This window comes from Pseudaestuariivita sp. (assembly GCF_052825805.1).
Genome location: NZ_JBRBVB010000002.1, coordinates 451,352 through 506,968, shown reverse-complemented (window position 1 = coordinate 506,968; position 55,617 = coordinate 451,352). Strand labels below are relative to the sequence as shown.

General features: G+C 64.8%; 53 protein-coding genes (1 of these 53 running past the window's edge). 21 read left to right on the top strand and 32 right to left on the bottom strand.

Going from position 1 to position 55,617, the window contains the following annotated elements:
* Positions 1–55 precede the first annotated feature (55 nt).
* The 5 genes from ACU0B3_RS03460 to ACU0B3_RS03440 form a co-directional block, all read right to left on the bottom strand.
* The gene (locus ACU0B3_RS03460; protein WP_446259412.1) at positions 56–682 is read right to left on the bottom strand and encodes a YitT family protein; all 627 of its coding nucleotides are present in this window, start codon (positions 680–682) and stop codon (positions 56–58) included.
* 101 nt (positions 683–783) lie between these two features.
* Positions 784–1,998: an NADP-dependent isocitrate dehydrogenase gene (locus ACU0B3_RS03455; protein ID WP_446259411.1), complete on the bottom strand. Its 1,215-nt coding sequence runs from the start codon at positions 1,996–1,998 to the stop codon at positions 784–786.
* Between the two features lie 172 nt (positions 1,999–2,170).
* Positions 2,171–3,400, bottom strand: coding sequence for a multidrug effflux MFS transporter (locus ACU0B3_RS03450; RefSeq protein WP_446259410.1), 1,230 nt, complete (start codon positions 3,398–3,400; stop codon positions 2,171–2,173).
* Positions 3,401–3,517: 117 nt separating this feature from the next.
* On the bottom strand, positions 3,518–4,168 hold the full coding sequence (locus ACU0B3_RS03445; protein WP_446259409.1) for a DsbA family oxidoreductase: 651 nt from the start codon (positions 4,166–4,168) through the stop codon (positions 3,518–3,520).
* Positions 4,165–5,670, bottom strand: coding sequence for a class I adenylate-forming enzyme family protein (locus ACU0B3_RS03440; protein ID WP_446259573.1), 1,506 nt, complete (start codon positions 5,668–5,670; stop codon positions 4,165–4,167). The genes ACU0B3_RS03445 and ACU0B3_RS03440 overlap by 4 nt, the downstream gene beginning before the upstream one ends.
* A 98-nt stretch (positions 5,671–5,768) precedes the next feature.
* On the opposite strand from ACU0B3_RS03440, the gene ACU0B3_RS03435 reads away from it, so the two are divergent.
* Positions 5,769–6,395, top strand: a complete 627-nt coding sequence (locus ACU0B3_RS03435) for a helix-turn-helix domain-containing protein (RefSeq protein WP_446259408.1) — start codon at positions 5,769–5,771, stop codon at positions 6,393–6,395.
* Between the two features lie 2 nt (positions 6,396–6,397).
* On the opposite strand, the gene ACU0B3_RS03430 is transcribed toward ACU0B3_RS03435, so the two are convergent.
* The 3 genes from ACU0B3_RS03430 to ACU0B3_RS03420 form a co-directional block, all read right to left on the bottom strand.
* Positions 6,398–6,874, bottom strand: coding sequence for an arsenate reductase ArsC (locus tag ACU0B3_RS03430; protein WP_446259407.1), 477 nt, complete (start codon positions 6,872–6,874; stop codon positions 6,398–6,400).
* A gap of 75 nt (positions 6,875–6,949) precedes the next feature.
* A complete protein-coding gene (locus tag ACU0B3_RS03425; RefSeq protein ID WP_446259406.1) occupies positions 6,950–7,066 on the bottom strand; it encodes an entericidin EcnA/B family protein in 117 nt (38 codons plus the stop codon).
* 137 nt (positions 7,067–7,203) lie between these two features.
* On the bottom strand, positions 7,204–9,018 hold the full coding sequence (locus tag ACU0B3_RS03420) for an extracellular solute-binding protein (protein WP_446259405.1): 1,815 nt from the start codon (positions 9,016–9,018) through the stop codon (positions 7,204–7,206).
* A gap of 365 nt (positions 9,019–9,383) precedes the next feature.
* Between ACU0B3_RS03420 and ACU0B3_RS03415 the strand changes: the two genes are divergently transcribed.
* Together ACU0B3_RS03415 and ACU0B3_RS03410 are read left to right on the top strand one after the other, a co-directional pair.
* Complete coding sequence (locus ACU0B3_RS03415) at positions 9,384–10,172, top strand: 3-hydroxybutyrate dehydrogenase (protein WP_446259404.1); 789 nt, start codon at positions 9,384–9,386, stop codon at positions 10,170–10,172.
* 70 nt (positions 10,173–10,242) lie between these two features.
* Positions 10,243–11,289, top strand: coding sequence for a patatin-like phospholipase family protein (locus tag ACU0B3_RS03410; RefSeq protein ID WP_446259403.1), 1,047 nt, complete (start codon positions 10,243–10,245; stop codon positions 11,287–11,289).
* 9 nt (positions 11,290–11,298) lie between these two features.
* On the opposite strand, the gene ACU0B3_RS03405 is transcribed toward ACU0B3_RS03410, so the two are convergent.
* The 3 genes from ACU0B3_RS03405 to ACU0B3_RS03395 all read right to left on the bottom strand — a co-directional run bounded on the left by ACU0B3_RS03405 (position 11,299) and on the right by ACU0B3_RS03395 (position 13,946).
* Positions 11,299–12,051: a DUF502 domain-containing protein gene (locus tag ACU0B3_RS03405; protein WP_446259402.1), complete on the bottom strand. Its 753-nt coding sequence runs from the start codon at positions 12,049–12,051 to the stop codon at positions 11,299–11,301.
* Between the two features lie 90 nt (positions 12,052–12,141).
* A complete protein-coding gene (locus tag ACU0B3_RS03400; protein WP_446259401.1) occupies positions 12,142–13,059 on the bottom strand; it encodes a pseudouridine-5'-phosphate glycosidase in 918 nt (305 codons plus the stop codon).
* Positions 13,056–13,946 (bottom strand): PfkB family carbohydrate kinase, encoded by an 891-nt coding sequence (locus ACU0B3_RS03395; protein WP_446259400.1) that lies wholly within the window; start codon positions 13,944–13,946, stop codon positions 13,056–13,058. Before ACU0B3_RS03395 ends, ACU0B3_RS03400 begins: the two co-directional genes overlap by 4 nt.
* Before the next feature lie 376 nt (positions 13,947–14,322).
* On the opposite strand from ACU0B3_RS03395, the gene ACU0B3_RS03390 reads away from it, so the two are divergent.
* The 4 genes from ACU0B3_RS03390 to ACU0B3_RS03375 all read left to right on the top strand — a co-directional run bounded on the left by ACU0B3_RS03390 (position 14,323) and on the right by ACU0B3_RS03375 (position 17,840).
* The gene (locus tag ACU0B3_RS03390; RefSeq protein ID WP_446259399.1) at positions 14,323–14,970 is read left to right on the top strand and encodes a hypothetical protein; all 648 of its coding nucleotides are present in this window, start codon (positions 14,323–14,325) and stop codon (positions 14,968–14,970) included.
* Positions 14,971–15,304: 334 nt separating this feature from the next.
* The gene (gene rpsB / locus ACU0B3_RS03385; protein WP_446259398.1) at positions 15,305–16,075 is read left to right on the top strand and encodes a 30S ribosomal protein S2; all 771 of its coding nucleotides are present in this window, start codon (positions 15,305–15,307) and stop codon (positions 16,073–16,075) included.
* 87 nt (positions 16,076–16,162) lie between these two features.
* The gene (gene tsf, locus ACU0B3_RS03380; protein WP_446259397.1) at positions 16,163–17,038 is read left to right on the top strand and encodes a translation elongation factor Ts; all 876 of its coding nucleotides are present in this window, start codon (positions 16,163–16,165) and stop codon (positions 17,036–17,038) included.
* A 172-nt stretch (positions 17,039–17,210) separates the two neighbouring features.
* On the top strand, positions 17,211–17,840 hold the full coding sequence (locus ACU0B3_RS03375) for a LysE family translocator (protein ID WP_446259396.1): 630 nt from the start codon (positions 17,211–17,213) through the stop codon (positions 17,838–17,840).
* A 621-nt stretch (positions 17,841–18,461) separates the two neighbouring features.
* Here ACU0B3_RS03375 and ACU0B3_RS03370 read toward each other — a convergent pair.
* From ACU0B3_RS03370 to ACU0B3_RS03340, 7 genes are all read right to left on the bottom strand, one after another.
* Positions 18,462–19,223 (bottom strand): helix-turn-helix transcriptional regulator, encoded by a 762-nt coding sequence (locus tag ACU0B3_RS03370; RefSeq protein WP_446259395.1) that lies wholly within the window; start codon positions 19,221–19,223, stop codon positions 18,462–18,464.
* Entirely contained in the window at positions 19,220–19,663 is a 444-nt protein-coding gene (gene aroQ / locus ACU0B3_RS03365) for a type II 3-dehydroquinate dehydratase (RefSeq protein WP_446259394.1), read from the bottom strand. The genes ACU0B3_RS03370 and aroQ overlap by 4 nt, the downstream gene beginning before the upstream one ends.
* An 891-nt stretch (positions 19,664–20,554) precedes the next feature.
* Entirely contained in the window at positions 20,555–21,652 is a 1,098-nt protein-coding gene (locus ACU0B3_RS03360; protein WP_446259393.1) for a mandelate racemase/muconate lactonizing enzyme family protein, read from the bottom strand.
* Positions 21,649–22,605, bottom strand: coding sequence for a 2-hydroxyacid dehydrogenase (locus tag ACU0B3_RS03355; protein ID WP_446259392.1), 957 nt, complete (start codon positions 22,603–22,605; stop codon positions 21,649–21,651). Before ACU0B3_RS03355 ends, ACU0B3_RS03360 begins: the two co-directional genes overlap by 4 nt.
* Positions 22,598–23,443 carry a fumarylacetoacetate hydrolase family protein gene (locus ACU0B3_RS03350; RefSeq protein WP_446259391.1) on the bottom strand — a complete coding sequence of 282 codons (846 nt, stop codon included), beginning with the start codon at positions 23,441–23,443 and terminating at the stop codon, positions 22,598–22,600. The genes ACU0B3_RS03355 and ACU0B3_RS03350 overlap by 8 nt, the downstream gene beginning before the upstream one ends.
* A gap of 9 nt (positions 23,444–23,452) precedes the next feature.
* Positions 23,453–25,252 (bottom strand): IlvD/Edd family dehydratase, encoded by a 1,800-nt coding sequence (locus ACU0B3_RS03345; protein WP_446259390.1) that lies wholly within the window; start codon positions 25,250–25,252, stop codon positions 23,453–23,455.
* Positions 25,249–26,007, bottom strand: coding sequence for an SDR family oxidoreductase (locus tag ACU0B3_RS03340; RefSeq protein ID WP_446259389.1), 759 nt, complete (start codon positions 26,005–26,007; stop codon positions 25,249–25,251). Before ACU0B3_RS03340 ends, ACU0B3_RS03345 begins: the two co-directional genes overlap by 4 nt.
* A gap of 158 nt (positions 26,008–26,165) precedes the next feature.
* Here ACU0B3_RS03340 and ACU0B3_RS03335 point away from each other — a divergent pair, with 158 nt between their 5' ends.
* Positions 26,166–27,041 carry an NAD(P)-dependent oxidoreductase gene (locus tag ACU0B3_RS03335; RefSeq protein ID WP_446259388.1) on the top strand — a complete coding sequence of 292 codons (876 nt, stop codon included), beginning with the start codon at positions 26,166–26,168 and terminating at the stop codon, positions 27,039–27,041.
* A gap of 206 nt (positions 27,042–27,247) precedes the next feature.
* On the opposite strand, the gene ACU0B3_RS03330 is transcribed toward ACU0B3_RS03335, so the two are convergent.
* Positions 27,248–27,922, bottom strand: coding sequence for a GntR family transcriptional regulator (locus ACU0B3_RS03330; RefSeq protein WP_446259387.1), 675 nt, complete (start codon positions 27,920–27,922; stop codon positions 27,248–27,250).
* Positions 27,923–28,111: 189 nt separating this feature from the next.
* Between ACU0B3_RS03330 and ACU0B3_RS03325 the strand changes: the two genes are divergently transcribed.
* The 9 genes from ACU0B3_RS03325 (at position 28,112) to ACU0B3_RS03285 (ending at position 37,821) form a co-directional block, all read left to right on the top strand.
* Positions 28,112–29,137 carry a TRAP transporter substrate-binding protein gene (locus tag ACU0B3_RS03325; protein WP_446259386.1) on the top strand — a complete coding sequence of 342 codons (1,026 nt, stop codon included), beginning with the start codon at positions 28,112–28,114 and terminating at the stop codon, positions 29,135–29,137.
* Between the two features lie 131 nt (positions 29,138–29,268).
* Complete coding sequence (locus tag ACU0B3_RS03320; RefSeq protein WP_446259385.1) at positions 29,269–30,129, top strand: TRAP transporter small permease subunit; 861 nt, start codon at positions 29,269–29,271, stop codon at positions 30,127–30,129.
* A gap of 4 nt (positions 30,130–30,133) precedes the next feature.
* Entirely contained in the window at positions 30,134–31,762 is a 1,629-nt protein-coding gene (locus ACU0B3_RS03315) for a TRAP transporter large permease (RefSeq protein ID WP_446259384.1), read from the top strand.
* 1 nt (position 31,763) lies between these two features.
* The gene (locus ACU0B3_RS03310) at positions 31,764–32,696 is read left to right on the top strand and encodes a phytanoyl-CoA dioxygenase family protein (protein ID WP_446259383.1); all 933 of its coding nucleotides are present in this window, start codon (positions 31,764–31,766) and stop codon (positions 32,694–32,696) included.
* A 118-nt stretch (positions 32,697–32,814) separates the two neighbouring features.
* Complete coding sequence (locus tag ACU0B3_RS03305; RefSeq protein ID WP_446259382.1) at positions 32,815–34,317, top strand: UxaA family hydrolase; 1,503 nt, start codon at positions 32,815–32,817, stop codon at positions 34,315–34,317.
* Positions 34,314–35,141, top strand: coding sequence for a shikimate dehydrogenase family protein (locus ACU0B3_RS03300; RefSeq protein WP_446259381.1), 828 nt, complete (start codon positions 34,314–34,316; stop codon positions 35,139–35,141). The genes ACU0B3_RS03305 and ACU0B3_RS03300 overlap by 4 nt, the downstream gene beginning before the upstream one ends.
* Positions 35,141–36,028 carry a phytanoyl-CoA dioxygenase family protein gene (locus tag ACU0B3_RS03295; RefSeq protein ID WP_446259380.1) on the top strand — a complete coding sequence of 296 codons (888 nt, stop codon included), beginning with the start codon at positions 35,141–35,143 and terminating at the stop codon, positions 36,026–36,028. Before ACU0B3_RS03300 ends, ACU0B3_RS03295 begins: the two co-directional genes overlap by 1 nt.
* 11 nt (positions 36,029–36,039) lie before the next feature.
* Positions 36,040–36,927 carry an NAD(P)-dependent oxidoreductase gene (locus ACU0B3_RS03290; RefSeq protein WP_446259379.1) on the top strand — a complete coding sequence of 296 codons (888 nt, stop codon included), beginning with the start codon at positions 36,040–36,042 and terminating at the stop codon, positions 36,925–36,927.
* Positions 36,928–36,930: 3 nt separating this feature from the next.
* Positions 36,931–37,821: a DMT family transporter gene (locus tag ACU0B3_RS03285; protein ID WP_446259378.1), complete on the top strand. Its 891-nt coding sequence runs from the start codon at positions 36,931–36,933 to the stop codon at positions 37,819–37,821.
* A 474-nt stretch (positions 37,822–38,295) separates the two neighbouring features.
* Here the strand turns inward: ACU0B3_RS03285 and phoB are convergent, their stop codons facing one another.
* From phoB to ACU0B3_RS03230, 11 genes are all read right to left on the bottom strand, one after another.
* On the bottom strand, positions 38,296–38,985 hold the full coding sequence (gene phoB, locus ACU0B3_RS03280) for a phosphate regulon transcriptional regulator PhoB (protein WP_446259377.1): 690 nt from the start codon (positions 38,983–38,985) through the stop codon (positions 38,296–38,298).
* Between the two features lie 3 nt (positions 38,986–38,988).
* Positions 38,989–39,711, bottom strand: a complete 723-nt coding sequence (gene phoU / locus ACU0B3_RS03275; protein ID WP_446259376.1) for a phosphate signaling complex protein PhoU — start codon at positions 39,709–39,711, stop codon at positions 38,989–38,991.
* A gap of 11 nt (positions 39,712–39,722) precedes the next feature.
* A complete protein-coding gene (pstB, locus tag ACU0B3_RS03270; protein ID WP_446259375.1) occupies positions 39,723–40,520 on the bottom strand; it encodes a phosphate ABC transporter ATP-binding protein PstB in 798 nt (265 codons plus the stop codon).
* Between the two features lie 13 nt (positions 40,521–40,533).
* Complete coding sequence (gene pstA / locus ACU0B3_RS03265) at positions 40,534–41,862, bottom strand: phosphate ABC transporter permease PstA (RefSeq protein ID WP_446259374.1); 1,329 nt, start codon at positions 41,860–41,862, stop codon at positions 40,534–40,536.
* The gene (gene pstC / locus ACU0B3_RS03260; protein WP_446259373.1) at positions 41,862–43,343 is read right to left on the bottom strand and encodes a phosphate ABC transporter permease subunit PstC; all 1,482 of its coding nucleotides are present in this window, start codon (positions 43,341–43,343) and stop codon (positions 41,862–41,864) included. Before pstC ends, pstA begins: the two co-directional genes overlap by 1 nt.
* A gap of 90 nt (positions 43,344–43,433) precedes the next feature.
* Positions 43,434–44,462, bottom strand: a complete 1,029-nt coding sequence (locus ACU0B3_RS03255; RefSeq protein WP_446259372.1) for a substrate-binding domain-containing protein — start codon at positions 44,460–44,462, stop codon at positions 43,434–43,436.
* A 125-nt stretch (positions 44,463–44,587) separates the two neighbouring features.
* Positions 44,588–45,619, bottom strand: coding sequence for an ATP-binding protein (locus tag ACU0B3_RS03250; protein WP_446259371.1), 1,032 nt, complete (start codon positions 45,617–45,619; stop codon positions 44,588–44,590).
* A 4-nt stretch (positions 45,620–45,623) separates the two neighbouring features.
* Positions 45,624–46,814: a trans-sulfuration enzyme family protein gene (locus ACU0B3_RS03245; protein WP_446259370.1), complete on the bottom strand. Its 1,191-nt coding sequence runs from the start codon at positions 46,812–46,814 to the stop codon at positions 45,624–45,626.
* Positions 46,811–47,338 (bottom strand): gamma carbonic anhydrase family protein, encoded by a 528-nt coding sequence (locus ACU0B3_RS03240; protein ID WP_446259369.1) that lies wholly within the window; start codon positions 47,336–47,338, stop codon positions 46,811–46,813. Before ACU0B3_RS03240 ends, ACU0B3_RS03245 begins: the two co-directional genes overlap by 4 nt.
* Complete coding sequence (gmk, locus tag ACU0B3_RS03235; RefSeq protein WP_446259368.1) at positions 47,335–47,976, bottom strand: guanylate kinase; 642 nt, start codon at positions 47,974–47,976, stop codon at positions 47,335–47,337. The genes ACU0B3_RS03240 and gmk overlap by 4 nt, the downstream gene beginning before the upstream one ends.
* Before the next feature lie 16 nt (positions 47,977–47,992).
* Entirely contained in the window at positions 47,993–48,880 is an 888-nt protein-coding gene (locus tag ACU0B3_RS03230) for a YicC/YloC family endoribonuclease (RefSeq protein WP_446259367.1), read from the bottom strand.
* 281 nt (positions 48,881–49,161) lie between these two features.
* Here ACU0B3_RS03230 and ACU0B3_RS03225 point away from each other — a divergent pair, with 281 nt between their 5' ends.
* Positions 49,162–49,728, top strand: coding sequence for a PAS domain-containing protein (locus ACU0B3_RS03225; protein WP_446259366.1), 567 nt, complete (start codon positions 49,162–49,164; stop codon positions 49,726–49,728).
* Positions 49,729–50,052: 324 nt separating this feature from the next.
* Here the strand turns inward: ACU0B3_RS03225 and ACU0B3_RS03220 are convergent, their stop codons facing one another.
* Positions 50,053–51,417: a class II 3-deoxy-7-phosphoheptulonate synthase gene (locus tag ACU0B3_RS03220; RefSeq protein WP_446259365.1), complete on the bottom strand. Its 1,365-nt coding sequence runs from the start codon at positions 51,415–51,417 to the stop codon at positions 50,053–50,055.
* 248 nt (positions 51,418–51,665) lie between these two features.
* Here ACU0B3_RS03220 and ACU0B3_RS03215 point away from each other — a divergent pair, with 248 nt between their 5' ends.
* Complete coding sequence (locus tag ACU0B3_RS03215; protein ID WP_446259364.1) at positions 51,666–52,697, top strand: GlxA family transcriptional regulator; 1,032 nt, start codon at positions 51,666–51,668, stop codon at positions 52,695–52,697.
* Positions 52,698–52,742: 45 nt separating this feature from the next.
* Here the strand turns inward: ACU0B3_RS03215 and ACU0B3_RS03210 are convergent, their stop codons facing one another.
* Positions 52,743–53,846, bottom strand: a complete 1,104-nt coding sequence (locus ACU0B3_RS03210; RefSeq protein ID WP_446259363.1) for a PQQ-dependent sugar dehydrogenase — start codon at positions 53,844–53,846, stop codon at positions 52,743–52,745.
* A 147-nt stretch (positions 53,847–53,993) separates the two neighbouring features.
* Here ACU0B3_RS03210 and ACU0B3_RS03205 point away from each other — a divergent pair, with 147 nt between their 5' ends.
* Both ACU0B3_RS03205 and ACU0B3_RS03200 read left to right on the top strand, forming a co-directional pair.
* Positions 53,994–55,193: an ABC transporter substrate-binding protein gene (locus ACU0B3_RS03205; protein WP_446259362.1), complete on the top strand. Its 1,200-nt coding sequence runs from the start codon at positions 53,994–53,996 to the stop codon at positions 55,191–55,193.
* Positions 55,194–55,254: 61 nt separating this feature from the next.
* Positions 55,255–55,617 carry the 5' portion of an ABC transporter ATP-binding protein gene (locus ACU0B3_RS03200; protein WP_446259361.1) on the top strand. It continues 414 nt past the right edge of the window, so 363 of the gene's 777 nt are visible here — the first part of the coding sequence; the start codon lies at positions 55,255–55,257; its stop codon lies beyond the right edge, outside the window.

Sequence of the window (55,617 nt, the reverse complement as noted above, 5' to 3'; positions counted from 1 at the left end):
TTTGTGCTTTCGTTTTTGAGTGAGGCTTGGGCGGTGGGCAGGATGTGCCAATCACTCACCGCGCAATGTACCGATCCCGCCGATGGTTGAACGCGATCACACCATTCAGCACAGCCGCCCCAAGCAGCGACCAGAGCAAAACCGTGCCAGGCACCAAAAACGCCGCCACCGCAAAGAGCGCCGCGTCGATCCCGAACTGCACATACCCCGCGCGAAAGCCCGTCCGGTCCTGCACCATCAGCCCGATCACGCCGAGCCCGCCTAGGCTGCCGCCGTGGCGAAAAATGATCAAAAGCGCGATCCCGCAGATCACTCCAAAGAGCACCGCGCCCACAGGCATGGTGACCTGAGCCAGCGCCAGATGCAGCGGCAGCCAGTCGACGAGAACGGCCAGCACAGCCACGCAGAGCACCGACTTCAAGGTGAAGACCTTGCCCAGCCGCAGCCAGGTGAAGACATAAAACGGCAGGTTCACCAGAAAGAACGCCCAGCCCCAGCTGAGATCCGTCACCAGTGTCAGGAGCACGGCCAGCCCCGCGGTCTGCCCGGTCATCAGGCCCAGATGTGTCAGGATCGTCACGCCGGTCGCGGCCATCAACAGGCCCACGCCCAGCCCCTGCGCATCGTCGGCCCATGTGTGCCTGACGGTCTCTGGATCGTGTATCGGAACGTTTGCCGGCATTGGGTTCAGCTAGGTGCGGCGCGCCGCGACGTCCAGAACCGGCACATGAAAAAGGGCAGGCGCCGCAGCACCTGCCCAGAAACTTGGCATCGGAGGCCGATTTAGCCCGCCAGCGCCTTGTTCAGGTTCTCGTCGATCTTCTCGAGGAAGCCCATCGTCGTCAGCCATCCCTGATCGGGGCCAACGAGCAGCGCGAGGTCCTTGGTCATGTGACCGCTTTCGACCGTGTCCACGATGACCTTTTCCAGCGTCTCGGCAAAGTTCATCAGGGGCTGGTTGTCGTCGAGCTTGGCGCGGTGCTTCAGACCGCCCGTCCAAGCGTAGATCGACGCGATCGAGTTGGTCGAGGTCTCCTCGCCCTTCTGGTGCTGGCGGTAGTGGCGCGTGACGGTGCCGTGCGCCGCCTCTGCCTCCACGATCTTTCCGTCCGGGGTCATCAGCTGCGAGGTCATCAGGCCCAGCGAGCCAAAGCCCTGCGCGACGGTGTCGGATTGCACGTCGCCGTCGTAGTTCTTGCAGGCCCAGACGTAACCGCCCGACCACTTCATCGCAGAGGCGACCATGTCGTCGATCAAGCGGTGCTCGTAGGTGAGGCCCGCCTCGTCGAAACGGTCCTTAAACTCGGCGTCGAAGATGCGCTGGAAGATCAGCATGAACTGGCCGTCATACTGTTTCATGATGGTGTTCTTGGTGCTGAGGTACACCGGGTAGTTGCGCGCAAGCCCGTAGTTGAAGGACGCCCTGGCAAAGTCCTCGATCGACTTGTCGAGGTTGTACATCGCCATGGTCACACCCGAGGAGGGCGCGTCGAACACCTCGTGCTCGATCGTCTCGCCGTCTTCACCGACGAATTTGATCGTCAGCTTGCCGGCGCCGGGGAACTTAAAATCCGTCGCGCGGTATTGGTCGCCAAAGGCGTGGCGTCCGACGATGATCGGCTGGGTCCAGCCCGGCACCAGACGCGGCACGTTCTTGCAGATGATCGGCTCGCGAAAGATCACGCCGCCCAGGATGTTGCGGATCGTGCCGTTGGGCGAGCGCCACATCTTTTTCAGGCCGAATTCCTCGACCCGCGCCTCGTCGGGTGTGATGGTCGCGCATTTGACGGCGACGCCGACCTCTTTGGTCTTTTCGGCGGCGTCGATGGTGATCTGGTCGTCGGTCGCATCGCGGCTCTCGATGCCGAGGTCGTAATAGAGCAAGTCGACGTCGAGGTAGGGCAGGATCAGCTTGTCCTTGATGAACTGCCAGATGATCCGCGTCATCTCGTCCCCGTCCATCTCGACGATGGGGTCTTCTACCTTGATCTTGCTCATTGCGGGCTCCGTCTGTTTGGCGATTTGGCGGCGTCTTAGCGCACGGCGGGGCGGGAGGAAAGGGGGTGTATACTTCCGTATACCAATTGTCGCAGCGTCTGTTCTGGGACCGTGTGCGGAATCAAGGCGAAGCCGCCGCACCTCGACGCACCGCGGCCCGTCGATGTGCGGCTCAGTCCTTGATCTGCTGCATCAGGGCCAAGGCGGCGGTTGCAAAGAAAAGCGTCCCAATCGCCAGCGTCAGAGGTGTGCCGGTGAAGAGGAGGGCGACGGGTGTGACGAGCACTCCGGCGACGACCGTCGCGATCGAGCCGATCACCGAGGTGGCGATGCCGGCGATATGGCCGAGAGGCTCCATCGCGAGCGCGTTCACGTTGCCGATGGTCAGACCCGCCTGAAAGAAGATCGAGGTCAGCCACACGAAGCAGAGCACAAAGAACGGCGTGCCGGCCAGACCGCCGAGCGTGGCGGCCAAGACAACGGCGGAGAGGGCGACCTGCGCGATCAGCATCAGGGAGATCACGCGGCGCATGCCCATCCGCTCGACGATCATGGCGTTGAGGAAGGAGGCCGAGCCGCCGATGATCGCCATGCCGAAGAACCACCAGGGGAAACTCGCGGCCATGTCGAAGGTCTGATCGAAGATCAGCTGGATCGTCGTGACCCCGGCAAAGATCGTCGCAAAGCAAAAGCACTGCACGAGCGTCGAGATGCGCACGACGGGGATGCGCCACATCTCTTGCAACGCGGCGGAGATCAGCGCCAGGCCCATGGGCCGTCGCCGCTCCCGGGGGAGCGTCTCGGGCAGGCGCGCGAGCGTCCAGAGGCTCGTGGTGAGGCCAAAGACGACAAAGGCGAGAAAGATCGCGCGCCAGTCCGCGAGCCAGATGATGCCTGCCCCGATGAGCGGGGCAACGGCGGGAAAGAGCGTGAAGACGATCATGGCAAAGGAGAGGATCTTGGCCATGCCGCGCCCGGCGTAGAGGTCGCGGATCACCGCGATGGCCACGACGCGTGGGCCGGAGGCGCCAAGCCCTTGCAGGACACGGGCGGCGAGGATGACTTCGAAGCTGTCTGCCAGCCACGCGACGAGCGATCCCAGGATGTAGAGCGCGGCGCCGCCGAGGATCACGGGCTTGCGCCCGACGGCGTCCGAAAGCGGGCCTGTGAAGAGCGTGCCGACGCCCATGCCGACGACAAACGACAGGATGATGAGCGGGGCGTAGTGTTCGAGCCCGTCGCCGATCTCGCGCCCGATGTCCGGCAGGGCCGGCAGCATCGAATCGATGGAAAAGGCGATGGTGGCAAAGGTCATGCCCATGAGGGCGATGAACTCCACGCGGCTCATGCGCATGTCATGCGAATGGCGCGCGGGGGCGGCGTCGGAAGAGGCGTCGGACATGCACCCGGCATGACAGAGCGGTGCGCGGGCGGCAAGCGGAGGATGCGAGGCTCTGCCTCGCGCTCCGGGATATTTTTGGCCAGAAGAAGGAGGGAGGTCGTGCTTTGTCGGCTGGCGTCAGAACTCGTTCTTGGCGGCGAGCTCGTCGATGACCTTGGACCAGAGCTCGGGAGGCTGGGCGCCGGGCACGGCGTGCTGGCCGTTCACGATGAAGCAGGGCACGCCGGTCACGCCCATCTTGCGCCCTTCGGCGTCGCGGGCGGCGATGTCGGCTCGGTCGGTGTCCGAGGCCAGCAGTTTCAGGATCACGGCGGCGTCCATGCCGACACTGTCGGCGGTGTCGGCCAGTACTTCGGCGTCGCCGATGTCGCGGCCTTCCTCGAAATAGGCGCGGAAGAGGGCGGCGACGACTTCGCCCTGTTTGCCCTCGAGGCCGGACCAGTGGATCAGTCGGTGGGCGTCCATCGTGTTCGGGGTGCGCGTGATGCCTTCGAGGTTGAGGCTGAGGCCGGCGGCCTCTGCCGCCTCGGCGATCTGGCCGTAGACCTGGACGGCCTTGTCCTTGCCGCCGAACTTGGTCTCGAGATACGTGCGCCGGTCCATGCCTTCCGAGGGCATGTCGGGGTTGAGCTGAAACGGGTGCCATTGGATTTCGAACACCGGTTGCTGCGCGTCGGCGAGCGCGGTGTCGAGATGCGTTTTGCCGATGTAGCACCAGGGGCAGATCGGGTCGCTCAGGATGTCGAGGCGCACGAGGGGAGGCGTCATGGGGAGCTTTCGAATTGGGCGCGCAGGGCACGGCGGAGGAGCTTGTTGTTGGCGCCGCGTGGCAGCTCGGGGACGTGGTGCCAGGCGCGGGGCTGCTTGTAGCGCGCGAGCTGGGTGGCGGCAAATGCCGTGAGCTCGGCGTCGCCGATGGGGGCGGATGCCGTGTAGGCGAGCGCGATGATGCTGGTCTCGCGCGAGAGGCGCTGTTCGATGGCGGCGCAGTCGGTGATCGCGGGATGGGTGGTCAACACGCCTTCGATTTCGAGCGGGGAGACGCGGAAGCCGCCGGCGTTGATCATGTCGTCGCTGCGCCCGAGGTAGCGGATTTGTCCGTCCGCGCGCATGGTGCCGCGGTCGCCGGTCAGGAACCAGTCGCCGTCGAACCGCGCGGCGGTTGCCTCCGGGTCGCCGTCGTAGCCGAGCATCAGACCGGGGTCGCTGCGGTGTACGGCGATTTCGCCTTGGGCGCCTTGGGGGACCGGCGCGCCGTCCTCGACAATTGCGACGTGGCGGCCGGATTGCGGACTGCCGAGCATGTCTTTGTCTGCAGGGCGGTGCGGCGCGCCGGAGATGAAGGTGGAGCATTCGCTCATCCCGAACGCCTCGTGTACCTCGGTGCCGGTGGCGGCGCGCCAGCGGGTGCGGAGGGTCTCGGGCAGTTTTTCTCCGGCGCTGAGGGCGTGCCGCAGATGCGGGAGGTCAGTCTTGATGTGATGCTTGAGGAGTTTGCGATAAACGCCTGGCGCCGCTGCAAATACGCTGGCTTGCGAGGCTCTGAGGAGGTGGGGAACATCGGCCATGTCCACGCCGGGGGCGAGGATGAGGGCGGTGGCGCCGAGGCTCCACGGGTCCATCAGGCCGGTGCCGAGGGTGTAGGTCCAGTTGAACGCGCCGGCGTGACAGAGGCGGTCTTCGGCGGTTAGAGCGTACCAGTCGCGGATCATCATCTGTCGCGCGAGGATGGCGCGGTGGGCGTGCAGGACGGCGCGGGGACGGTGGGACGTGCCAGAGGTGAAGACGATGTAGGCCGGGCGGTTGGGGTCCCCGAGCACAGGCGCAAACGGGGCGTCTGTTGTCCGGGCGATGTCGTCGAAGGTCAGTGTCGGCAAATCGGGCGCGGCGGCGAGGGACGGGTCCTGCAGGGCGAGCTTGGGGTGGGTGATGTCGGCGGCGGCGCTTACTTCGCGCGGGGTCAGCTGCGATGAGGTGACGATCGGGACGAGGTCCGCGGCGATGGCGCCGAGGTAGCCGACGGGGAAATCGACGGAGTTGCCGAGGCGCAGAAGGACGCGGTCTCCGGGCGTTAGCCCGCGTGCGGTCAGCGCAGAGGCCGTTCGCGCCACCATGGTGCGGAGGTTGTCATAGGTCCAGCTGCGGGGTGCGGGGCCGCCAAGCTCCTCAAGCGCGGTCTTTCCGGGCGCGCCTGCGGCCAGCACGTGGGCTGCGAGGTTAAACGCCACGGGCGCCTGTGGCGGCGTACCGGTATCGAAGAGCGACAACATCGCGCCGGGGTAGGCGGCGACGGGCGCCATTGCAAGCGCGATGCGCCTTTTCTATACCAGTTTCAGCGACATGCGCGCGGCGCGGAGGGACAGACGCCATGACCGACAGCCAGCCCGAAATCATTCGGATCGCGCGTAGCGCCAAGACCGGCAACGATCCACATCCCGAGCCGTTGGACCTCGGCGTGCGGGTGCGACAGCTGCGCAAGGATCGCAGCTGGACGCTGGAGCAGGCGGCGCAGGCGGCGGGGTTGGCGCGCTCGACGCTTTCGAAGATCGAGAACGGGAACATGTCGCCCACCTACGACGCGCTCAAGAAGCTGGCCGACGGGCTCGATATCTCGATCCCGCAGCTCTTTACCGCGCCGCAGGACGAGCGCATCACCGGGCGGCGGATGATCACCCGCAAGGGGGAGGGTGTGCTGTATCCGACGGCGACTTATGAGCACGACCTCCTCGCCGAGGGGCTGACGCAGAAGAAGATGCTGCCCTATCACACCCGCGTGCGCGCCCGCGATCCGGCGGAGTTCGATGGCTGGGTGCGGCACGACGGGGAGGAGTTCTTGTTCGTCCTCACGGGGGTGGTACGGCTTTATACCGAGTTTTACGAACCGGTGGACCTGCGCCGGGGCGACAGCGCCTATTACGACGCGGCCATGGGTCATAACCTCGTGTCGGTCAGCGACGATGACGCGACCGTGCTGTGGGTGACGTCGCTCAACTGAGGTCAGGCGGTCGCCGCGATCCGGTCCAGCGTGGCCTTGAGCTCGGGGGTGTCAAAGGCCTCAAAGGGCTGCGCGAGGAGTTCGCGCGCGCGCAACTTGAGCTTGTCGTAGGTGGCGTTGAACGTGGCCTCCCACTCGGAGGCGTCGGCGGCGGCCGGGTCCTCAACACCCCAATGCGCGCAGACAGGCGCGCCCGGCCAAATCGGCGGGGCCTCGGCTGCGGCGGTGTCACAGACGGTGATGACCATGTCCATCGTGGGTGCCTCAGGCGCGGCAAACACGTCCCAGCTTTTGGACGCGGCATGTGCGGTGTCGATGCCCTTGGCCGCAAGCAGTTTGAGCGACTGGGGATGGACCTGGCCTGCGGGCTGTGAGCCGGCGGAATAGGCGGTCACGCGGCCCTTGCCGTGGGTGTTGAAAATCGATTCCAGCAAGATGGAGCGCGCGGAATTGCTGGAACAGAGGACAAGAACGTTCATCCTTGCTCGGGTAGAGCAGGGACGTAAAATTTTTATGACACGGCGCCTCGGGGGCGTACGGCGGGTTAAACTGCGCTAGAACCAGGTGGAGACGCGGTCGGCGCCAGCCGAAAGGTCCTGTCCGATCCCGTTGATCGTCGCGCAGCCGGCCAAGGCCAGGCTCATCGCCAGTATCAGTACGAGGGGTTTCATCATGTGCCTCAATGCTCGGTACCGCTCTTGGGTGGCGGCATCTCTCCAAATAAGAACCCGCCGCACCGGGGTGCAACGGGTCCATGGGTTTGTCTGCGCGGTTGCGACTTATCCACAACGCTTTGCGGAGCGGGCGGTTACTCCTCCCACCACCAGACGTCGGGCTGCCAGCCAATCCAGTCGCCATAGATCGGGAGTGTCTCGGGGAACTTGAGCCGCGCGTCGTGGGCGATCCGCCCTTCGGTATAGACATACGTGGGCAGGAAATACCGCCCCGCCATCAGCGCCCGGTCCATGGCGCGGACCGACGCGATAAAGTCCTCCCGGCTGACCGATCCCAGCATGCTGGCGATCATCGCGTCGACCACCGGCTGGTTCACACCCGCCCAGTTGCGCTGCCCTTCGACGTCGACGTTCTCGGCGCCGAAGTAGCGGTACTGCTCGTTGCCGGGGCTCAGAGACAGGCCGAAGCGCTGCCAGGTCATGTCGAAGTCAAACGCGTTGGTGCGCTCTTTATATTGCGCGCTTTCGACCACTTCGAGGTTTGCCGCCACACCAATCCGCTCCAGCGCCTGGATGAAGATGTTGGCCATCGCGCGCTCTTCGGTGCTGCCCTGGCGGAGCAGAATTTCGAAGGCGAGCGCGCCGTCCGGGCCGGTCATCACACCTTCTTCAAGCGTGTAGCCTGCCGCCTCCAGCTGAGCGATCGCGGCGCGGGTACCGGCGCGGTTGCGCTCGGACCCGTCCGAGGCGGGCAGGGCATAGCCCTCCACCGCACCGGGGAAGAGGTCCGCCTCGTAGGGTGCCAAGAGCTCGGCCACACGGCCCGACGCGGCGCCGTCTTCCTTGCCGAGATACGAATTCGAGAAGAACGAGGTGATCCGGTCCTGGCGTCCGCCCGTGACCGTGTCGTTGATATACTCGAAGTTGAACGCGTGCAGCATTGCATCGCGCACCCGCCAGTCGTCGAACGGCGCGCGGCGGGTGTTCATCACGAACCCGGTCATGCCCGAGGGGCGCGCATTCGGGATCAGTGATTTGACCACGTCGCCCGCTTCGATCGAGGGGAAGGCGTACTGCGTCGCCCATTTTTCGGCGTTGAATTCGCGGTTCGAATTCAGCTCGCCGGCTTTGAACGCCTCGAATTGTGCGGTGCCGTCGCCGTAGAACTCCATCCGGATCTCGTCGATCACGTTGGTGCCGCGCCGGAACGGGATGTCCTTGCCCCAGTAGTCGGGGTTGCGCTTGAGCGAGACGAACCGGCCCGCCTCAAAATCGTCGATCACGTAAGGCGCCGAGGCGATGGGGATGTTGTCGAGGCCGGATTCGGCAAAATCCTTGCCCTCCCACTGCGCCTTTTGCAGGATCGGACGCATCCCGACGATGAGCGCCAGTTCGCGGTTCTCACCCTCGAACGTGAACTTGACCGAGCGCTCGCCCGTCTGCTCCATCGAGGCGATGTTCCCCCACAGGCCATGATAGCGCGGGTGGCCGACCGTCCCGAGCGTCTCGTAGGACCACATCACATCCTCGACCGTGACCGGCGATCCGTCCGAGAATCGCGCCTCCTCGCGGAGCGTGAACTCCGCCCAGGTGCGGTCTTCATCGGTCTCGATTGATTCGGCCAGCAGCCCGTAAAGCGTGAACGGCTCGTCCCAGGACCGGCCCATCAGGCTCTCATACGCAAGGAACCGTAGCTGCCAGGGCACACGTCCCTTGAGGATGTGCGGGTTGAGACTGTCAAAGCTGCCGACCTCGCCGGTGACGATCCGTCCGCCCGTCGGAGCGTCCGGGTTGGCATAGGGCAGGGACACAAAATCCGGTGGCAACTGCGGCTCACCATACATAGCTATGCCATGTTCAGGCCCTGAAATTGCCACATTTGCCAGAAGCGCCAATCCCGCGGCCGCCCCCCATTTCCAGGTCTGCCTGTGGAAAAAAACTGATCTCATTTTGGGTACAATCCCCCGTTGCCCTTGTTTTGTTGAGCGGGACCGTACCGGGGTCTTTTTGCGTTATCAAACTTTTAGCTTGGCGAACGGCTGTGAATTGCTTATACACAAACCACTGCTCGATAGGTTTCTTGCCTGTATGAAACCTGCCTCAATAACTTAACGCCGGCTTCGTGCCGGCGTTTTTTTTTGGCTTGAGCCATCTTCCCCACCGCCAGACTGACGATCTTCGCGAAAGTTTCCCCCGTAACCATGGCAAGCGCGTTGGCGTCACGGCGTGGGAACTTGCGCCTTTGCAGCGCTGTTGTTTTGCAGGTGCAGCATATACTTTATGCGTGACACCCGAGCCGGCAACAGGAGCGCCCATGTCCACGATCTCTCACCCGCTTGCAAGCAAAACCGCCGTCATCACCGGCTCGAATTCCGGGATCGGCCTCGGGATCGCCAAGGAGCTCGCCAAGGCCGGCGCGGATGTGGTGCTGAACTCGTACACCGACCGGGACGAAGACCACGCGCTCGCCGCCGAGATCGGCAAGGAGCACGGCGTGACCGCGCGCTACATCGCCGCCGACCTCTCGGACGGGGAGGCCGCCCGGCGGCTCGTGACCGAGGCGGGCGCCTGCGACATCCTGGTGAACAACGCCGGCATCCAGCACGTCGCGCCGCTTCAGGACTTCCCGACAGCCAAGTGGAACGCGATCATCGCGATCAACCTCAGCTCGGCCTTTCACACCACCGCCGAGGCGCTGCCGATGATGCGCAAGGCGGGCTGGGGGCGCGTGGTCAACATCGCCTCCGCGCACGGCCTGACCGCCTCGCCCTACAAATCCGCCTATATCGCCGCCAAGCACGGCATCGTCGGCTTGACCAAGACCGTCGCGCTCGAGACCGCCGAAGAGCCGATCACCGCCAACGCCATCTGTCCGGGCTACGTGCTGACCCCGCTCGTCGAGGCGCAGATCCCCGACACGATGAAGGAGTATGACATGGACCGCGAGACGGTGATCCGCGACGTCATGCTCAAGCGCCAGCCCTCCAAGGAGTTTGCCACGACCGAGCAGATGGGCGGGACCTGTGTGTTCCTCTGTTCGGATGCGGCCGCGCAGATCACCGGGACGACGATCAGCGTCGATGGTGGGTGGACGGCTTTGTGATGACGTCTTTGGGGCTCTGCCCCCAAAACCCCGAGGTATTTCGAAACCGAAGAAGCTACGGGTCGGCGCTATGAAGACACGGATCAATCTGGCGTTGCAGGGTGGCGGGGCGCATGGGGCGTTTACGTGGGGCGTGCTCGATCGGTTGCTGGAGGAGCCGTCGTTGGAGGTGGCCGGGATTTCGGGGACCTCGGCGGGCGCGATGAACGGTGCTGCGCTCAAGGCGGGGCTCGATCGCGGCGGGGCCGCGGTGGCGAAGGAGGCTTTGGAAGCGCTCTGGACGCGTATCGCGGGGCTGTCGGACATGCGCATGCCCGGCTGGGCGGGCGGCTGGATGATGGGCGCAATGCCGGAGGCGGGTGTGATTGGCAGAGCGCTCGAGTACTCGCCGCTTTATGCCGCGACCGAAGCGATGACGCGGATGGTCAGCCCCTATGCCTACGGTCCGTTTTACACCCATCCCTTGCGCTCCGTGGTGGAGGCGTTCGATTTCGACGCGGTCTGCGCGGAGGCCGAGCCGCGGCTTTTTGTGTCGGCGACCAATGTGCGCTCGGGCAAGATCCGCGTCTTTGCCGGCGGCGAGATTTCGACGGATGTGATCCTCGCCTCCGGCTGTTTGCCGACGCTTTTCAAGGCGGTGGAGTTCGTCGATCCCAAGACCGGCACCGAGGAGGCGTTCTGGGACGGCGGGTACACGGGCAACCCGGCGCTCTTTCCGCTGTTCGACCGCGCGCTGCCGAAGGACATCGTGGTCATCAACATCAATCCGCTCTACCGAGACGAACTGCCGAAGGCGCCGCAGGACATCCAGAACCGGCTCAATGAGATCAGCTTCAACTCGTCGCTGTTGCGCGAGCTCAGGGCAATCCGGTTTGTGCAGCGGCTGCTCGAGGAGGGCCGGATGGAGGAGGATCAGATGCGCGCGCCGCGCATTCACATGATCGCCGACGATGCGCTGATGACGGACCTCAGCGTCGCGACCAAGCTGATCCCGCTTGCGGGGGTCGTCACGCGGCTGCACCGCGCAGGGCGGCAGGCGGCGGAGACGTTCCTCGACGCGCATCTCGAGGATTTGGGACGACGTCAGACGGCCGATCTGGTGGAGATGTTCGACTGACGCGGGGCGTCAGTTTACCTGTTTCGGGGGCTTGTCGCCGGGGTAGACGAGCCCTGCCGAGATCACGAGCTTGGCCGCGTCCTCGATCGTCATGTCGAGCTCGATCACGTCCTCTTTGGGGAAAAAGAGCAGAAAACCAGACGTGGGGTTCGGCGTTGTCGGCACGAAGACCGACACCATGCCGCTGCCATCGCTGGCCTTGGCCGCCACCTCGCCCTTGGTGTCGGTGGAGATGAAGGCGATCGCCCAGATGCCCTTGCGCGGATATTCGATGAGGCACGCCTTTTCGAACGACCGCTCAGTCTGGGCGAACACCGTCTCGGCGATCTGTTTGACGCCGGAATAGATCGAGCGGACGACCGGCACGCTTTCGACGACCTGCTCCGCCCAGCGGATGAGGGAGCGCCCGATGACGCCGCGCGCCACCCAGCCGACCATGATCGTGAACAAGAGGAACACCACGACGCCGACGCCGCGGATGTTGACGTTGATCCAGTCGGGGTTCTGGATGAGCGTGCCGCCCGCGTCCTGGATCAGGCGCGTGTTGCCGAGAAAGCGGTTGATCAGCTGTTCCGGCTGGTAGGCCCCCGGCACGAAAGGCAGGACCACGCCATCGACCCAGCCGATGACCGACCAGATCAGCCAGACGGTCAGGCCCACCGGCGCGATCACCACGATGCCGGTCAGGAATGAAGAGCGCAGGCGCGCGATCAGGCCGGGACGGCGGGCGCGAGGGGGCGGGTCGTCAAAGGGGGTGTTCATGGACCGTCTGTCTTGGCCGGGGATGCGGCGGCATGGCGAAGAGTTAAGGGCTTTTGTGCGGCATCACAACGTCTCAGCCTGTGCGCATGGTCAATTATCAGGCGGGTTGCTCAACGAGACGGCAATCTCGGCGGCGAGCCGCGCGTTGTTGAGGACCAGTGCGATGTTGGTGGCGAGCGAGGCGCCCTCCGTGAGCTCGAAGATGCGCTGGAGGAGGAACGGCGTGACGGCCTTTCCGGTGATGCCCTGTGCCTGGGCGTCGGCGTTCGCCTGGGCGATGATCGGCGCCATCTCACCCTCGGGGATTTGCGCCTCCTGCGGCACGGGGTTGGCGATGAGCTGCCCGCCTGGCAGGCCAAGCGCGGCGCGGGTGCGGTGCGCGCGGGCGATCTCTTCTGCCGTGTCGATCCGCAGCGGCGCGGGCAGGGCGGAGGTGCTGGACCAGAAGGCGGGCAGGCTGTCCTGGCCATATGCGATGACTGGCACGCCGAGGGTTTCGAGCACTTCCAGCGTCTTGGGGATGTCGAGGATCGCCTTGGCGCCGGCGCTGACCACGGTGACGGCGGTCTGGGCGAGCTCCTGCAGGTCGGCGGAGATGTCAAAGCTCTCTTCCGCGCCGGGATGCACGCCGCCGATCCCGCCGGTCGCAAAGACCGCGATGCCCGCGAGGTGCGCGGCGATCATGGTGGCGGCGACGGTGGTGGCGCCAGTCCCGCCCTGCGCCATGCAGACGGCGAGGTCCGCGCGGGAGAGTTTGGCGACACCGTCGCGCTGCGCCAAGTCGGTCACCTGCGCCTCGGAGAGACCTACGTGCAGCGTGCCGTCGATCACCGCGATGGTGGCTGGCACTGCGCCGGCGTCTCGCACGACACCCTCGACCTGCCGCACCATGTCGAGGTTCTGGGGGTAGGGCATGCCATGGGTGATGATCGTACTCTCGAGCGCGACGATGGGCTTGCCGGCGGACAGCGCTTCGGCAACTTCGATGGAGGGGGTGTAGAGCGTCACTTGCCAGTATCTCCTGAAACGTAGCGCGCAGCGGCGGTGAGGGCGGTTGCGAGCGCCTGATCGCGGGGCTCACCGCGCCGTTCGGCGGCGATATGTGCCGCCATGAAGGTGTCTCCCGCGCCGGTGACGCGCGTCACCATGACCTCGGCCGGCGCGGCGGTCAGCAGGCCGCTGGCGTGGCCGTCGCAGGCAGGGCGCGCTCCGTCAGTTACCAGCGCACGCGCGGCACCGGCCTTGAGCAGGCCCTCCGCCGCCGCCTCCGCCGAGTTGAATGTCGTCTGGCACAAAGTGCCAGCCTCCTCGAGGTTGACGTAAAGCTGCCCGCGCCCCGCCTCGACAAAGGGCAAGAGCCGCTCAGCCTTGCCCGGAGAGGCCGGCGCCACGTGCAGCCGGCAGGCGGAAAAGAGCGGCGATACGGCGATCTGCGACAGGAGCGCCAGCGTCAGGTTTCCGTCGAGCGCGATGTCGCCTTGGAACGGCTGATCGGCGTGGCCCAGCCGCCCGTCCTGCAAGGGGCGCAGGATTTTGTCGCCTGCCCGTTCTAGTGAATGCGCGTCGGCGATGGCCGCCACCAGCCCGCCCGCGCCTTCGATCGCCATGTAGCGGTCCGTCGGCAGATCGTCCGAGCGGTAGAGGTAGCCCACGTCGAGGCCCAGATCGGCGCAGGCCGCGACCAGCTCGCGCCCCTCGGCATCCTCGCCCACCGCCGACAGCAGCGCCGGGGCGATGCCGAACCGCCTCAGCGTCATCGCGATGTTGAGCGCCACGCCGCCGGGGATGCGCGTGATCCGCCCGGGCACGTCCGAGCCCGCGCCCATGTGGCTGGCCGAGCGTCCGATGATGTCCCAAAGCACCGATCCGATGCACAGAAATTGAGGCTGTGTCATGCCGCCTTGTCGCGCGTGGCCGGCGGGGACGCAAGATGGGCTGCGAAAGGCAAGGGGAAGGCGACCTGTAAGTTGACTCCTCCGAAACAGAAATTCACGCGCCGTCCCGCGGGGTGGCGCAATCGCGCCGCCCGTTTTGTTGAAGGCAAACCTTCGGTTTGACGGGCGCGGCTCATGCCGAAAGCATGCCTTTGGCATGGCGCGGCCTGACAGTGCCTGTCAGGCGGGTGCTATGAGTTAAGTGAAAAGGCATTGGGCCTAAGGCCGCCTGTCACAACGAAAGTGCAAGAGCGCGCTTCAGTCAGTACCCCTGCTTTTCACTTGTAGACACCCCGCCGCTTTGCTCTATCGCAGAGGGTCTTTCGGGAGCCTCGCCATGCCTTTCCGCGCCGCTTTTGCCACTATCCTCGCCGCAGCAACACTCATCGCCACCGCCTTGATCGCCCACGAAGTGCGGCCCGCAGTGGGCGATCTGGAGGCGACCGCGGGCGGCAGCGCCCGGCTGGTCCTGACGCTCAACGGGGAGGCGCTGGTGGCGGGCGTCGATCTCGATGCCGTTACCGACACCAACGACAGCGCGCAGGCGGATGCGTTCGATGCCGCCCGCGCGCTTCCTCCGGCCGCGCTCGAAGAGGCGCTCCGCGGCGTGCTGGCCGCGCCTCCGCTCGCGCTGGTCGCCGGCGAAAGCATTCTGCCTCTAACGCTCGAGGCGCTCACCGTGGGCGAGATCGGCAATGTTGAGCTGCCGCGCGACACTGTGGTGACCTTCACCGCGCCCGTTCCGGCCTCCGCCGACGCGCTGCAACTCAGCTGGCCCGCCGGGTGGGGCGCTCTGATCTTGCGCCAGCAAGGCGTGGAGGAGCCATACACGGGCTTCCTCGCGGGCGGCCAGACCTCCGAGCCCTTCGCCATCCCCGGCGGCACCTCGCTTGTTGGCAACGTGCTCATCTGGGTGTTCGTGGCTGCGTTCCTGTTGATGCTGGTCAGCGCCACCGCGTTCATCCGCGCGCGCCGCCGGCGCTGACGTCCATTGCAGCGGGCAACCTTGAACCTGATGCATCTGAGACGGTTGAGCACGCGCCGTCCCGCGGGGTGGCGCAATCGCGCCGCCCCAAGGGGGCGGGACGGCGCGGCCTGACAGTGCCTGTCAGGCGGGCGCTCAAATTTTGGCCAGCGTGTATCAGGTTCAAGGCTGCCCGCATTAGCCCTTGCAGCAGCGCAAAAACCCCGCTATCCGCGCGGCACGTAATCCACAGGTGAGCGCCGGGCGGCGCGGGGAGACATCCCGCCTCGTCCACCGGTTGGGGACCACCCCGAAAGCGCGCACCGAGGTCTGAAACCGGAAAAGGACAACGACGATGGCAGTCGATTTCTCGATGCGCCAGCTCCTCGAAGCTGGTGTGCACTTTGGTCACCAAACGCAGCGCTGGAACCCCCGTATGGGCGAGTTCATCTACGGTGCGCGCAACGGCATTCACATCATGGACCTGACGCAGACGGTCCCGATGCTCGACCAGGCGCTCAAGGCGATCTCCGAAACCGTCTCCAAAGGCGGCCGCGTGCTCTTTGTCGGCACCAAGCGTCAGGCGTCGACGCCCGTCGCCGAAGCCGCTGAGAAATGCGCGCAGTACTACATGAACCACCGCTGGCTGGGCGGCACGCTGACCAACTGGAAAACCGTTTCCCAGTCGATCAACCGCCTCAACGCGATTGACGAAAAGCTGGGCGAAGGCGCCGAGGGCCTGACCAAGAAAGAACGTCTCGGAATGGAGCGCGAGCAGGCCAAACTGCAAGCCTCGCTCGGCGGCATCCGCGAGATGGGCGGCATCCCCGACCTCCTCTTCGTCATCGACGTCAAGAAAGAGGCGCTCGCCGTGCAGGAAGCCAACAAGCTCGGCATCCCGGTTGTGGCCATCGTGGACACCAACTGCTCGCCCGACGGTGTGGACTTCATCATCCCCGGCAACGACGACGCGGCACGCGCCATCGCGCTCTACTGCGACCTCGCCTCGCGCGCAGCCATCGAAGGCATGTCCGCACAGCTCGGCGCGGCCGGCGTCGACCTTGGCGCGATGGAAGAGGCGCCCGTCGAGGAAGCCGTCGCCGAAGAGGCACCCGCCGAGGCGTAAGCCCGTCGCAAAACGGTTACCAATCTATGACACGGGGGCGGGCAGGGGCCGGCTCCCGGACCTATTTAAAAGACGAGGAGAGCCGATATGGCGATCACAGCTGCACAGGTGAAAGAGCTGCGCGAAATGACCGGCGCAGGCATGATGGATGCCAAGAAGGCGCTGACCGAGACAGACGGCGACACCGAAGCCGCCATCGACTGGCTGCGCACCAAAGGTCTGGCGAAGGCCGCGAAAAAGGCAGGCCGCACGGCGGCAGAGGGCCTCGTCGCGGTCAAGGTCGAGGGCGGCCGCGGCGTCGCGGTCGAGGTGAACTCCGAGACGGACTTCGTCGGCAAGAACGCGGACTTCCAAAAGATGGTCTCCGGCATCGCAGACGCGGCCATGGGCGTCGATGACGTCGAGGCGCTGAAAGCGGCCGACATGGGCGGCAAGACCGTCGAGGCCACCGTGACCGACGCCATCGCCACCATCGGCGAGAACATGTCCGTGCGCCGCATGGCCGTCGCCACCGGCGGTTCGGTCGTGTCCTACGTGCACAACGCCGCGGCGCCCGGCATGGGCAAGATCGGCGTGCTGGTCGCGATGTCCGGCGAGAACGAAGCGTTCGGCAAGCAGGTCGCGATGCACATCGCCGCCGCCAACCCGCAATCGCTGGGGGAGGCCGACCTCGACCCGGCCGTGGTCGAGCGCGAAAAGAACGTCCTCACCGAGCAGGCGCGTGAGAGCGGCAAGCCCGACAACGTCATCGAAAAGATGATCGTGGGCCGGATGAAGAAGTTCTTCTCCGAAGTCACGCTTCTGGGTCAGGCCTTCGTCGTCGATCCCGACAACACGGTTGCCGAGGCCGCCAAGAACGCCGGCGTCGAGATCACCGGCTATGTTCGCATGGAAGTGGGCGAAGGCATCGAGAAGGTCGAAGAAGACTTCGCCGCCGAAGTCGCCAAGACCATGGGCAGCTGACCCGCGCCACATCTGTAAGGTGGGCACATGCCCACCTTACCTTTCAAGCCCCGCCCGACCGCGGGGCTTTTTTGTCCGCATCGGGAACTTGAGCGCCACCGACCTTGTGCGGTGACGAACATGATGCCACGCTCCGACCCATCAACTTGACTGGACTGGAGCGCTTCGAGCCATGGTGCCTGACGTCAATCTGCCGCTCATCCTTTTCGCGGCCCTCATTGCGGCGAGCAGCCCCGGCCCGGCCACGCTTGCCCTCGCTGGTACGTCGATGGCCTCGGGGCGTGCGGCAGGTTTGGCTTTGGCCGCTGGCATCACAACCGGTTCCCTGATGTGGTCGGTCGCCGCGGCGCTCGGGCTTGGCGCGATCATGCTGGCCAATGCCTGGGCCTTTGAAGTCATCCGCTACTGCGGCGCGGCGTACCTGATGTTCCTCGCCTACAAGGCTGCCCGCTCGGCGCTGACGGCAAAGGCGCTGGCCAAGAGAACGCTGACCGGCCGCCCGCACGCGCTCTACGTCAAAGGTCTTGCGCTACACCTGACCAACCCCAAGGCTGTGCTCTTTTTCGGCGCGCTCTTTTCCGTCGGTGTCCCGCCGGGCACGGAACCCAAGACGCTGGCGACCGTCATACTGGCCGTGGGCCTTCAGAGCTGTGTGGTTTTCCATGGCTACGCGTTTCTTTTTTCGTCGCGCGTGATGACCGACGCTTATCTCAGGCTGCGTCGCTGGCTGGAGGCCGTGTTCGCGGTCGGGTTTGGTGCTGCAAGCGTCAGCATCCTGACATCGAAACTGCACGCGAGCTGAAACCGCAGCCAAGCCCGAGGCGGCATACACGTTCGATCTTGCATTGTCCCCAAAATAGAAACGGTGCGGATGTTACCACCCACACCGTTTCCATAGCGACCCCAAGCGTTGGGGATGTATCGGGGTCACGTTATGCTGCCGGCCCGGCCGCCTCTATGCGCGCCCGAACCGGCCCCGGTTTCCCGGAAAAGACAGCGAGAGCTTCCAAATCCGAAAGTTCGCTCTCTTTTGTTCCAAGGCCAAAGCCACCACTCACGGAACTTCTTTACTATGCGTAAATGACGCCGCGTCAGACAGTCAGGGATTCCGTACCTTCGCGAGTTTCATTTGGGGCAGGGGGCCTTGATTGCGCTTAGGAGCGCCCAAAAATCGAGCAGCCTCAGCTGCTTGCCGTCGATTTTTGCAAGTTGCGCTGCGGTTTCTATTCGGCTTTCATAACCGGTTGGTTGCATGAGACTCGCTCAAATCAAATCACCCGACTGACGTTTAACTCAGGCCACGCCGACCCGCCCCCGTCAAACCAAAGGTTTGCCTACGGCAAAATGGGCGGCGCGATTGCGCCACCCCTCGGGCCGGCGCGTGAACTTCTGATCCGCCGTTGCCAAGCCGAAGGCGACGAGCCTACCGATCCACGAGATACATCTGATTCTGAAACGCCGCCTTGAGCACTGCCTGCGCCGTCGTCTCCACGTCCAGCGCGTCGCGCGCCAGGCGCAGATGCTTTTCCACTGTCGCCTGCGTCAGGCCCATGATCGTCGCGATGTCCTGCATCGTCTTGCCGTCACCCACCCAGCGCAGAGCCTCCAGCTGCCGCTTGGTGAGCGAGCGTCCGGTCACGTGGAAGGGCAGATTGAGGATTTTCAGATGCGCCACATTGTTCATCACGATGATGTCGGTGCCGTACTCCGCCCAGATGCCGTCCACGTCCTCCTGGCTGAGGCCCGCCTTGCCGGTCAGCGCAATCGCGCCCTTGGACCGCGGCGAGACGGAGGCAAAGCTGATCGTATAGCCCGCCGTCACGTCCATGGCGCGGTTGAACTCGATCACCTTCATCATGTTCGGCGACACGTCATTGCCAGCCGCGATCTCCGCGATCCGCCGCCAGCTCTCGGCGCCGTCGTTCTCCAGCGCCCAGCGGACCATCGGCGCGTCCGAGAAAAAGCCCTGCCGGATGAACCCGTCCATGTACTCCTTGGCGTGGTTCGTCAGGATCAGAAAGTCGTTCGGATCGCCCAGCGAGTGCTGCGTGCGAAAGTTGGTAAACCCATAGAGCAGCCGGTCAAAGCCGTACTCCGCCATGACCTCGGTGTGCAGCGCCCACATCTCTTCGATGCTCGGCGCGTTGGTCATCTCGATCAGGTAACGGCGCAGGTTGCGGGTCATGCGTGCTCCTCGAGCCAGCCGCAGAGCGCGTCGATGGCCAGCCGGTACCCGTTTGCGCCAAAGCCGCAGATCAGGCCCACGGCGACGGGCGAGATATAGGAGTGATGCCGAAACGTCTCGCGCGCATGGATGTTGCTCAGGTGCAGCTCGATCGTCGGCACCTCGACCGAGGCAATCGCGTCCTGCAGCGCCACCGAGGTGTGCGTGTAGGCGCCCGCGTTCAGGATGATCCCGTCGTGCACCGCCTTGGCCTGATGGATCATGTCGATCATCACGCCCTCGTGGTTGGACTGCGCAAACTCCACCTCGACCCCGCAGGACTTGGCGTGATCGGCACACATGTCGCGGATGTCCTCGAGCGTCGTACGCCCGTAGACCTCCGGCTGCCGCTGCCCGAGCAGATTCAGGTTCGGCCCGTTCAAGATCAAGAATGACTGCATCGTAAAGTATCCCCGCAAAAACAGTTACAAAGCGGGTGGGTCTGAGTCCAGCGCTTGCGTGCGGTGGTTTGTGTCAGGTGTTTGAGGTGCGTGGCCCGCTAGGCGCAAAGGGTTTCTTGTTGAGGAAATTTCCGCCAGTATCATTTATACACATAATACGGATTACACGAGATAGACGCACGCCTGAAAGCAGCCCTGACCTGTCGCCCAATTATTTTGCACATGACCCAAGAAGGAAAGATGCGGGTCTGGTCGGAGCCGATCGACCAGAGCCCTTCATCAATGCCGGACCCTTCTGCCTCGGGTCCGTGCTGCCTGCAGGTGGTCCCACGCTTTGCACTCGTACCACACAAACCTGCTTGCACATACTCGCACACGCATTCAGACGACCGCGACGGTCAGGCAGATCGGTACGGCGGCGCGTGCCTGTTGCACCATGGCCGGAGTGGTCACACATACTCGTGTCCACGCCCGCGCTGCGCCAATCTGTCATGTCGGAAGTCATCCTCCACTCGTCTTGCACGCCAGTTGCCTGGGTCCCTCGTGCAGCCGCACATACTCGGTGCGACGGCGCTGTTGTGACCGTGTTTCGCGGCGGTGTTGCGCGGGCAATCAGACCATTTTGCGAAAACTGCGCATCGGGTGACCGCAAATTGTGCAGGGCCACAAACACGCTACATTGCCTCACGTAACCTGTGAAGTTCTCAATTTAGACATTTGAAAAAATTGGATAATTGTGCTTTGCTCAGAAATCAGGCATTGCGCAGACCTTGCAGGAAATGTGTGCGGTCTGCGCGTTTGCTTTGACGCCTGCAACACGCGCGCCATAGTTTCGACGTGTTCCAGCGCCTTGTGCACCATTTCGTCGTGATCCTGGCGATGCCTTCGGGGCTACGAAACCACCTCGAACGGCGCGAGCTTGTCCCAGTCGAACGTCACCCCGATCCCGACCTCATCGGGCGCAATCGCCCGTCCCTGCCCGTCCAGCGTCAAGGAACGCGTGGTATAGTGATCGATCGGGAAGGAATGAACCTCGAGCCAGCCGCCATGCGCTTGAGCGGCCACGAGACTGACGTGCAGCTCCTGCATCCCGTGGCTGCAAATCTCGATCCCCTTTGCCTTGGCACCCTTGGCGGCTCTGAGCCAGCCGGTGATCCCAAGGCAATTGGAGGCATCGGGCTGCAGATATGTCAGCGTGTCGCTCGCGAGTGCGGCGTCGAAGTCCTCGTTGGTGTGCAGGTTCTCGCCCTGAGCCAGAGGCACATCGACCGCGTCGCGGATCTTGCGGTACCCGGCGAGGTCTTCGGGAATGATCGGCTCCTCGAACCAAAAGATGTTCTGATCGGCAAAGCCCTTGGCAAGCGCAATCGCGGCCTCCGGGGTGAGCGCGTAGTTCGCGTCAACCATAAAGGGACGGTCCGGTCCCAGCAGATCACGCACGGCGGCGATGCGCTCCAGATCCTGCGCGGGATCCGGCTTTCCGATCTTGATTTTGACCGCATTAAACCCGGCGTCCAAGTATCCTTGAACATTGGCCAAAAGGCGGTCGAGGGTAAAGTTCAGGTCGATCCCGCCCGCATAGGCGCGGCACGTCTTTGACGCGGCACCAGTCATCGCCCAGAGCGACTTTTCGGCGGCCTTGCACCGCAAATCCCAAAGCGCGATGTCGACGGCCGAGACGGCAAAACTCAGCACGCCGCCGCGCCCCACGTAGTGCATGTGCCAGGACATGGCCTCGTTCAGCGCCTCGACGTCCTCCGCGGCCTGCCCGATCAAGAACGGCGCGAGATCGTGCCGGATCATCGCCAGCACCGCCTCGCCTCCGCGCCCACCGGTGTAGGTGTAGCCGGTGCCGGTCAGGCCATTTTCGAGCGTGACGGTCGCCGTGATCAGGTGAAAATGCGTGTGGGTGCCGTGTTTGGCATCCACCAGCACTTCATCCAGCGGCACATTGAAAAGCCGCGCCTCGACCGAGACGATTCGGCTCACGTCACCATGTCCGCGCATTCCGGGACGGGGCTGATGGCGCCGCCATCCTCGAGGTGTTTCAGGAGGTTATCGACCACAAGTGATCCCATCGCGGCGCGTGTCTCAACGGTCGCGGAGCCGACGTGCGGCAGGAGCACGACGTTCGACATCGCCTTGAGCGCGTCCGGGATGTGCGGCTCTTGCTCAAAGACATCGAGCCCGGCCATCCCCAGCTTCCCGCTTTGCAGCGCGTCGATCATGGCCGCCTCATCGACGACCGAGCCGCGGGAGACGTTGATGAGCAGACCCTCGGGTCCCAGTGCCTCCATCACCTCGGCGTTCACCAGCTTTTCCGTAGACGGACCGCCCGGCGTGATGCAGATCAGCACTTCAACGTCGCGCGCCATCTCCTTGAGATCGCTGACATAAGTGTACGGCACGTCCTTTTTGGACCGGCTGTGGTAGGAGATGTCTGCATCGAACGGCGCGAGCTTGTGTGCGATCTCCTGTCCGATACGTCCCATGCCGAGGATGCCGACCTTGCGGCCTTCGGCAGAGCGGGACAAAGGCGCATTGCCGTCCCGCTCCCAGGCGCCTGATCTTGCATGAGCTTCGTCGTGTAAGGCATTGCGATAACACATCAACATCAGCAAAAGGGTCGTGGCGGCGACCTCGGCATTCAGCACATTTGGCGTGTGGGTCAGCACCACGCCCCGCTCCCGGCAGAGGTCCGTGTCGATGGCGTCGTACCCCACGCCGTAACACGAAATCATCCTGAGGTCCGGGAGCCGGTCCGTATAGGCGCGCTTGACGCCGTCGTGGCCGTTGGTGGCCACATGCGCGATCCCTGCCCCGTTGGCGTCGAGCCAGGCTTCGGGATCGTCCATGTCGCTGGCCATATGGATGGTGAACGCCGTTTCGAGACGTGCACGCATCGCGTCCGTGATGCCGCCGATGACAAAAAGATCAGGCATCGGCTGCCACGTCCTGCCGCTGCGTGCCGAGCCCTTCGATGGTCAGCTCCATCACGTCGCCCGCCTTGAGGTAAACGGGCGGTTTCATCCCCATGCCGACGCCCGGAGGCGTGCCGGTGGTGATCACGTCGCCCGGATGCAGCGTGAAGAGATGGCTCAGATGCTCGATGATTTCGGCGACGGTAAAGATCATCGTGTTCGTGTTGCCGGTCTGCATGCGCGTCCCGTTCACGTCGAGCGACATGGCGAGGTTCTGCGGATCGCCGACCTCGTCACGGGTCACGAGCCAAGGGCCGGTCGGGCCAAACGTGTCGCAGGATTTGCCCTTGGTCCACTGGCCGGTGAGCTGGGTCTGGAAGTGCCGTTCGGAGACATCGTTGACGACGCAGTAGCCGGCGACGTGATCCAAGGCGTTCTCTTTGCTCACATATTTCGCTTCGGTGCCGATCACGACGCCAAGCTCGACCTCCCAGTCGGTGTGGGTTGATCCGCGGGGCATGACGACGGTGTCGTTTGCTCCGACGATGGCGGAATTGGCCTTGAAGAACAGGATCGGATGCTCGGGGATGTCGGCGCCGGTCTCGGCGGCGTGGTCGGAATAGTTGAGCCCGATGCAAAGGAATTTGCCGATGTCGCCCACACACGGCCCCATGCGGGGCGAGCCGGCCACCTTTGGAAGAGCGCTGGTGTCGAGGGCGCGCAGCGCGTCGAGCGCGCCGTCGCCAAGGGTTGCGCCGGTGATATCAGGCACGTGTTCGGACAGGTCCCTTAGCACGCCGTCCGCGTCGATCAGGCCCGGTTTTTCTGCTCCGGCCTCGCCGTACCGCACAAGTTTCATGGCTTTCTCCTAGTGGTTGTCGCGCGGCAAGCCCTTGCGCGCGATGTCTTGGTAATCTGTGGCACCCTTGAGCGTCATGCCTTCGTCGAACCGGCCGACGAGGCTGCGGAAGTATTCCTGCCACGGGGACTGGTTGTCCGGGACGGCGTATCCACCTGCGTTTTCAAGGGCTTCTGCGCGTTTCTTAAGCTCGTCCGTCGGGACGAGCATGTCAGCTGTGCATTTGCCAAGGTCGATGCGCACGCGGTCGCCGGTCTGCAATAGCGCGAGACCGCCGTTGTCGGCCGCTTCGGGCGAGGCGTTGAGGATCGATGGTGAGCCGGATGTCCCAGACTGGCGCCCGTCGCCAACGCATGGGAGGGCGTGCACACCTTTCTTCAGAAGGTAGGCGGGCGCGCGCATATTCACCACTTCGGCGCCCCCGGGGTAACCTTTGGGCCCTGCTCCGCGCATGAACAAAATACACGTCTCATCAATGGCTTCCGAGGGGTCGTCAATGCGATGGTGGAAGTCTTCGGGCCCGTCGAACACGACCGCGCGGCCTTCGAACGCGTTGGGGTCGTCCGGATTTTCCAGGTAGCGGGTGCGGAACTCTTCGGAGATCACTGACGTCTTCATCAGCGCGCTGTCAAAGAGGTTGCCTTTGAGATTGATGAAGCCAGCCTCCGCTTTAAGAGCGCTCTCTACTGTCTTGATCACCTTGCCATTTTCGATCTCGGCGCCTTGGCAGTTGTCGCCCATGGTCGCGCCGTTCACCGTCTGGGCGCCCGGGTGCGGCAGGAGGCCATTGCGCATCAGCTCACCCACCACCGCAGGGACGCCGCCGGCGCGTTGATAGTCCTCGCCCAGGTACTCACCTGCGGGTTGAAGATTGACCAGCAAGGGTATGTGATGACCCAGTTTTTGCCAATCGTCATTGTCGAGCGGCACCCCCAGATGGCGGGCGATGGCGTTGAGATGGATCGGCGCGTTTGTAGAGCCGCCGATGGCCGAATTCACCACGATGGCGTTTTCAAACGCCCGGCGGTCCATGATGTCGGAGGGGCGCAGGTCCTCCCACACCATCTCGACGGCGCGGCGTCCGGTCTCGTAGGCCATCTGCGCCCGCTCGCGGTAGGGCGCGGGGATGGCGGCGGAGCCGGGCAGTTGCATGCCGAGCGCCTCTGCGAGGCTGTTCATCGTGGTCGCCGTGCCCATCGTGTTGCAATAGCCGACGGAAGGGGCAGACGAGGCCACAAGCTCCATGAAGCCGTCGTCATCGATCTCGCCAGCGGCGTGCATCTCGCGGGCTTTCCAGACGATGGTGCCGGAGCCTGTGCGCTCGCCCCGGAACCAGCCGTTGAGCATCGGGCCGACGGAAAGCGCGATGGCCGGGATGTTCACGGTCGCCGCCGCCATGAGGAGCGCGGGCGTGGTCTTGTCACAGCCGATGGTCAGCACGACGCCGTCGATGGGATAGCCGTAGAGCGATTCCACGAGGCTGAGGTACGCGAGGTTGCGGTCGAGCATCGCGGTTGGGCGTTTGCCGGTTTCCTGGATCGGGTGCACGGGCACTTCGATGCAGGTCCCGCCCGCCGAGACGATGCCGTCGCGCACGCGCTTGGCGAGCTCGATATGGTGGCGGTTGCAGGGGCTGAGGTCGCTGCCGGTCTGGGCGATCGCGATGATCGGCTTGCCCGATTGCAGTTCGGCCCGGGTGAGGCCGTAGTTGAGGTAGCGCTCGAGATAAAGCGCGGTCATTTCCGGGTTGTCCGGGTTCATGAACCACTTACGGGAACGCAGGTCCTCGATACCGATCTTTTTCGTCATTGGCCCGACCAGCCTCCGTCGATGATGTGGGGGTGTCCCGTGGTGAAACCGCTCTCGTCCGAGGCGAGGTAGACCACCAGAGCGGCGATTTCTTCCGCCTTGGCGATGCGCCCCATTGGCTGGCGCGCAACGAATTGCTTGCGGGCCTCCTCGTAACCGCCGACCTGCTCGCCGAGCGCGTGTAGGCGGTCTTCGAGCGAGGGGCTTTCGACGGTCCCAGGGCAGATGCAGTTGCAGCGGATGCCCTTTTGGATGAAGTCGAGCGCCACCGATTTCGTGAGCCCGATCACCGCCGCCTTGGTCGTGCCGTAGACAAAGCGGTTGGGCGCGCCGATGATCGACGAACAGGCCGAGGACATGTTGATGATCGAGCCGCCGCCGCGCTCGAGCATGCCGGGAAGCACCGCCTGAATGGTGCGGAACATCGAGCGCACGTTGAGGTCGAACGCAAAGTCCCACTCGTCGTCGGTGCAATCGAGGACGGTGCCGTGGTGCACGAATCCTGCGCAGTTGAAGAGCACGTCCGGCTGGGCCCTCTCGACGCCCGATTTGATCGAGTCGGCCGAACGCGCGTCGAGGGCAAATGTGGTGATGGCCCCTGCCCCGTCTGCCGCGAGCGACTCAAGCGCCTCGGCGTTGACGTCGGTGGCAAAGACCTCCGCGCCTTCGGCTGCCATGGCGAGTGCAGAGGCGCGTCCGATGCCTTGACCGGCGGCGGTCACGAGGCATCTTTTGCCGCTAAGACGTTCTGCCATATGAATTTTCCTTTGTTCTGCAAATGCCCGGGTCCAATAAGGGATGGTGGCGTGGCGCGGCGCGTGTCCGGCCTGCGCGCATTGACCTTCCTCCCCGGTTTGATCACGGTATGGGTAGAGCGCGCATTTCGTTAGCGCAAGCGGAGGGAGAATTTTTGATGGCAGAGCCCCGCAAGATCGCCTTTCTCGGGACCGGGCTGATGGGCGCGCATATGGCAGTGAACCTGGTGCGTGCCGGGCACGACGTGACCGCCTGGAACCGCACGGCTGCCAAGGCGGCGCCCGTGGCGGACGCGGGCGGCAAGGTGGCGGAGAGCGCCTTGGACGCCGTGCGCGGGGCGGAGATCATCGTGTCGATCCTGTCGGACGGGCCGACCACGGGGGCGGTGATGGCGGACGTCGCGGGCGCGCTGAGCGCGGGCCAGGTCTGGGTCGACATGTGCTCGGCCAAACCGGAGGAAGCGCGCACGCAGGCCGAGGCGCTGAGCGGGGCGGGCGTTGCGCTGATCGACGCGCCGGTCTCGGGCGGCACCAAGGGCGCGGAGGCCGCGAGCCTGGCGATCATGGCAGGCGGCGACGCAGAGACCTTTGCGGCGGTCGAAAGCATGCTGGGCGCCATGGGGCGTCCCATGCACGTGGGTCCGACGGGATCGGGGCAGCTGTCGAAACTGGCCAATCAGGCGATCGTCGCGGTCACGATCGGGGTGGTGGCCGAGGCGATGCTGCTGCTCGAGAAAGGTGGCGCCGATCCGGGCGCGGTGCGCGACGCGCTCAAGGGCGGCTTTGCGGATAGCACCATCCTACAGCAGCACGGCGCGCGGATGAGCAATCGCGATTTCGAGCCGGGGGGCCTTTCGAAGCTGCAGCTCAAGGATTTGGACAATGTGCTGCACGAGGCGGCGGGTCTGGGGCTCGCGTTGCCCGAGGTGCAAGGCGTGCGAGACCGGTTCCACCATTTCGTGCATCAGATGGACGGGGCGGACAGAGATCACTCTGGGCTGTTTCTCGAACTTCTTGAAAGGCAGAAAAGCTAGTCGCGTGCTCGCGAGACACTCTTCACGACCCTCTCAATTCAAAGCGCCCGCCTGACAGGCACTTTCAGGCCGCGTCATGCCGATGGCATGCCTGTGGCATGACCCGCCCCCGTCAAACCGAAGGTTTGCCTCAGGCAAAACGGGCGGCGCGATGCGCCACCCCGCGGGTCGGCGTGTGCTCCCAGACTCCGCATTTTCTTTAATCCTTAGACTTCCCGCGACTCAGGGATCGGAGCGGTCAGGTGCCTTCCGAGATGCGTGCGGATGGCGGTGCAGATGCGCGCTTCATCCCCGGCCAGAGCGGCCTGCAGGATCTCCTGGTGCTGGCCGCGGTTGTCGACGAGATGCTCGAACCCGCGGTCGTGGGCGATCATCTGTTGGCGGAAGCGGCGGTAGATGCCGAGGTGCAGGGCGAGCAAGATCGGTGAGCCGCAATTGTCCATCAGCGTCTGGTGGAACTCCTGCTCTCCCGCCACCCACATCTGGAACACCGCGTCCGTCGCCTCCGCCCGTTCGAGCCGGCTCTCGAGGTGGCTGAGCTTGTGATGCGCTGCCGTCAGCCGCGCCTCCCACGCGACGTTGCTGCGGCGGATCGACAGGCGCGCGCCTTGCTCTTCGATAAAGATGCGGGTCTGGGTGATGTCGTGGCGCAGCGCCGGGCTGGCCTCCGGCACGCGAAAACCGCGCTGGTCGCGAAAGGCCACGAGCCCCTCGGTCGAGAGGCGAAAGAGCGCCTCGCGCAGCGCGCTGGCAGAGCAGCCGTAGTCGCGCGCCAGCACGTCCGCCTTGAGCTTGGCGCCGTGCGGATAGACCCCGCAGACAAGCGCATCGCGCAGCTCCGAGACCGGGTCAGACCGCCGCCCACTAGATCCTCCATCCATCCCAATATTCCATCCCTTGGTGCACTCAGCCTGCACAGAAATTTTGCAATTTCAACAAAATCTCGAAATTCTGGGCAATCCAACAAATTCCTTGCGAGGCGCGGGAGGGCATGTTTTGATCGATGTTAGCGACACCGTGACGGCGTGGGCAACGCGCCGCTGATCGCTTGAAATGTATGGGAGGATACCATGAAAGCATTGAAGACTGCCGTCTGCGCGGCAGCCCTTGTTGGCGCGTCCGCATTCAGCGCACTGGCCGACGGGCACTCCAGCACCACGCTTCGCATCCAGACGCACTACGCGCCGGAAACCGTGTCTGGCCAGCTGGCTCAGCAATATTTCGACGACGTCATGGAGATGTCGAACGGCGAGATCACCATCGAGGCGTTCTTCTCCTCGTCGGTCGTGAAATCGGTCGAGACCTTTGACGCGGCTGCGACGGGCATTCTCGACTGCGACATGACGGGCGGCGGCTACCAGACCGGCAAGAACTCCGCGTTCCAGTTTGTGGGCGACATCATGGGTGGCTACGACACGCCTTACCAGCAGCTCTCTTGGCTCTACTTTGGCGGTGGTCGCGAAGCCGCTGCGCCGCTTTACAACAAGTACGGCATGGAGCTGATCGGGTGGTGGGTCTACGGCCAGGAGAGCTTTGCCTCGTCCAAGCCGATCGCGACGGTCGAAGACTTCAAGGACTGGAAATTCCGCTCGCCCCCGGGCATGCAGACCATCATCTTTGAAAAGCTGGGCGCCTCGCCCATCGTGATGGACTTCACCGAGATCTTCACCGCGCTGGAAACCGGCATCATCGACGGCGCGGACGCGTCGGGTCTCGCGAACAACGTTGGCCTTGGTCTTTACGACATCGTGGGCCACGCCAACTTCCCCGGCTTCCACTCGATGCCGTCGGACCACCTGGCGTGCAACAAGGCGGTCTTTGACGCGATGCCTGCGCACCACCAGAAGATCATGAAGGTTGCCATGGAGGCGCTCGCGCTCCGCACCGCTCTGACGTTCGAAAAGGCCAACGCCGAAGCGGCGGCCAAGCTGCGTGAGCAGGGCGTGACGCTGAGCCAGTGGGCGCCGGAAGAGCTGCAGAAGTTCCGCGATGCGGCGCAGTCGGCCTGGGGTGAGTTTGCAGACACGCCCGAAGCCAAGGCGCTTGTTGAAAGCCACCTGGCGTATCTCGGCCAGCTGGGCCTCGTGTCCAACTAAGCCGGACCGGTTCAAAGCGGGCGGCGTCTTTGTGCGCCGCCCGTTTTTGTCTGGTTTTGCAGAAATCTTGCACGCAGTATTGGGGGAGATGAGCCATGCAAGCCTCATCCGGGAGCCTGAAAGAATGGCTCATGCCGTTGGCATTCATCTTTTGCGCAGGCTGGGTGACGTGGCATGTGCCTGCCTTTACCCTCAGCTGGGCGCCGCCGAGTGATCCGTCGCAATACGACAAGCTCTCTGCCCTGTTCAACCGGATCGATGTCACCCCAAACCTCGCAGGTCTCTTTGGCGGCTACGCCGACATCGTCGACTGGCTGGCGCTGATCTGCGTGCCGATCTTCCTTGTCCTCGGGGTCATGACCGTCGAGCGGGCGGCGATGGAGTTCGAAAGCTGGCGCGCGATCGACCGCGTCTCGGTCTTCATGGGGCGGATCACCATGATGCTGGTGGTGCTGCTGACCTCGGTGATGCTCTACGAGGTCGTGCTGCGCTACGTGTTCGAGCGTCCGACGCTCTGGGCGAACGAGCTGTCGCTGTGGCTAGCGGGCTTTGTCTTTATGACGGCCGGTCTCTACGCCATGCAGCAGCGCAGCCATATCCGCATCGTGCTGCTTTATGATGTCGTGCCGCGGTGGTGCCAGCACATCTTTGACGTGATCTCGACGACGCTCATCGTGCTCTTTGCGTTTTTCCTCGTCTACGGCGGCTACGGCGAAGCCTTCGACAAATTCTACCGCTGGGAGACGTTTGGCACCGTCTTTGACCCGCCCATCCCGGCGACCCTCAAGCCGCTCGTGCTGATCATCGTGTCGATGGTGGCGCTGCAGGCGGTGATCAACCTCATCTCCGACTGGAACATGGGGCATGTGGTGCACGGACCCGACGAGCCGGATGCCGACGAAATCGCCAAGCTGCGCGCAGCCGTTGGCGACGCGGGCGTCGGGGATCAGGATGTGGCGCGCACATCCCAGAACACACCGAAGAAGGGATAGGGCCATGGATATCGGAACCATCTCGATCGTCCTGATGCTTGGCCTGATCGTGCTGCTCGCGATCGGCATGCCGCTCGGGTTTGCCTCGGCCTTCATGGCGGTTGCGGTCCTTTTCATGAAGTTCGAGCCTGCGCTGCTCACCGACCTGACGCTGTGGGGCGAGGGGTTTCTGACTGGCAGGCCCGGGAGCGGTCCGCTCAATATCCTGTCGCAGCGCATCTACGGCGACGTGATGACGAGTTACGTGCTGATCTCGATCCCGCTCTTCATCTTTATGGCGGCCCTGCTCGAGCGTTCGGGCATCGCCAAGGAGATGTACTCCTCGCTCAATGTCTGGCTCAACCGGACGCGTGGCGGGATTGCCATCGTCACCTCCATCATGGCGGTGATCATGGCGGCGATGTCTGGGATCATCGGGGGTGAAGTCGTGCTGCTCGGCCTGATCGCGCTGCCGCAGATGCTGCGGCTGGGGTACAACCAGAACCTGGCCATCGGCACGATTTGCGCGTCGGGCTCGCTCGGCACGATGATCCCTCCGTCGATCGTGCTCATCATCTACGGCCTGATCACCGAGACGTCGATCAAGGCGCTCTTCACCGCGTCCTTCATCCCCGGCTTCATGCTGGCGACGTTCATCATCATCTACATCGTCATCCGCACCCGCTTGCGTCCCGAGGATGCCCCCCTGCCCGAGCCGGTCCCGGGTGAGCCGGAGGGCGCGGAAAAAAGCATGCTGTTCCTCGCCTTCCTCAACGTGGTGGCGGCCGGGTTTGCGGTGGCGCTGTTCCTGCGGGCGCTCTTTTTCACCGTCACTGGCCAGAACGCGGTTGTCGAAGGGGTCGATCCGATTGCCCTCGGCACTCCCTCGCACGCCGTGACACTCGGCATCCTGTCGGTTGTGTTCGTCGGTCTGGCGTTTGGCCTTTTCGGCAGGGCGCGGACCGCGCGGGGCTGGTCGCTGGGTAAGGGGCTTGTCCCGCCCATCGTGATCATCGGTGTGGTGATGGGCTCGATCTACGGCGGCATCACCGGCATTACCGAAGCCGCGGGCATGGGCGCAGCTGCCGTGCTGGTGATCGCGATCATGCGGGGTGAAGCCTCCTTCGAGCTCGTGTGGGACAGCCTGATGCGCACGCTGCGCTCCACCGGCACGATCATCTGGGTCACCATCGGCGCGACCGCGCTTGCAGGCGCCTACACCATCGCGGGCGGTCCGACCTTTGTGGCGAGCTTTATCCTCGGCACGGACCTGGCGCCGATGGCGATCATCCTCTTCATGATGCTGATCCTGCTCTTCATGGGCGCGTTCATGGACTGGGTCGGGATTGTGCTGCTGATCATCCCGGTCTTCCTGCCCATCGTGCGCGCGCTCCCGATCGAGGAGATCGGGTTCATCGGCCAGCTCGAGCCGCGGCATGTGGCGATCTGGTTCGGCGTGGTCTTCTGCATGAACATGCAGGTGAGCTTCCTGTCGCCGCCCTTTGGACCGGCCGCCTTCTACCTCAAATCCGTGGCGCCGCCGCACATCTCGCTGACCGACATCTTCAAGGGGTTCCTGCCCTTTATCGGCATCCAGATCTGCGCGCTGTCTGTTCTGCTGATCTGGCCGAACATCGTCACGCTGCTGCTCTGACATGCTGAGCACCGCTGAGATCGAAACCTTCGACCGCCAGGGCTACCTGGTGGTCGAGGACGTGCTCGAACCGGACAGGCTTGCCGCAGTGCACGCCGAATACCGCACGCTGATGGCGGCGCTCTACGCTGCGTGGGTGGCCGAGGGCCGGGTTCCTGCGGACGTGACAGGGTTCTGGGAGCAGCTGCGCACCAGCTACGAGGCCGGCTGCGACTGGTTCCAGGCGCTCGACATCTCCCTGCCGGGGGACCAGATCACGCCGGATACGCCGTTCCACTTTGGCCCGGCGGTCTTTGACATGGTCACGTCGCCCCGCGTGCTCGACCTCGTCGAGGCGCTGATCGGGCCCGAGATCACCTCGAACCCGATCCAGCACCTCCGCATCAAGCCGCCTGCCCCCGCTCTGCGCGAGGCCGAGATCCGCCCCCACGTGACCGCGACCGACTGGCATCAGGACCGCGCCGTTGCCCATGCCGAGGCGGACGACACGCGCATGGTCACCGTCTGGCTCGCCATGACCGACGCAACGACCGACAACGGCTGCCTGCAGGTCCTGCCCCGCGCGGGCGGCATGCTGCCGCATTGCCCCAAGAAACAGACGGCCATCGCCGACGGCTATGTCGACCCGTCTGAAGCTGTGCCGCTCCCGGTCAAAGCCGGAGGCGCGGTGATCTTTCACCCGCTCACCCCGCACGCCTCGCTGCCGAACGGCACGCGCGATTTCCGCTGGTCCTTCGATCTGCGCTACAATGTGACCGGGGCGCCGACCGGGCGCGCGCATTTCCCGGACTTTGTCGCGCGTTCGCAGACGCAGCCCGTCTTGACCGACTGGCGCGCGTGGAAATCCATGTGGGAGGACGCGCGCACCCACCTCAGCACGCAGCCGCATATCGAAATTCACCGCTGGCAAAGCGACGCCCCCGCCTGCGCCTAGGATGGGTGAAATCACCCATCCTACATATCCAGCGCCACCCCCGTAGGATGGGTGTTCACGTTCAAACAAACCCGTAGGATGGGTGCTTGCACCCATCCCCCGACCCAAGAGCCGAACCATGCCCGACACGATCCGCCTTGATGCCGCCGATACCGTGGTGACCGCGATCCGCGCCCTCGAGGCCGGCCACCCGGTCGAGGACACAGCCACAACCGGCCTCATCCCCTCGGGCCACAAAATCGCGACCCGCGCCCATCGCTCAGGTGAGCCGATCCGCAAATACGCCCAGATCATCGGCTATGCCGCGACCGACATCGCGCCCGGCGATCACGTGCACACGCACAATGTGGAATTCCGCAACACCGATGCCGATTACGAATTCGGCACCGACCTGCGCCCCGTCGCCCCCGCCTCCGGCGACACCTTCATGGGCTACCAGCGCGAAAACGGCAAAGTCGGCACGCGCAACTACATTGCCATCGTCACCTCGGTAAACTGCTCGGCCACGGCCGCCCGCCAGATCGCCGCGCACTTCACCGCCGAAAGGCTCGCAGCCTACCCCAATGTCGACGGCGTCGTCGCCTTCGTGCACGGCACCGGATGCGGCATGGCGGGCGACGGTGAAGGCTTCGAAGCGCTCCAGCGCGTCATGTGGGGCTACGCCAAACACCCCAACCACGCCGGCGTGCTGATGGTGGGTCTTGGCTGCGAGATGAACCAGATCGACTGGCTCCTCGACGCCTACGGCCTCAAGCAAGGCCCGCTTTTCCAGACGATGAACATCCAGAACGTCGCCGGCCTGCGCCGCACGATCGAGATGGGGATCGCCAAGGTGGAGGCGATGCTGCCGCTGGCCAACGCCGCCACCCGCACGCCCTGCCCGGCTTCCGCGCTCAAGGTCGCGCTGCAATGCGGCGGCTCGGACGCCTGGTCCGGGATCACCGCCAACCCGGCGCTCGGTTACGCCTGCGACCTCCTGGTCGCGCAAGGCGGCACGGGCGTGCTCGCCGAGACGCCGGAAATCTACGGCGCCGAACACCTCCTCACCCGCCGCGCCGCCACTCCCGAGGTGGGCGAAAAACTCGTCTCCCTCATCCGCTGGTGGGAGGACTACACCGCCCGCAACCGCGGCTCGATGGACAACAACCCCTCCCCCGGCAACAAGGCGGGCGGACTGACAACCATCCTCGAAAAATCGCTCGGCGCAGCAGCCAAAGGCGGCACGACCCCTCTCACCGGCGTCTACAAATACGCCGAAGAGGTGCGCGCGACCGGCTTCACCTTCATGGACAGCCCCGGCTATGACCCCGCCTCGGTCACCGGCCAGATCGCGGGCGGGTGCAACCTTGTGTGCTTCACCACCGGGCGCGGCTCCGCCTTCGGCTCCAAACCCGCCCCCACGATCAAGGTCGCCACCAACACCGAAATGTTCACCCGCATGACCGAAGACATGGACGTGAACGCAGGCGAAATGCTCACGGGCGGCGTCACGCTCGAGGAGAAAGGGCGCGAGCTCTACGACCTCTTCCTCCGCGTGGCGTCCGGCGAGATGTCCAAGTCCGAGGCGCAGGGCCTTGGCGACTACGAGTTCGTGCCCTGGCAGATCGGAGCCACGATGTGAGCACCCTGCGAGGCGGTCTGATCGGCGCGCATATCTCGCGCACCCGGCTGCCGGCAGCACTGGAGATCATGTGCGCCGAGGCCGGATGGTCGTTCGACTGGACGCTGATCGACACGGCCGAGGCGCCCGGGTTCGATTTCACCACCACCGTGGACAAGGCCCGTGCGGAGGGGTGGACCGGAGTGACCGTGACCCACCCGTGGAAAACCCATGCCCGCACAATGGCAGGCGACGGGATGGTGGCCGAGGTTGCGCATCTGGGCGCAGCGAACACGCTTGTGTTCAACGAGAAGATTACCGGATACAACACGGATTACACGGGCTTTTTGGCCGTTATGGGCAGTGGTGCCGTTGGCGATGTCACAGTCATGGGCGCAGGCGGCGTGGCCGAAGCCGTGGTGCCCGCGTTGATGTCTTTGAAACACCCCAATGCACATGTTGGTGTCTATGACACGCAAACTGACCGCGCCGCGGACCTCGCGCGCCGCACCGGCGCGTTGGCGTTTACGCAGGCGCACCTGACCATTCAATGCAACTGGGACCACGGGCTGGTCAACTGTACGCCGCTGGGCATGGCGGATTACCCCGGCAACGCGTTTGACTGGCTCACGCTGACGAACGACCCGCCGAAATGGGCGTTTGACGCTGTCTATACGCCGGTCTGGACCCCGTTCCTGACCGCAGCCCGCGACGCTGGTCTGGAAATCCTGACGGGGTTCGACCTGTTCCGGCACATGGCGATCCGCTCCTTTGCGGCCTACACCGGCCTTGCGGTCGACGCCGAGGCCATCTTCCCGAAACTTGCCGCCTTGGAGCCCCGCTGATGCCCGAAACACTGACCCAAGCGCAGATCGACCAATACAACGAGACCGGATGCATCGTCCTGCCCGAACGTCTTCCGCCTGAGTGGCTGACCCGTTTGCACAATGAAATCAGCCGGTTCGAAGACGAAGCTCGTGCTCTGACCGCCTCCAACGACAGGCTCGATCTCGAGGACAGCCATACGCCCGAGGACCCGCGCCTGCGGCGCATCAAGCTGCCGCACACCATCTCGGATGTCTTCCGCGAGCTCATGTACGACGACCTGATCCTTGCGCCCGCGCGCGATCTGATCGGACCGGACTTGCGGCTGCATACCTCGAAACTCAACATGAAATCAGCGGGTTACGGGGCAGCGGTGGAGTGGCACCAGGACTACGCCTTTTACCCGCACACCAACGACGACATCCTCGCCATCGGAGTTTTGATCGACGACATGGGACCCGAGAATGGCCCGCTGCAAGTCTTTCCCGGCTCGCACAAAGGACCCGTCTACGACCACCATGTCGACGGTGTCTTTGCCGGTGCGATGCTGCCCGAGGACCATGGCCTTGACGTGAAGGACGCCGTGCAACTCGTTGGTCCTGCGGGCTCTTTGTCGATCCACCATGGCCGCGCCTTGCACGGCTCCTCGCTTAACACGTCCACCCGCGCGCGGCGGATCCTGTTCTACGAGATGATGGCCGCCGACGCCTTTCCGATCATGGGGTCGATGACGCGCTGGGACGGGATCGAGGATTACAACACCCGCATGCTCTGCGGCGAGCCGACCATCACGCCTCGGCTCAAGGACATCCCGATCCGCATTCCGCAGCCGCAGCCGGACGTGCCGATCTCGATCTACGAAATTCAAAAAGGCCTGAAGAAACGCGCCTTTGATGTTGTGAAATAAGGAGAATTCCCATGTCGAAACCCACCATCGGCTTTATCGGCCTCGGCCTCATGGGCGCCGCCATGGTCGGACGCCTGCAATCGCTCGGCTATTCATTGACCGTCATCGCCAACCGCTCGCGCGAGGCGGTCGATGCGGCTGTCGCACGTGGCGCGACCGAAGTGACAAGCGCGAAGGCCGTTGCGGAAGCCTCTGATATCACGATGATTTGTGTCGATACGACCGACAACGTCGAGGCGCGGATGCGCGGCCCGGAAGGGGTGATCGCGGGCCTTGCAGCGGGCAAGGTGGTGATCGACTTTGGCACCTCCCTGCCCGGCTCGACGCGGGTTTTGGGAGACGAGGTCGCGGCGACCGGCGCGCAAATGCTCGACTGTCCCATTGGGCGCACGCCGAGTCATGCGGTCGATGGCCTGCTCAATCTGATGTGCTCGGGCGACAAGGCGACCTACGATCAGGTCAAGCCGGTGCTCGATGATCTGGGCGAAAACGTCTTTCACCTTGGCGCGCTCGGCAGCGGGCATACGATCAAGCTCATCAACAACTTTTTCGCGCAGTGCATCGCCAATGGCATGGCCGAAGCCTTTGCCATGGCGGACGTCGCGGGCGTTGATCGCAAGATGATGTATGACGTGATCGCCGCCGGGCCGCTGCACAACGGGATGATGGATTTCATCGCGGCGTATGGCCTTGAGGGGGACGATTCAAAGCTCGCGTTCAGCATTAAGAACGCCGCCAAAGACGTTGGATACTACGCCAAAATGTGTGAGGACGCGGGTTTTGCCTCGGTCATGTCGGAGGCGCCTTTGACGGCGCTGAGATCCGCGATGGAGCAAGGCCGCAGCGAAGAGATGGTGCCGAAGATGGTCGACTTCTTCGCTTCGCGCGCCAAAGGCTGAGCCATGGCGGTCGCCGCGCGCGCGACCTCGGACAATGCGCCGCTCGGGATCGGGATGATCCTGGCGGCGTACCTCTTTTTTGCCTGTATCGACACGTCGGTGAAGTGGCTGACGCTTTCGGGGCTGGCCGCGCTGCAGCTCAGTTTCATGCGCTATCTCGGGCATGGGATCATCTCGACGGCGCTGATCGGGCGCGGCGGTTGGACATGGGAGCGGTTTCAGACGACGCATCTCGGTTGGGTGCTGCTGCGCACGTACCTGCTGGTGGCTTCGACCGCGTTCAATTTTATCGCGCTGACGTATCTGCCGCTGTCGATCACGTCGGCGATCATGTTCTCTGCGCCCGTGATTGTCTGTGTGCTCGCCTGGCCGATGCTCGGGGAGCGGGTCGGGCCGTGGCGTTGGTTCGCGATCTGTCTGGGGTTCGCCGGAGTGCTGATCGTGATCCGGCCGGGTGGCGCGGCGTTTCACTGGGCGATGCTGCTGAGCCTGCACAACGCGGCGGCGCTCGCGCTTTATTCGATCATCACGCGCAAGCTGTCGGGTGTGGTCGCGGCGGAGACGATGCAGGTCTATATGGGCGTGATCGGCACGCTGGTGCTCTTGCCCTTTGCGGTGTGGACCTGGGTTTGGCCGGAGACGTTGCTCGAATGGGCGTTGATGGTGGGTCTGGGCTTTTGGGGCTGGGCGGGGCATGAAGTCTACACCCGCGCGCACAGCTATGCGCCGGCGAATGCGCTGATGCCGTATACGTATTCGTTCATGCTTTATCTGACGCTCGCCGGGGTGGTCGTTTTCGGGCATGTGCCGGATGCGGCGACGCTGGTGGGGGCTGGCGTGATCGTGGTGTCGGGGCTGATCATCTGGAAGCGGCGGCAGGTTGCGGGCGGGTGAGGCGTTGTTTGTTGTTGGAAGTTAACCAGTTTCGGCAGTGTCCACCTTATTAGTAAGGTGGGCACTGCCGCGTTAAGGTTAATGCCGGGAAAGTCTGGCTGAGACTGTAGTGCTAAGAAGGCATGGTGTGGCGGAGGCATCTTGTCGGAGATGACGCTGCTGGTGACGCGGCAAGGTTACTGGTGGCGAGCAAGATACCCCAAGCAACACGTCCTATAGCGGGCGGAAGACAATCCTAAAGCGACCGATTTTTCTTGAAATACGCGGTACTGAATTTCACGCGCCGCCCCAGGGGGGCGGGACGGCGCGGCCTGACAGTTCCTGTCAGGCGGGTGCTTTGAGTTAGGCGAGCGGTTGTTTGGTTGAAGGTCGCCTACTTCACAGCGAAACGCCATTTACCTGCGAGAGGCACCGCAGTCAGGATGTCGGCAATAACCAGTGACCGGGCGTAGCGCTTACGGTCCTTGCCCGACCTCACCCCAGAGCGTAGCCAGCTCCGCGCACGGTGCGCAGCGGATCGTTGCCGCCGTGCTGACAGAGCGCCTTGCGGAGGCGGCCAATGTGCACGTCCACGGTGCGGGTGTCGACGTAAATTTCGCGCCCCCAGACGCGGTCGAGCAGTTGCTCGCGGGACCAGACGCGGCCCGGTTTCTCCATGAAGGTGCTGAGGAGGCGAAATTCGGTCGGGCCCAGCTTGAGCTCGGCGTCGTGGCGCGTGACGCGGTGCGTTTCGGCGTCGAGCACGATGTCCTCGAACTCGAGCCGTTCGCCCACCGTTGCTGGCCGGGTCCGGCGCAGCTGCGCGCGCACGCGGGCCATGAGCTCAACGAGGGAGTACGGCTTGACGACGTAGTCATCTGCGCCAGTCTCGAGACCACGCACCCGGTCGACCTCTTCGGTGCGGGCGGAGATCATAATGACCGGCGTGCCGCGCGTGGCGCTCCGCGACTTGATCTGGCGGCAAATCTCGATCCCCGACACGCCCGGCAGCATCCAGTCGAGCAGGATCAGGTCGGGCGCCTCCTCGTCGATGGTCAGAAGCGCCTCGTCACCGGACGCGGCCTCGATCACGTCGAACCCTTCGGCCTCGAGATTGTAGCTGAGGATCTCGCGCTGCGCGGCCTCGTCCTCGACCACCAGAACGCGCGGTTGCGGGGCTGACATGGCTTAGTCCAACGCGCCTTTGGGGAGCGCCGCCTCGGTCGAGGTCAGGTCCTTTTTCTGCCGGTCCGACGGAGTTTCGCCGCTCTCGAGAAAGATCACCTGCTCGGCGATTGCCGTCACGTGATCGCCCATCCGCTCGATGTTCTTGGCGATGAAATGCAGGTGCATGCAGGCGGTGATGTTGCGTGGGTCTTCCATCATATGCGTCAGGAAGTTGCGGAACATCGCGTTGTACATCTGGTCGATGTCCGCGTCGCGCTCGAGCACGTCCTCGGCCAGCGCCACGTCGCGCTGGATGTAGGCGTCGAGCGCGTCCTTGAGCATCCGTTCGACCTCGCGCGCCATGCGTTTGAGCGATGACGTCGTGCCATTCACGGTCTTGAGCTGCACCAGCACACCGGTGCGCTTGGCCATGTTCTTGCTCAGATCGCCGATGCGTTCGAGGTTCGACGACATCTTCATCACGCTGAGGATGACGCGCAGGTCGATTGCGGTGGGCGCGCGCAGGGCGATGACGCGGGCGGCCTCTTCGTTGATGCGCTCCTCGAGCTCGTCGATGGCGCTGTCGCGCGTGCGGACGGCCTCGGCCAGCTCCTCGTCGCGGGCGGCGAGCGCGGTGGCGGCGTCGGTGATCGACGCCTCGACGAGCCCGCCCATCTTCATGATGTAGGCCTGGATGGCCTCGAGGTCGCGGTCGAAGGCCGAAACGATATGACGGTTTTCCATGAGCCCTGCCCCTACCCGATCCGGCCTGTGATGTAGCTTTCGGTGCGGCTGTCTTCGGGGTTGGTGAAGATCTTGCCGGTCTCACCGTATTCCACGAGGTTGCCGAGGTGGAAGAAGGCCGTGCGCTGGCTGACCCGCGCCGCCTGCTGCATCGAGTGCGTGACGATCACCACCGAATAGCTTTGGCGCAGCTCGTCGATCAGCTCTTCGATCTGGCTGGTTGCGATGGGGTCGAGCGCGGAGCACGGCTCGTCCATGAGCAGCACTTCGGGCTCGGTCGCGATTGCACGCGCGATGCAGAGCCGTTGTTGCTGCCCGCCCGAAAGGCCGGTGCCGGGCGCGGTCAGGCGGTCCTTGACCTCGTCCCAGATCGCCCCGCGGCGGAGCGCCTTTTCCACGATCTCATCGAGCTCGGCCTTGTTCTTGGCCAGGCCATGGATGCGGGGACCGTAGGCGATGTTGTCGTAGATCGACTTGGGGAAGGGGTTGGGTTTCTGGAACACCATCCCGACCTTGGCGCGCAGCTGCACCGGGTCGACGGACGCGTCGTAGATGTCCTCGCCGTCGATGGCGATGTCGCCCTCGATCCGGCAGATGTCGATCGTATCGTTCATCCGGTTGAGGCAGCGCAGGAACGTGGACTTGCCGCAGCCAGAGGGCCCGATAAAGGCCGTCACGGTCTTGTCTTCGATGTCGACGTCCACGTCCTTGATGGCGTGGGTGTCGCCGTAATAGACCTGCACGCCCTTGGCGGAGATTTTGGTATCCGTCACCGCGGTGCCCCTTTCGATCAGTCGCATGTCGTTCATGGCTCTAGCCTCCTTACCAGCGCCGTTCAAACCGGCGGCGCAAGATGATGGCGATGATGTTCATCGTCAGGAGGAACAGCAGCAGGATGATGATGCCGCCCCACGCTTTTTCATAGAAACCCGCGTCGGCCCGGCTCGCCCAGGTGTAGATCTGCGCCGGCATCGCGGAGTTCGGATCGGTGAAGCCGGCCACGAACCCGTCGGGATAGCCGCGCGCCACGAACCCGACCATGCCGATCAGCAAAAGCGGCGCCGTCTCGCCAAGCGCTTGCGCGAGGCCGATGATGGTGCCGGTCAGGATGCCGGGTGCGGCGAGCGGCAGCACGTGGTGGAACACTGCCTGCATCTTGGACGCGCCCAGCCCGAGCGCCGCATCGCGGATCGAGGGCGGAACCGCCTTCAATGACGCCCGCGTCGAGATGATGATCGTCGGCAGCGTCATCAGCGTCAGCACCAGCCCGCCGACCAGCGGCGCCGATTGCGGCAAGTGCATGAACTGGATGAAGACCGCCAGACCGAGGATCCCGAACACGATCGACGGCACGGCGGCGAGGTTCGAGATGTTGACCTCGATCAGATCCGTAAACCGGTTTTGCGGGGCAAACTCCTCGAGGTAGATCGAGGCGGCCACGCCAATCGGCAGGGACAGGATCAGCACCACCAGCATCATAAAGAAGGACCCGATCACCGACGCGCCGATACCCGCGCCGCCGGGGTTGTCCACGCCCGAGTCGGTGCCGGTGATGAAGTTCCAGTTGAACGCCTGCACCATGATCCCGGCCTCGGCGAGCGCGTCTACGAGGTCGAGGTCCGTGCGCATCAGGAACCGGCTGTCCTCCATGTTGTCGCGCGTCACGCGGCCTTTGAAGTAGCCGTCCACACGGGAGGAGGTCGAGAGCTCGAACTCCACTTCTTCCCCGATCTGATCGGGGTTGGCGCGGTAGAATTCGCGCAGTGTGCCGCCGGTCTTGCCCAGGAGGCGCTCGACCACGTCCTCGTCAAAGGCGACCTCGATACCGCGCTCGGTCAGGCGGTTCACGAGGGCCGCGTTGAAGTACCCCTCGTACGCGGCGGTCTTGAAAAGCGTGCCCTCGGCGGTATCGAACTCTTCCTGCGAGAGGACAAAGTCAATCTTGACCACCGTCTGCGTGAACGCGGGCAGGCCCGAGCGCACGATCGAGACGGCGAGGACCACCAGAAAGAACACCCCGATGGCGATGGCGGCCATGCCGTAGTACTTGAACCGCTTTTCGGCGGCGTTGCGCTTGGCGGTGCGGCGGTCGATGGTGTGCAACGAGCCGTGCTTGCGCGCGCCGGCGCCTTCCATGCTGGCATCAGACATCAGTCGTATTGCTCCCGGTATTTGCGCACGATGTGCAGCGCGAGGACGTTGAGGCCGAGGGTCAGCACAAAGAGCGTCATCCCCAGCGCAAAGGCGACAAGCGCCTCGGGGGAGGCAAAGTCGCTGTCCCCCGTCAGCTGGCTCACGATCTTGGCCGTCACGGTGGTCATCGCCTCGAACGGGTTGAGGTCGAGCCGCGCCGCCGCCCCTGCCCCGAGCACGACGATCATCGTCTCGCCGATGGCGCGGGAGGCGGCCAGCAGGATCGCCCCCACGATGCCCGGCAGGGCGGCGGGCAGGATCACCTGCTTGATCGTCTCGGATTTGGTGGCGCCGAGGCCATAGGAGCCGTCGCGCATCGCCTGCGGCACGGCGTTGATGATGTCGTCACTGAGGGACGACACGAAGGGGATCAGCATGATGCCCATCACGAGGCCCGCGGTGATGACGGCCCGGCCACCACCCATCCAGTCGACCCCAAGCGCGCCGTTCGCGCCAAAGACGCTGACGAGGAGCGGCCCGACAGTGAGCAGGGCAAAAAGGCCGTATACGATGGTGGGAATGCCGGCGAGCACTTCGAGCATCGGCTTGGCGACCGCACGCACGCTGGGTGCTGCGTATTCGCTGAGGTAGATCGCGGCAAAGAGCCCGATCGGCACAGCCACGGCCAGCGCCACGATCGAGATGTAGAGCGTCCCCCAAAGAAGCGGGATCACACCCAGCTCCGAAGACCCGCCCCGTCCCGAGAACGACGGCGCCCATTCGGTGCCGAAAAAGAACTCGGCGGCAGGATAGAGGCGGAAGAATTCGACGGTGTTGAACACCAAAGACAGCACGATGCCGATGGTCGTCAAGATCGCAATCGAGGCCGCGCCGATCAAGAGCGCCTTGATCCCACGCTCCACGACGTTGCGTGCGCGAAAGTCGGGCGCTGTCTCGCGCAGCGCGATCAGCGCGCCGGCCAGAGCCACGACCAGCACCAGCGCCGTCATCAGCCAGCCGCCGAGGTTTGCCAGCACGTTATACCGCTGCGCCGCGCTCAGGATCGGTTGGGTCACGTCCGACGTCACGACCTGCCCCGCATCACGCAGCATTTGCGTGACGTCGGCGTCGTCCGTGCGGATGGTCCGCGCCTCTTCGGCGCTCATCACACCGGCGTCCACCGCGCCGCGCAGCCCTTCGGCGGTGCGGGCCACCTCGGCCATCACCAGCCCCCGGCTCGCGCCTTCGGCAATGTTCTCCTGCGGGATCATGCCCGAGACACTGCGGTCGATCACCAAAGGCTGCACCAGCAGCCAGACGATCATCACGCCAAAAGCCGGGACCAGCACCTTGAGGCCCACATTGGCGCCGTAATAGCTGGGCAGCGAGTGCAGATTGCGTCGCGATCCGCCAGCTGCGGAAAGCGCGCGGGACTGGCCCAGCACGTAGCCTGCGGCAGCAATCGCCAGCACGATCACAAAGAGCCAAAAGAGCGGCATCGGACCCCCGGAATTGTCGGTGAAAGAAGTGTGGTGAAAGTACAGCAAAGGACGGCGCCGCAGCGCCGCCCTTCGAGATCACTTATGCGATCAGTTCATGGTCTCTTCGGCAGCCACCATCGCTTGCGTCGCGGCAAGCTCGGGGTCCGACACGAGGCCGTAGGTCGCCAGCGGGCTATCCGGGCCGGCAATCTCGTCCGCCACAAAGAACTGGACGTACTCCTTGAGGCCCGGGATCACGCCGATGTGCGCTTTCTTGACGTAGAAGAAGAGCGGACGCGACACCGGGTATTCACCCGCTGCAATCGTCTCGGTCGAGGGCGCAACGCCGCCCATTGTGGCCACTTTCAGCGTGTCGGTGTTGTTCTCGTAGAACGACAGGCCAAAGACGCCGATGGCGTTTTGGTTGGCATTGATCGAGGCCAGCGTCTCGGTGTAGTCGCCGTCGATGTCGACCGACTTGCCGTCGGTGCGCACTTCGAGGCAGGCGTCTTCGGCGTCGTCCTCGGACATGCCGGCGGCCATCATGGCTTCCATCGCGCCGGTCTCTTCACAGCCGACTGCGATCACCTTCTCTTCGAAGACTTCGCGCGTGCCGTGCTTGGTGCCCGGGATGAAGGCGAGGATTTCGGCGTCCGGCAGATCGGCGTTGAAGTCCGACCACATGGTGTGCGGGTTGTCGACCAGCTCGCCGTCGACCATCACCTTCGGTGCCAGTGCGTTGAAGATGTCCGACTGGGTGAAGGCGGTGAAGGCCGGGCCGTCTTGTTGCGAGGCAAAGACGATGCCGTCATAGCCGATGCGCACTTCGATGATGTCGGTCACGCCATTCTCGGCGCAGGCGGCGATCTCTTTTTCGCGGATCGCGCGGGAGGCGTTCGCGATGTCGGTGTGCTCGGTGCCGACGCCCTGGCAAAAGCGCTTGAGGCCAGCCGAGGAGCCACCCGATTCCACGACCGGTGTCGGGAAGTCGGTGTTGTCGCCGAACGCTTCGGCCACGATGGAGGCATAGGGCAGCACGGTCGACGAGCCGGCGATCTGCACTTGGTCGCGCGCGGAGGCGGCGGTGGCCATGGCAGCCATGGCAAGGGCGGATGCGCTCAGTTTCACAAAGGTCATGAAGTCCTCATAGGTTACAGCCGTCCCCACGACGGCTCTGGCGCCTGACTAGGCGCGCCACGCTATGCTTTTGTGACAGGCTGGTAACAGTTTTATGACAGTCGCAGAAAGCGTGTGCAGAGTGCCTAGACAGGCAGCGAGACAACGAATTTTGTCCCTTCTTTCAATACACTGTCGATCTTGAGCCGTCCCCGGTGGCGGGTGACGATGTGTTTGACGATGGCAAGGCCAAGGCCCGTTCCGCCCACCTCGCGGCCCCTGTGGTCATCGACGCGGTAGAATCGCTCGGTAAGGCGCGGCAGGTGCAGCGGGTCGATGCCCTGCCCTGCGTCCGCGACCGTCAGAGCGACCCCTTTTGCGCGCAGCGCGGGCAGCGTTTTCGGCTCGGTCAAGGAGACCGTGACGGCGGCTCCGCCGTACTTGATCCCGTTCTCCACGAGATTGTCGAGCAGCTGGCTCAGCTGCCCCGCATCGCCCCGCACCGTCACCGGCACGCCCGGCAGATCGAGCGTCAGCGCGACGCCGGCCGCCTCGGCCTTGCCCTCCAGCCGCTCGGCGCAGGTGCGCACCAGACCGCCCAGCTCGACCCTGTCCGTCGGGCGCACGCGCTGGTCTTCCTCCACCCGGCTCAGCGAGAGCAGGTCCGCGATCAGCCGGTTCATCCGGTCCGCCTCGTCCGCCATCCGCCCCAGGAACCGCTCGGCGGCGCGCGGGTCGTCCTTGCCCGGACCCTGCAGTGTTTCGATATAGCCGATCAGCGCGGTCAGCGGCGTGCGCAGCTCGTGGCTGACGTTCGCGACAAAGTCGCGGCGCATCTGGCCGGCGTGCTGCAGCGGCGTGGTGTCCTGAAACGACACGATCACCTGCCGGTCGAGACCGTCCCACAGCGCGTCGACGGTCGCCTCGTACGAGACGTCATGCACCCCGTCGCTGCCGCGAAAGCCGCAGACCTGCCGGGGCTGGCCGCGAAACACCGCCTCGATCGCGCTCAGGATCGCCGGTTGGCGCAGCGCGGTGATAAAGTGCCGCCCGACGATGCTGTCCCCGAGGATTTGCCGCGCGGTGGCGTTGGCGTGGTCAATCCGCTCCCCGCTCCCGATCAACAGCGCCGCGACGGGCAACGCCTCGAGGAGCTGAGGGGCGCGGTCCTCGGCCATGGCCCTAGGCGTCCACCTCGGCGAGCGCCGCGTCGAAGACGGCGCAGAGCGCATCCGCGTCCTCGAGCCCGACGGAGACGCGGAAAAACCCTTCGGGCATGCCAAGCGCTTCGCGCCGTTCCGCTGTCAGCGCCCGGTGCGAGGAGCTGGCCGGATGCGAGAGGGTCGTGCCGACGTCCCCCAGCGTGGGCGCAAAGGCGATCCCTTCGGCGCCGCGCGCCAGCGCGTTCGCCGCGGTGCGACCGCCGGGGATCACAAAGCTCACCATGTTACCGCCCTGCCCGCCCAGGAGATCAGCCGCCCGCGCCGCTTGCGGGTGGCTTTCAAGGCCGGGATAGAGCACCTCTGCAACGCCCCGATGACGGCTGAGGTGACCCGCCAACTGCGCCGCCGTCCGCTGCGCGCGGTCGAGCCGCAATTCGAACGACAGCATCCCGCGCTCCGCGAGCCAGCAATCGAACGGCGACGGCGTCATGCCGGTGGTCACCACAAAGGTCCGCAGCCGCACGTTCACCGCAGGATCCGCGGCACAGACATAGCCCGCCATGACGTCCGAATGGCCCGCCAGCAGCTTGGTGATCGAGTGGATCACGATGTCCGCCCCCAGCCTCAGCGGCTGGATCAGCCCGGGCGTGGTAAAGGTGTTGTCGACCGCAAGCAGGATGCCCCGCGCCTTGCAGAGCGCGGCGATCCCCTTGACGTCCGCCACCCGCAGCGTCGGGTTGGAGACGACCTCGATCAGCACCAGTCTGGTCTCGGGACGCAGCGCGGCCTCCACGGCTGCGGCATCGGTCACATCCGCCAGCGTCGTCGCGATCCCCAGCCGCGGCAGGTCCTCGCCCATCATGCGCAGCGACCGGCCATAGAGCTGGTCGCCTCCGACCACGTGGTCACCCGCGGCCAAAAGCCCCATCAGCACCGCCGAGACCGCCGCCATGCCCGACGCCGTCACGACGCCGCCCGAGGCGCCCTCCATCCGGTCGATGCGCGCGGCGACCACGTCCGCGTTGGGATGGCCCTCCCGGGAATAGGTGTAACCGCTCTCCTGCCCCTCGTATTGCAGGTCGAGCTCATCCGGCGTCGCGGAGGCATAGACCACCGACGGCATCAAGGGCGTGGCAACCGGCGTCGAGAGGCTCGCCGGAGGCACGTCCGGGCGCATCAGCGACGGGCGCTGGTTCGGCTTGCGGCTCATAGCGGCTCGAGCCCGTCGGCAAATCGCGCCGCGTTCTCCTGGTAATGCGCAGCCGAGGCGCGCAGACCCATGATGGCGGCGTCATCGAGCTGGCGCACCACGCGCCCCGGCTGGCCCATCACCAGACTGCCCGGCGGGATCTTCTTGCCCTCGGTCACCAGCGCGCCCGCGCCGATCAGCGAGTTCTCCCCGATCACCGCCCCATTGAGCACCGTCGCCCCCATCCCGATCAGCACGTTGTCCGCAATCGTGCAGCCGTGCAGCATCGCCTTGTGCCCGATCGTGCAGCCCGTGCCGATGGTCAGCGGGTAGCCGATATCGGTGTGCATCACCGTGTTCTCCTGCACATTGGTGCCCGCGCCTATCTCGATCCACTCGTTGTCGCCGCGCAGCACCGCGCCGAACCAGACCGACGTGCCCGCGCCGAGCCGCACCTTTCCGATTACGTGGCAGCCAGGTGCAATCCAAGCGGTGCCGTTCACCTCTGGGCGGTTCCCGTCCAGCGCATAAAGTCCTGATGTCATGTGCGTACCTCGAATTCTTCCTGCAGCCCGCGCACATGCGCCACCAGCCCCGGCTGGCGGTCGCGGCGCAGGCGCTCCGCCTCGATGATGGTCTTCAGCTGCGCCTCGGTCGTGTCGAGCGCTTCGTTCACCAGCACGTAATCGTAAGCGTCCCAGTGGCTGATCTCGTCCCAGCTTTTCTGCATGCGCTTGTCGATGACCTCCGCCCCGTCCTGCGCCCGCCCTTCTAGCCTTGCCCGCAGCTCGGCAATCGACGGCGGCAGCAGGAAAATCGACAGCACGTTGTCCCGGAGCGCCGAGTTGCGGATCTGCTGCGCGCCCTGCCAGTCGATATCGAAAAGCACGTCGCACCCGCTGTCCGTCGCCTCCTTCACCGGACCCAGCGGCGAGCCGTAGAAATTGCCAAAGACATGCGCGTGCTCCAGCATCTGTCCGTCCGTCACCATGCGCCGAAATCCGCCCTCCGAGGTGAAGTGATAGTCCTGCCCGTCGACCTCCCCGGGGCGCGGCGTGCGCGTCGTCGCCGACACAGAAAACCGGATGGTTGGGTCCCAGCTGCGCAACCGGCGCGCGAGCGTCGACTTGCCTGCGCCCGAGGGCGAGGAGAGGATGATCAGCAATCCACGGCGGTCAGGCATGGCGGCTCCGGGCAGGTCACTCGACATTCTGGACCTGTTCGCGCAGCTGGTCGATGGCAACTTTCATCTCAAGGCCAAGCGCCGTCATCGCGCCGTGCTGCGCCTTCGAGCAGAGCGTATTGGCCTCGCGGTTGAACTCCTGGGACAGGAAATCGAGCTTGCGCCCCGCCGGCGTGTCCGAGGCGATCAGCGCGCGCGCCGCCTCCACATGCGCCTCGAGCCGGTCCAGCTCTTCGGCCACGTCCGTCTTGACCGCGAGGAGTGCGATCTCCTGCGCCGCGCGGGCCTCGTCGAGGTCTGCCAGCGCGGCACGGTCGACAGCCGCCAGAAACCCGGCGCGGAGAGCATCGCCGCGGGCCGGCACCAGCGCGCGCGCCTCAGCCGTCAGCGCAGCGATCCGGTCCACGGTCTGCGTCAGCACCTCTGCAAGCGCCGCCCCCTCGCGCGCGCGCGCGTCCAGAAAGTCGCTCAGGATACCTTCGAAATCTTCGAGCAGTGCCGTCTTGAGCGGCGCGGTGTCCAGCTCCGGCGCCGCGCCGATGTCCAGCACGCCGCGCAGGCCGATCAGATCCGCCGCCGTCGCGGGTGCCAGGGTCAGGCCGCGCGCCATCGCCCGGCTCTCGGCCTCGGCGAGCGCGTCCAGCACGGTGTCGAGCGCGCCGGTGTCGAGCGTCAGCGCGCCGGTCTCCCCCTCGCGCGTCACGCGCAGGTTCAGCGTCACCGAGCCACGCGCCATGGCCTGCCCGAGACGCGTACGCAGCGCCGGCTCGAGCCCCGCGATCCAGTCCGGCACACGCAGCCGCAGGTCGAGCCCGCGCCCGTTCACCGAGCGCAGCTCCCAGCTCCAGCGCGCACCGTCCATCGCGCCCGTGCCGGAGGCAAATCCCGTCATCGATCGTGTCACGCGCACCCCCCGCGGTTACCCGCGCCGACCTAATGCCAAACGAGGCACGCGGGCAAGCCTCGGTCCGTTAACCTTGGGCTCACTATTTGGCAGCGGCGGCGGGCTTTGTGGCCTATGTTAAGATTTTGCTAAGGTTTGACGCCCACAAGGCGCGCATCGAGATCACCCCGGCGCTGCCTCTGGAGGGACATCGGAGGCACCGCCGGATGGACAAGTATGGTAGGGGACACAGCATGCTGACCGGTCACAGACCTCTGGAACAGGGGACTGCGCAGATGCGCATGGGCCCTGCAGTTGCAACGCTGCCTTTGCAGCAGATCGAAGCCTACTGGCGTGCGCTGCGCGACGGACGCGATGTGCCGTGGCGCTCGGACGTCGACCCGCGCGGGCTCGAGCCGCACCTTGACGCGGTGTTCCTCGCCGAACGGATCGCGCCCGGCACCGCGCGCCTGCGCATTGCGGGCGCTGGTATCGGCAGGGTCATCGGCCTCGAAGCCCGCGGCCTGCCGCTCAGCGCGCTCTTCCGTGCCGGCGCGCGCAAGGTGCTCTCCGAGGCCATCGAGCGCTGCTGCACCGGCAAGGCACCCCTGCGCCTGACACTCCACACGCCCCTCGGCCATCTGGCGGGCTACATGCTGCTCCTGCCGCTCCGAGACGATGAAGGTCGCATCACCCGCCTCCTCGGCGGCTTGGCACCGGCAACAACCCTGCCAACCTCCCCGACCCGGCTGACCATCGGCGAGATTTTGGAGCTCGGAGGCGCACCGCGCGATCAATCAGCCGACACGGATGCACCGACCCTACGGCCTTCCAAAGTCCCGCACCTACGGATCGTCGGAACGCCTTAGTCGGCCACACGGGCTTTCATGCGCGGCTGAAACAGAGAAGTGCCGCCCCTCCAATGATCGAGCGTCCCCAAGAGTGTCACCGTCGAATTTAGGTATTTTTGAACCAGAGAAGCATGGGACCTGCGCTCGAAAGTCTTGGCGGGTCTCTGCCTTCTTCTGGCTGAAAATATCCAAATACCAACGCTTCAGCTTGTGGTTCCGTTGGCTGCTTGGGCGACCGGGCTCTGCACCGGAAGTTCTCGACCAGGATTCTGGCTGTTACCGAAACGCAAAAGGGCCGCCCATCGCAGGCGGCCCTTCGTTCGAAGCTATTTGTCCCGCGCCCTACCCGGCGGCGCGGAGCGACTGGCGGTAGCTGACCAGCTCTTCGGCCACGAGGAACGCGAGTTCCAGGGACTGCGAGGCGTTGAGGCGCGGGTCGCACGCGGTGTGGTAGCGCGAGGCGAGGTTCTCGTCGGTCACGTCGCGCACGCCGCCGGTGCATTCGGTCACGTCCTGGCCGGTCATCTCGAAATGCACGCCGCCCGGCACGGTGCCCTCGGCGCGGTGGACGGCAAAGAAGTCGCGGACCTCCTGCATGACCGACTGGAAGGGCCGCGTCTTGTAGCCCGAAGCCGATTTGATCGTGTTGCCGTGCATCGCGTCACACGACCAGAGCACGTTGGCCCCCTCTTCCTTGACCGCCTGGATGAGGCGCGGCAGGTGCTCGCCCACCTTGCCCGCGCCAAAGCGCGCGATCAGCGTCAGGCGCCCCTCTTCGTTCTCTGGGTTGAGCTTGGCCATCAGCACCTTGAGGTCGTCGGCGGTCGTGGTCGGCCCACATTTGAGCCCGATCGGATTCAGCACGCCGCGCGCGAATTCGACATGCGCCCCGTCCGGCTGACGCGTGCGGTCGCCGATCCAGATCATGTGGCCCGACCCCGCGAGCCACTTGCCTGACGTGGTGTCCTGGCGGGTCAGCGCCTCTTCATACTCCAGCAGGAGCGACTCGTGGCTCGTGTAAAAGTCCACCGTCTGCAGGCTGTGCGCGGTCTCGGCGGTGACGCCGGCGGCGGTCATGAAATCGAGCGTGTCGCTGATCCGGTGCGCCATGTCGCGGTACTGCGCGGCGCGCTCGCTTTTGGTAAAGCCGAGCGTCCAGGCGTGCACCTGGTGCACGTCCGCGTAGCCGCCCGTCGAAAAGGCGCGCAGAAGGTTCAGCGTCGCCGCCGCCTGGGTGTAGGCCTGCAGCATCTTGGACGGGTCCGGGATGCGCGCCTCGGGCGTGAAGTCCAGCTCGTTGATGATGTCGCCGCGGTAGCTCGGCAGCTCGATCCCGTTCACGGTCTCGGTCGGCGCCGAGCGCGGTTTGGCGAACTGGCCGGCCATGCGCCCGATCTTCACCACCGGCACCTTGGCGCCGTAGGTCAGCACGATGGCCATCTGCAGCATGACCTTAAACGTGTCGCGGATCGCGTCGGCGCTGAACTGCTGGAAGCTCTCGGCGCAATCGCCGCCCTGCAGCACAAACGCCTCCCCGCGCGAGGCGGCGGCCAGCTGCGCCTTGAGGCGGCGCGCCTCGCCGGCAAAGACAAGCGGCGGATACTGCGCCAGCTGACCTTCGACAGCCTCCAAAGCGCCCGAATCCGTGTATTCGGGCATCTGAACCCTGGGCTTTTTGCGCCAGTCGGTTTTCTGCCACGTGCTCATCGCGATATCTCCCGTATGCGAAGGTGTCCAGAGCGCAGCTATACGCGAGCGCTAACGCCTCCGCCACTGCCGATTTCCAATTGACCTGCGAATTGCGATAGGTCCAGATTGCGACACCTTGCGCCGGTTTCGACGCTTGGGTTTGAGTTTGTGTTCACCGGCCTTTGCCCACGACGAGACGGCCCGCGCCCATGACTGTACACCATGACTGCACCTCGTGACTGTTGTCGCAACATGACGGCAACCCAATGACGACTGCCCCTGCCCGCCCTGCCCTGCGCGCGACCAGCCTGCGCGACGGCGCTGTGCGCCCCGAGGACCGCCCGGCACGGTTTGTGTTCCTGCTGCTCAACGACTTTACGTTCCTGTCGTTTGCGAGCGCGATCGAGCCGCTGAGGCTCGCCAACAAATACGTCGGGCGGGCGATCTTTGACTGGCATCTGGTCAGCGAGAACGGCGCGACGGCGCGCTGCTCGAACGGGATCGAGCTGAATGTGCAGGGCGGCCTCGACGAGCTGACGCGGGACGACACGCTTCTGGTCTGCGGCGGCATTGATGTGCAGGCGAACACCTCAAAGGCGGTGCTCAACTGGCTACGTCGCGAGGCGCGGCGCGGGGTGACCATCGGAGGGCTTTGTACGGCGGCGCACACGATGGCCAAGGCCGGGCTTCTCGACGGCAAGAAGGCGACGATCCACTGGGAGAACCAGGACAGCTTTGGCGAGGAGTTCGAGGAGGTGGCGCTGTCGAAGTCGGTCTTTGTCATCGACGGCAACCGCTACACGACGGCGGGCGGGACGTCGTCCATCGATCTGATGCTGACTCTGATCGCGGACGCGCATGGCAAGGACCTGGCCAACGTGGTGGCCGATCAGCTGATCTACTCGTCGATCCGCACCGACCAGGACACGCAGCGCCTGTCGATCCCGACACGGATCGGGGTGCGCCATCCCAAGCTGAGCCAGGTGATCCAGTTGATGGAGCAAAACATCGAGGAGCCGATCAGCCCCTCGATCCTCGCCTCGGACGTGGGCATGTCGACGCGCCAGCTGGAACGGCTCTTCCGGCGGTATCTCAACCGCTCTCCCAAGCGATACTATATGGAGCTTCGCCTGCAGAAAGCGCGTAACCTGCTCTTGCAGACCGAGATGAGCGTGATCAACGTGGCGCTGGCCTGCGGGTTCACCTCGCCCTCGCACTTTTCCAAGTGCTACCGGGCGCATTACGACACGACGCCATACCGCGAACGCGGGACGATGAGCGCGCGCCTGTCGGTGTAGCGGGCCTCAGGTGGGATGGGTGAAATCACCCATCCTACGGGTGCCTCACGGCGTCATTCTGTAAACTGCGCCGTCGACGACGGAGATGAACCAGATCGACCCGTCGGGCGCCTCGCGCACGTCGCGCACGCGGCCGGTCTCGTCGCCCTCGATCTGGGTGTGTTCGCGCAGCGGATCGCCGTCGAGGACGGAGATGTAGCTGAACTTGAGCGAGCCGACAAAGATGTCGCCCTCCCATTCGGGCCAGAGCGCGCCGGAGTAGATCATCATGCCCGAGGGGGCCATTGACGGGTCCCAGTAGTAGGCGGGTTGCTCCATGCCTTCCTTCGCGGTGCCCTCGCCGATCTGGCCGCCCGAATAGTGCTCGCCGTAGGAGATCACCGGCCAGCCGTAGTTGGCGCCGCGCGTGATGCGGTTGATTTCGTCGCCGCCCGCCGCGCCGTGCTCGACGGTCACGAGGTTGCCGGCAAGGTCGAGCGTCGCGCCCTGCGGGTTGCGGTGGCCATAGGACCAGATCTCGTCAAGGGCGCCGGATTGTCCGACAAACGGGTTGTCGCTCGGTACGGCGCCGGTGGGCGTGACGCGCACGACAGAGCCGTTGTGGACCGACAGGTCCTGCGCCGTCGGGCGGTCGCCGCGGTCGCCGATGGTGACAAAGAGGGTGCCGTCCGGCGCCTCGACCACACGAGAGCCAAAGTGGAAGCCGCCGCCCGAGCCGGGCTGCATCTCCCAGATCGTGTCCACGTCCTCGAGCGACGTGCCATCGGCGGAGAGCACGGCGGTCGCGAGCGCCGTCCCTTCGTTGCGCCCCAGAAGGCCCTGCGGTTTGGCAAAGGTCATGTAGATGCGCCGGGACGTGTCGAAATCGCGTGCGATGATCACGTCCAGAAGGCCGCCCTGCCCGGTGGCGCGCACGCGCGGCACGCCGTCCACGTCCGTCCGGCTGCCGTCTGCGCGTACATGCACCAGCGTGCCCGGGCGCTCGGAGACGAGAAAGCCGCCCTCGGGCAGGATGGCGACCGCCCAGGGCTCGTCAAAGCCGTCTGCCATACGCTCGATCGTCACCTGGGAGGTGGGCAGGGTCTGTTGTGCCAGTGCGGGCAACGCCGCCGTGGAGGCCGCCGCGATCAGAAGGGAGATGAGACGCATGACGCGCTCCTTGCAAGGTCAAAGCTGCCTTTGATTTAGGGACGCGCGTGGGGTCTGCCAGTCACGGATGCGCGAACGCTTCCCTTTCGGCACAGGCCCGCTTAGGCTTTGCCCCGGATCAAGAATCCAACTTTGGGAGAGTATGACATGAAAAAAGTGCTTATGGCTTCGGCCGCGAGTCTGGCTCTGGCGGGTGCTGCGGCAGCCGACGGGCATGGCGCCGACATCAAACTGGGCATCATCCTGGGCTTCACCGGCCCGATCGAATCGCTGACCCCGTCGATGGGCGACGGCGCCGAGCTGGCGATGCAGGAAGTCTCGGACAGCGGGCTGCTGCTGGGCGGCAAGTCGGTGATGGGCGTGCGCGCCGACTCGACATGCGTGGATGCAGCGGCTGCTCAGGCAGCGGCGGAACGTCTGATCACCTCGGACGGCGTCAAGGGCATCATGGGCGCGGACTGCTCGGGTGTGACCGGCGCGATCCTCAACAACGTGGCCGTTGCCAACGGCGTCGTGATGATCTCGCCCTCGGCCACCTCGCCGGGCCTCAGCCACATGAACAACGAGGACAACGGCCTCTTTTTCCGCACGGCTCCGTCGGATGCGCGCCAGGGCGTCGTGATGACCGAAGTCCTGATGGAAGAAGGCATCATGGAAGTCGCGGTGACTTACACCAACAACGACTACGGCAAGGGCCTCGCGGACGCATTCCAGGCGGCCTTCGAAGAAGCCGGCGGCACGGTCACCATTTCGGCCGCGCATGAAGACGGCAAGGCGGACTATTCGGCCGAAGTCGGCGCGCTGGCCTCGGCCGGCGGTGAGCGCCTCGTCGTCGCGGGCTACGTCGATCAGGGCGGCTCGGGCATTGTGCGCGCGGCCATCGACCAGGGCGCGTTCGACACCTTCCACTTCCCCGACGGGATGATCGGCGCGCAGCTCGAGGCGAACTTTGGCGACGAGATCGAAGGCTCCACCGGCCAGCACCCGGGCACCGACAGCAATGGTGCCGCGATGTTCACCGAGATGGTGGGTGATGCGTTCGACGCCACCTCGCCCTTCACCCCGGAAAGCTATGACGCGGCAGCGCTGATCATGCTGGCGATGCAGGCGGCAGGGTCCGAAGACCCGGGCGTCTACAAAGACAGCGTGATGGACGTGGCCAACGCGCCGGGCGAGCAGATCTTCCCCGGTGAACTCGCGAAGGCGCTGCAGATCCTCGCAGATGGCGGTGACATCGACTACGTCGGCGCCACGGCGGTCGAGTTGATCGGCCCGGGCGAAAGCGCTGGCAACTACCGTCAGATCGTCGTCGAAGGCGGCAAGATCACGACAGCCAAGTACCGCTGATCGGCGGGCATCAAGACGTGGGATGGGGGCCAGCACCCATCCTACATTTGCGGAGGCGCGCATGATCGTCGTCGAGAACATCGTCAAGCAGTTCGGCGGCTTTCGGGCCGTGGACGGTGCGTCGCTGCGGATCGAGACAGGCTCGATCACCGGTCTGATCGGGCCAAATGGCGCGGGAAAAACCACGCTTTTCAACGTGATCGCGGGCGTTCTTGAACCGACCTCGGGGCGGGTCACGATGGAGGGTGCGGACATCACCGGCCTGCCGCCGCACGCGCTCTTTCACAAGGGTCTGCTGCGCACGTTCCAGATCGCGCACGAGTTTCACACGATGTCCTGCCGCGAGAACCTGATGATGGTGCCGGGCGCGCAGTCGGGGGAGACGCTGTGGAATACCTGGTTCGGGCGCAAGCGCATCGCCGAC

Excerpts from the sequence above, each read along its gene's own strand:
- ACU0B3_RS03250 (WP_446259371.1), bottom strand. The coding sequence starts at position 45,619 with ATGGCCGAGGACCGCGCCCCTCAGCTCCTCGAGGCGTTGCCCGTCGCG.
- ACU0B3_RS03295 (WP_446259380.1), top strand. The coding sequence starts at position 35,141 with ATGCCCGAAACACTGACCCAAGCGCAGATCGACCAATACAACGAGACC.
- ACU0B3_RS03415 (WP_446259404.1), top strand. The coding sequence starts at position 9,384 with ATGTCCACGATCTCTCACCCGCTTGCAAGCAAAACCGCCGTCATCACC.
- ACU0B3_RS03205 (WP_446259362.1), top strand. The coding sequence starts at position 53,994 with ATGAAAAAAGTGCTTATGGCTTCGGCCGCGAGTCTGGCTCTGGCGGGT.
- ACU0B3_RS03325 (WP_446259386.1), top strand. The coding sequence starts at position 28,112 with ATGAAAGCATTGAAGACTGCCGTCTGCGCGGCAGCCCTTGTTGGCGCG.
- pstC (WP_446259373.1), bottom strand. The coding sequence starts at position 43,343 with ATGCCGCTCTTTTGGCTCTTTGTGATCGTGCTGGCGATTGCTGCCGCA.
- ACU0B3_RS03430 (WP_446259407.1), bottom strand. The coding sequence starts at position 6,874 with ATGAACGTTCTTGTCCTCTGTTCCAGCAATTCCGCGCGCTCCATCTTG.
- ACU0B3_RS03245 (WP_446259370.1), bottom strand. The coding sequence starts at position 46,814 with ATGAGCCGCAAGCCGAACCAGCGCCCGTCGCTGATGCGCCCGGACGTG.
- ACU0B3_RS03420 (WP_446259405.1), bottom strand. The coding sequence starts at position 9,018 with ATGAGATCAGTTTTTTTCCACAGGCAGACCTGGAAATGGGGGGCGGCC.
- ACU0B3_RS03455 (WP_446259411.1), bottom strand. The coding sequence starts at position 1,998 with ATGAGCAAGATCAAGGTAGAAGACCCCATCGTCGAGATGGACGGGGAC.
- ACU0B3_RS03320 (WP_446259385.1), top strand. The coding sequence starts at position 29,269 with ATGCCGTTGGCATTCATCTTTTGCGCAGGCTGGGTGACGTGGCATGTG.
- ACU0B3_RS03340 (WP_446259389.1), bottom strand. The coding sequence starts at position 26,007 with ATGGCAGAACGTCTTAGCGGCAAAAGATGCCTCGTGACCGCCGCCGGT.
- ACU0B3_RS03315 (WP_446259384.1), top strand. The coding sequence starts at position 30,134 with ATGGATATCGGAACCATCTCGATCGTCCTGATGCTTGGCCTGATCGTG.
- ACU0B3_RS03350 (WP_446259391.1), bottom strand. The coding sequence starts at position 23,443 with ATGAAACTTGTGCGGTACGGCGAGGCCGGAGCAGAAAAACCGGGCCTG.
- ACU0B3_RS03450 (WP_446259410.1), bottom strand. The coding sequence starts at position 3,400 with ATGTCCGACGCCTCTTCCGACGCCGCCCCCGCGCGCCATTCGCATGAC.
- ACU0B3_RS03345 (WP_446259390.1), bottom strand. The coding sequence starts at position 25,252 with ATGACGAAAAAGATCGGTATCGAGGACCTGCGTTCCCGTAAGTGGTTC.
- ACU0B3_RS03285 (WP_446259378.1), top strand. The coding sequence starts at position 36,931 with ATGGCGGTCGCCGCGCGCGCGACCTCGGACAATGCGCCGCTCGGGATC.
- ACU0B3_RS03330 (WP_446259387.1), bottom strand. The coding sequence starts at position 27,922 with ATGGATGGAGGATCTAGTGGGCGGCGGTCTGACCCGGTCTCGGAGCTG.
- ACU0B3_RS03290 (WP_446259379.1), top strand. The coding sequence starts at position 36,040 with ATGTCGAAACCCACCATCGGCTTTATCGGCCTCGGCCTCATGGGCGCC.
- phoU (WP_446259376.1), bottom strand. The coding sequence starts at position 39,711 with ATGGAAAACCGTCATATCGTTTCGGCCTTCGACCGCGACCTCGAGGCC.
- ACU0B3_RS03210 (WP_446259363.1), bottom strand. The coding sequence starts at position 53,846 with ATGCGTCTCATCTCCCTTCTGATCGCGGCGGCCTCCACGGCGGCGTTG.
- ACU0B3_RS03225 (WP_446259366.1), top strand. The coding sequence starts at position 49,162 with ATGGGCCCTGCAGTTGCAACGCTGCCTTTGCAGCAGATCGAAGCCTAC.
- ACU0B3_RS03370 (WP_446259395.1), bottom strand. The coding sequence starts at position 19,223 with ATGACCCGCAACCTGCGCCGTTACCTGATCGAGATGACCAACGCGCCG.
- ACU0B3_RS03435 (WP_446259408.1), top strand. The coding sequence starts at position 5,769 with ATGACCGACAGCCAGCCCGAAATCATTCGGATCGCGCGTAGCGCCAAG.
- ACU0B3_RS03310 (WP_446259383.1), top strand. The coding sequence starts at position 31,764 with ATGCTGAGCACCGCTGAGATCGAAACCTTCGACCGCCAGGGCTACCTG.
- ACU0B3_RS03405 (WP_446259402.1), bottom strand. The coding sequence starts at position 12,051 with ATGAACACCCCCTTTGACGACCCGCCCCCTCGCGCCCGCCGTCCCGGC.
- ACU0B3_RS03335 (WP_446259388.1), top strand. The coding sequence starts at position 26,166 with ATGGCAGAGCCCCGCAAGATCGCCTTTCTCGGGACCGGGCTGATGGGC.
- ACU0B3_RS03240 (WP_446259369.1), bottom strand. The coding sequence starts at position 47,338 with ATGACATCAGGACTTTATGCGCTGGACGGGAACCGCCCAGAGGTGAAC.
- ACU0B3_RS03425 (WP_446259406.1), bottom strand. The coding sequence starts at position 7,066 with ATGAAACCCCTCGTACTGATACTGGCGATGAGCCTGGCCTTGGCCGGC.
- ACU0B3_RS03215 (WP_446259364.1), top strand. The coding sequence starts at position 51,666 with ATGACGACTGCCCCTGCCCGCCCTGCCCTGCGCGCGACCAGCCTGCGC.
- tsf (WP_446259397.1), top strand. The coding sequence starts at position 16,163 with ATGGCGATCACAGCTGCACAGGTGAAAGAGCTGCGCGAAATGACCGGC.
- pstB (WP_446259375.1), bottom strand. The coding sequence starts at position 40,520 with ATGAACGACATGCGACTGATCGAAAGGGGCACCGCGGTGACGGATACC.
- pstA (WP_446259374.1), bottom strand. The coding sequence starts at position 41,862 with ATGTCTGATGCCAGCATGGAAGGCGCCGGCGCGCGCAAGCACGGCTCG.
- gmk (WP_446259368.1), bottom strand. The coding sequence starts at position 47,976 with ATGCCTGACCGCCGTGGATTGCTGATCATCCTCTCCTCGCCCTCGGGC.
- ACU0B3_RS03440 (WP_446259573.1), bottom strand. The coding sequence starts at position 5,670 with ATGTTGTCGCTCTTCGATACCGGTACGCCGCCACAGGCGCCCGTGGCG.
- ACU0B3_RS03220 (WP_446259365.1), bottom strand. The coding sequence starts at position 51,417 with ATGAGCACGTGGCAGAAAACCGACTGGCGCAAAAAGCCCAGGGTTCAG.
- ACU0B3_RS03375 (WP_446259396.1), top strand. The coding sequence starts at position 17,211 with ATGGTGCCTGACGTCAATCTGCCGCTCATCCTTTTCGCGGCCCTCATT.
- ACU0B3_RS03390 (WP_446259399.1), top strand. The coding sequence starts at position 14,323 with ATGCCTTTCCGCGCCGCTTTTGCCACTATCCTCGCCGCAGCAACACTC.
- ACU0B3_RS03255 (WP_446259372.1), bottom strand. The coding sequence starts at position 44,462 with ATGACCTTTGTGAAACTGAGCGCATCCGCCCTTGCCATGGCTGCCATG.
- ACU0B3_RS03395 (WP_446259400.1), bottom strand. The coding sequence starts at position 13,946 with ATGACACAGCCTCAATTTCTGTGCATCGGATCGGTGCTTTGGGACATC.
- ACU0B3_RS03445 (WP_446259409.1), bottom strand. The coding sequence starts at position 4,168 with ATGACGCCTCCCCTCGTGCGCCTCGACATCCTGAGCGACCCGATCTGC.
- ACU0B3_RS03355 (WP_446259392.1), bottom strand. The coding sequence starts at position 22,605 with ATGCCTGATCTTTTTGTCATCGGCGGCATCACGGACGCGATGCGTGCA.
- rpsB (WP_446259398.1), top strand. The coding sequence starts at position 15,305 with ATGGCAGTCGATTTCTCGATGCGCCAGCTCCTCGAAGCTGGTGTGCAC.
- ACU0B3_RS03410 (WP_446259403.1), top strand. The coding sequence starts at position 10,243 with ATGAAGACACGGATCAATCTGGCGTTGCAGGGTGGCGGGGCGCATGGG.
- ACU0B3_RS03305 (WP_446259382.1), top strand. The coding sequence starts at position 32,815 with ATGCCCGACACGATCCGCCTTGATGCCGCCGATACCGTGGTGACCGCG.
- phoB (WP_446259377.1), bottom strand. The coding sequence starts at position 38,985 with ATGTCAGCCCCGCAACCGCGCGTTCTGGTGGTCGAGGACGAGGCCGCG.
- ACU0B3_RS03460 (WP_446259412.1), bottom strand. The coding sequence starts at position 682 with ATGCCGGCAAACGTTCCGATACACGATCCAGAGACCGTCAGGCACACA.
- aroQ (WP_446259394.1), bottom strand. The coding sequence starts at position 19,663 with ATGCAGTCATTCTTGATCTTGAACGGGCCGAACCTGAATCTGCTCGGG.